The organism is Streptomyces sp. NPDC004051, from assembly GCF_053604275.1.
On record NZ_JBSGHG010000025.1, the window covers coordinates 56,155 to 102,837 of the forward strand.

The 46,683-nt window shown below is 72.1% G+C and carries 38 protein-coding genes, 1 tRNA gene and 1 pseudogene (1 of these 40 only partly in view); 15 read left to right on the plus strand and 25 right to left on the minus strand.

What is annotated here, in order from left to right; genetic code table 11:
- Positions 1–107, minus strand: partial view of a hypothetical protein gene (locus ACWEQO_RS23765; protein WP_452985165.1) — the start only. 1,039 nt of this gene lie to the left of the window's left edge; only the first 107 of its 1,146 coding nucleotides appear in the window; it begins with the start codon at positions 105–107; the stop codon falls past the left edge of the window.
- A gap of 1 nt (position 108) precedes the next feature.
- Positions 109–1,119, minus strand: coding sequence for a phosphatase PAP2 family protein (locus ACWEQO_RS23770; protein ID WP_452985135.1), 1,011 nt, complete (start codon positions 1,117–1,119; stop codon positions 109–111).
- Positions 1,120–1,308: 189 nt separating this feature from the next.
- Between ACWEQO_RS23770 and ACWEQO_RS23775 the strand changes: the two genes are divergently transcribed.
- The gene (locus ACWEQO_RS23775; RefSeq protein ID WP_452985136.1) at positions 1,309–1,905 is read left to right on the plus strand and encodes a histidine phosphatase family protein; all 597 of its coding nucleotides are present in this window, start codon (positions 1,309–1,311) and stop codon (positions 1,903–1,905) included.
- Between the two features lie 288 nt (positions 1,906–2,193).
- Here the strand turns inward: ACWEQO_RS23775 and ACWEQO_RS23780 are convergent, their stop codons facing one another.
- Entirely contained in the window at positions 2,194–3,645 is a 1,452-nt protein-coding gene (locus ACWEQO_RS23780; protein ID WP_452985137.1) for a hypothetical protein, read from the minus strand.
- A gap of 266 nt (positions 3,646–3,911) precedes the next feature.
- On the opposite strand from ACWEQO_RS23780, the gene ACWEQO_RS23785 reads away from it, so the two are divergent.
- Positions 3,912–4,334, plus strand: a complete 423-nt coding sequence (locus tag ACWEQO_RS23785; RefSeq protein WP_452985138.1) for a hypothetical protein — start codon at positions 3,912–3,914, stop codon at positions 4,332–4,334.
- 87 nt (positions 4,335–4,421) lie between these two features.
- A complete protein-coding gene (locus ACWEQO_RS23790) occupies positions 4,422–5,291 on the plus strand; it encodes a spermidine synthase (RefSeq protein WP_452985139.1) in 870 nt (289 codons plus the stop codon).
- A gap of 49 nt (positions 5,292–5,340) precedes the next feature.
- On the opposite strand, the gene ACWEQO_RS23795 is transcribed toward ACWEQO_RS23790, so the two are convergent.
- Positions 5,341–6,015 (minus strand): hypothetical protein, encoded by a 675-nt coding sequence (locus tag ACWEQO_RS23795; RefSeq protein ID WP_452985140.1) that lies wholly within the window; start codon positions 6,013–6,015, stop codon positions 5,341–5,343.
- A 109-nt stretch (positions 6,016–6,124) separates the two neighbouring features.
- Here ACWEQO_RS23795 and ACWEQO_RS23800 point away from each other — a divergent pair, with 109 nt between their 5' ends.
- Together ACWEQO_RS23800 and ACWEQO_RS23805 are read left to right on the plus strand one after the other, a co-directional pair.
- Positions 6,125–6,862, plus strand: a complete 738-nt coding sequence (locus ACWEQO_RS23800) for a response regulator transcription factor (protein ID WP_361449344.1) — start codon at positions 6,125–6,127, stop codon at positions 6,860–6,862.
- On the plus strand, positions 6,859–8,256 hold the full coding sequence (locus ACWEQO_RS23805; RefSeq protein WP_361449347.1) for a sensor histidine kinase: 1,398 nt from the start codon (positions 6,859–6,861) through the stop codon (positions 8,254–8,256). The genes ACWEQO_RS23800 and ACWEQO_RS23805 overlap by 4 nt, the downstream gene beginning before the upstream one ends.
- A 183-nt stretch (positions 8,257–8,439) precedes the next feature.
- On the opposite strand, the gene ACWEQO_RS23810 is transcribed toward ACWEQO_RS23805, so the two are convergent.
- The 4 genes from ACWEQO_RS23810 to ACWEQO_RS23825 form a co-directional block, all read right to left on the minus strand.
- A complete protein-coding gene (locus tag ACWEQO_RS23810) occupies positions 8,440–9,879 on the minus strand; it encodes a GH1 family beta-glucosidase (RefSeq protein ID WP_452985141.1) in 1,440 nt (479 codons plus the stop codon).
- Positions 9,880–10,040: 161 nt separating this feature from the next.
- A complete protein-coding gene (locus ACWEQO_RS23815) occupies positions 10,041–10,952 on the minus strand; it encodes a carbohydrate ABC transporter permease (RefSeq protein WP_452985142.1) in 912 nt (303 codons plus the stop codon).
- A 12-nt stretch (positions 10,953–10,964) separates the two neighbouring features.
- Positions 10,965–12,032 carry a carbohydrate ABC transporter permease gene (locus ACWEQO_RS23820; protein ID WP_452985166.1) on the minus strand — a complete coding sequence of 356 codons (1,068 nt, stop codon included), beginning with the start codon at positions 12,030–12,032 and terminating at the stop codon, positions 10,965–10,967.
- Positions 12,033–12,037: 5 nt separating this feature from the next.
- A complete protein-coding gene (locus tag ACWEQO_RS23825; protein ID WP_452985143.1) occupies positions 12,038–13,396 on the minus strand; it encodes an ABC transporter substrate-binding protein in 1,359 nt (452 codons plus the stop codon).
- 337 nt (positions 13,397–13,733) lie between these two features.
- Here ACWEQO_RS23825 and ACWEQO_RS23830 point away from each other — a divergent pair, with 337 nt between their 5' ends.
- Together ACWEQO_RS23830 and ACWEQO_RS23835 are read left to right on the plus strand one after the other, a co-directional pair.
- A complete protein-coding gene (locus tag ACWEQO_RS23830) occupies positions 13,734–14,789 on the plus strand; it encodes a LacI family DNA-binding transcriptional regulator (RefSeq protein WP_452985144.1) in 1,056 nt (351 codons plus the stop codon).
- Positions 14,790–15,041: 252 nt separating this feature from the next.
- Entirely contained in the window at positions 15,042–15,830 is a 789-nt protein-coding gene (locus tag ACWEQO_RS23835) for a P-type ATPase (RefSeq protein ID WP_452985145.1), read from the plus strand.
- On the opposite strand, the gene ACWEQO_RS23840 is transcribed toward ACWEQO_RS23835, so the two are convergent.
- From ACWEQO_RS23840 to ACWEQO_RS23850, 3 genes are all read right to left on the minus strand, one after another.
- Positions 15,812–15,884 (minus strand) — tRNA-His (locus ACWEQO_RS23840). The two genes, ACWEQO_RS23835 and ACWEQO_RS23840, sit on opposite strands and share 19 nt — an antisense overlap.
- A 120-nt stretch (positions 15,885–16,004) precedes the next feature.
- On the minus strand, positions 16,005–16,607 hold the full coding sequence (gene orn / locus ACWEQO_RS23845; protein WP_361449368.1) for an oligoribonuclease: 603 nt from the start codon (positions 16,605–16,607) through the stop codon (positions 16,005–16,007).
- 146 nt (positions 16,608–16,753) lie between these two features.
- Positions 16,754–18,022, minus strand: coding sequence for a helix-turn-helix domain-containing protein (locus tag ACWEQO_RS23850; RefSeq protein WP_361449371.1), 1,269 nt, complete (start codon positions 18,020–18,022; stop codon positions 16,754–16,756).
- A 980-nt stretch (positions 18,023–19,002) separates the two neighbouring features.
- Here ACWEQO_RS23850 and ACWEQO_RS23855 point away from each other — a divergent pair.
- Positions 19,003–19,545: a universal stress protein gene (locus ACWEQO_RS23855; protein WP_361449374.1), complete on the plus strand. Its 543-nt coding sequence runs from the start codon at positions 19,003–19,005 to the stop codon at positions 19,543–19,545.
- A gap of 33 nt (positions 19,546–19,578) precedes the next feature.
- Here ACWEQO_RS23855 and glmS read toward each other — a convergent pair whose 3' ends face one another.
- From glmS to ACWEQO_RS23915, 12 genes and pseudogenes are all read right to left on the minus strand, one after another.
- The gene (gene glmS, locus ACWEQO_RS23860; RefSeq protein ID WP_361449377.1) at positions 19,579–21,396 is read right to left on the minus strand and encodes a glutamine--fructose-6-phosphate transaminase (isomerizing); all 1,818 of its coding nucleotides are present in this window, start codon (positions 21,394–21,396) and stop codon (positions 19,579–19,581) included.
- Positions 21,397–21,408: 12 nt separating this feature from the next.
- Positions 21,409–21,666: a hypothetical protein gene (locus ACWEQO_RS23865; RefSeq protein ID WP_030217181.1), complete on the minus strand. Its 258-nt coding sequence runs from the start codon at positions 21,664–21,666 to the stop codon at positions 21,409–21,411.
- Positions 21,667–21,777: 111 nt separating this feature from the next.
- A pseudogene (locus ACWEQO_RS23870) lies at positions 21,778–22,727 on the minus strand (DUF4429 domain-containing protein).
- A gap of 137 nt (positions 22,728–22,864) precedes the next feature.
- Positions 22,865–24,637: an IucA/IucC family protein gene (locus ACWEQO_RS23875; protein WP_452985146.1), complete on the minus strand. Its 1,773-nt coding sequence runs from the start codon at positions 24,635–24,637 to the stop codon at positions 22,865–22,867.
- Positions 24,634–25,200, minus strand: a complete 567-nt coding sequence (locus ACWEQO_RS23880; protein ID WP_452985147.1) for a GNAT family N-acetyltransferase — start codon at positions 25,198–25,200, stop codon at positions 24,634–24,636. The genes ACWEQO_RS23875 and ACWEQO_RS23880 overlap by 4 nt, the downstream gene beginning before the upstream one ends.
- Positions 25,197–26,489, minus strand: coding sequence for a lysine N(6)-hydroxylase/L-ornithine N(5)-oxygenase family protein (locus tag ACWEQO_RS23885; protein WP_452985148.1), 1,293 nt, complete (start codon positions 26,487–26,489; stop codon positions 25,197–25,199). The genes ACWEQO_RS23880 and ACWEQO_RS23885 overlap by 4 nt, the downstream gene beginning before the upstream one ends.
- Positions 26,473–27,915 carry a lysine decarboxylase DesA gene (desA, locus tag ACWEQO_RS23890; protein ID WP_452985149.1) on the minus strand — a complete coding sequence of 481 codons (1,443 nt, stop codon included), beginning with the start codon at positions 27,913–27,915 and terminating at the stop codon, positions 26,473–26,475. The genes ACWEQO_RS23885 and desA overlap by 17 nt, the downstream gene beginning before the upstream one ends.
- A gap of 359 nt (positions 27,916–28,274) precedes the next feature.
- Positions 28,275–29,324 carry an ABC transporter substrate-binding protein gene (locus ACWEQO_RS23895; RefSeq protein WP_452985150.1) on the minus strand — a complete coding sequence of 350 codons (1,050 nt, stop codon included), beginning with the start codon at positions 29,322–29,324 and terminating at the stop codon, positions 28,275–28,277.
- A gap of 130 nt (positions 29,325–29,454) precedes the next feature.
- Positions 29,455–30,618, minus strand: coding sequence for an acyl-CoA dehydrogenase family protein (locus ACWEQO_RS23900; RefSeq protein ID WP_452985151.1), 1,164 nt, complete (start codon positions 30,616–30,618; stop codon positions 29,455–29,457).
- Positions 30,619–30,624: 6 nt separating this feature from the next.
- Positions 30,625–31,572, minus strand: coding sequence for a hydroxymethylglutaryl-CoA lyase (locus ACWEQO_RS23905; RefSeq protein WP_452985152.1), 948 nt, complete (start codon positions 31,570–31,572; stop codon positions 30,625–30,627).
- On the minus strand, positions 31,569–33,635 hold the full coding sequence (locus ACWEQO_RS23910; protein WP_452985167.1) for an acetyl/propionyl/methylcrotonyl-CoA carboxylase subunit alpha: 2,067 nt from the start codon (positions 33,633–33,635) through the stop codon (positions 31,569–31,571). The genes ACWEQO_RS23905 and ACWEQO_RS23910 overlap by 4 nt, the downstream gene beginning before the upstream one ends.
- Before the next feature lie 62 nt (positions 33,636–33,697).
- Complete coding sequence (locus ACWEQO_RS23915; RefSeq protein ID WP_452985153.1) at positions 33,698–35,314, minus strand: carboxyl transferase domain-containing protein; 1,617 nt, start codon at positions 35,312–35,314, stop codon at positions 33,698–33,700.
- A gap of 86 nt (positions 35,315–35,400) precedes the next feature.
- Between ACWEQO_RS23915 and ACWEQO_RS23920 the strand changes: the two genes are divergently transcribed.
- The 3 genes from ACWEQO_RS23920 to ACWEQO_RS23930 all read left to right on the plus strand — a co-directional run bounded on the left by ACWEQO_RS23920 (position 35,401) and on the right by ACWEQO_RS23930 (position 38,303).
- Positions 35,401–36,033 (plus strand): SACE_7040 family transcriptional regulator, encoded by a 633-nt coding sequence (locus ACWEQO_RS23920; RefSeq protein WP_452985154.1) that lies wholly within the window; start codon positions 35,401–35,403, stop codon positions 36,031–36,033.
- A gap of 210 nt (positions 36,034–36,243) precedes the next feature.
- Positions 36,244–37,401: an acyl-CoA dehydrogenase family protein gene (locus ACWEQO_RS23925; protein ID WP_361449410.1), complete on the plus strand. Its 1,158-nt coding sequence runs from the start codon at positions 36,244–36,246 to the stop codon at positions 37,399–37,401.
- Positions 37,402–37,436: 35 nt separating this feature from the next.
- Positions 37,437–38,303 carry an acyl-CoA thioesterase gene (locus ACWEQO_RS23930; RefSeq protein ID WP_452985155.1) on the plus strand — a complete coding sequence of 289 codons (867 nt, stop codon included), beginning with the start codon at positions 37,437–37,439 and terminating at the stop codon, positions 38,301–38,303.
- Here ACWEQO_RS23930 and ACWEQO_RS23935 read toward each other — a convergent pair whose 3' ends face one another.
- On the minus strand, positions 38,304–39,104 hold the full coding sequence (locus ACWEQO_RS23935) for a phosphatase (protein WP_361449416.1): 801 nt from the start codon (positions 39,102–39,104) through the stop codon (positions 38,304–38,306).
- A gap of 129 nt (positions 39,105–39,233) precedes the next feature.
- Positions 39,234–40,781 carry a PucR family transcriptional regulator ligand-binding domain-containing protein gene (locus ACWEQO_RS23940; protein ID WP_452985156.1) on the minus strand — a complete coding sequence of 516 codons (1,548 nt, stop codon included), beginning with the start codon at positions 40,779–40,781 and terminating at the stop codon, positions 39,234–39,236.
- Between the two features lie 207 nt (positions 40,782–40,988).
- On the opposite strand from ACWEQO_RS23940, the gene ACWEQO_RS23945 reads away from it, so the two are divergent.
- The 4 genes from ACWEQO_RS23945 (at position 40,989) to ACWEQO_RS23960 (ending at position 46,547) form a co-directional block, all read left to right on the plus strand.
- A complete protein-coding gene (locus ACWEQO_RS23945) occupies positions 40,989–42,449 on the plus strand; it encodes a sodium:solute symporter (protein ID WP_452985157.1) in 1,461 nt (486 codons plus the stop codon).
- A gap of 56 nt (positions 42,450–42,505) precedes the next feature.
- A complete protein-coding gene (speB, locus tag ACWEQO_RS23950; RefSeq protein WP_452985158.1) occupies positions 42,506–43,537 on the plus strand; it encodes an agmatinase in 1,032 nt (343 codons plus the stop codon).
- Positions 43,534–45,219 (plus strand): thiamine pyrophosphate-binding protein, encoded by a 1,686-nt coding sequence (locus ACWEQO_RS23955; protein WP_452985159.1) that lies wholly within the window; start codon positions 43,534–43,536, stop codon positions 45,217–45,219. Before speB ends, ACWEQO_RS23955 begins: the two co-directional genes overlap by 4 nt.
- Before the next feature lie 83 nt (positions 45,220–45,302).
- Positions 45,303–46,547, plus strand: a complete 1,245-nt coding sequence (locus ACWEQO_RS23960; protein WP_452985160.1) for an MFS transporter — start codon at positions 45,303–45,305, stop codon at positions 46,545–46,547.
- Positions 46,548–46,683 lie beyond the last annotated feature (136 nt).

Here is a 46,683-nt window from a genome sequence, read left to right on the forward strand (position 1 = left end):
ACGCCCGCGCCGTCGAGGATCGCGCGGCGCGCGCAGCCCGGGTTGGCGGCCAGGGCGGCCAGGGCGCGTGCGTCCAGCGCCTTCGCCGACACCTCCGGACCGCGCAGCTCAGCGAGCCGGTGCCGGAGCGGCCTGGGTTCCTTCCCCCCGGTCGGAGGGGGGAGCGCCGCCCCGCTCGGTTTCCGGGGCGAACCGTGGCTCGAACTGCCGCTGCCGTGGCCGCTGTCGTGGAAAGTGCTCACCCGCGGAAGTCTGGCATCCGGCACTGACAATCGGGGAACCAGGGACGGAAGAGGCCACCGGGACCGGCGTCGGGCGCGGCAGCAGACGGGCCCTCACCCGGTCCGTGCACCGCGTCACCACGGGGGCGAGCAGCAGCCCGGCGCCCATCACGGCGGCGCCCGCGACCGCGTCCAGGAAGTAGTGGTTGGCGGTGCCCATCACCACGACGACCGTCACCAGCGGGTAGACGACGGCGGCCGTCCTGGCGGCTTGTGCGGCTTTCGCCGTCCTTGCCGTCTGCGGTCCGCCGATCTGCCACAGGATCACACCGCACCACAGGGCCCAGCCCACGTGCAGGCTCGGCATCGCCGCGTACTGGTTGGTCAGTCCGCCCAGGCCCCGCGGGGCGCTGGCCTCGCCGGCCCACCAGCCGTAGGAGCTGTACTGGGCCATGGTGTCGACGAAGCCGTGGCTCGCGTCGAGCAGCCTGGGCGGGCAGGTGGGCAGCAGGGTGAAGCCGATCAGCCCGATGAAGGTGGACGTCATCAGCCAGGTGCGGGCGGCGCGGTAGCGCACCGCGTGGGAGCGGAACAGCCAGACCAGGATCGCGGGCGTCACCAGGTAGTGCAGCGACGCGTACCAGAAGTCGGCCGGTACGCCCAGCCACGGCTCGCGCGTGAACAGCCGGTTGAGCGGGTGCTCGGCGTTCAGGTGGAGCGCCTGCTCGATGCGGAGTATCGCCAGTCCGTGGTCCACGGCGTCGGTGACGTCGCCCCGGACGACCAGGCGCCCCGCCGAGTAGCAGGCGTACACGAGGAGGATCAGCGGCAGCTCGGTCCACCAGCGCAGCCGGATCGCCGGGGCCCCTTCGGTACCCGGTGTCTCGGTGTGCGGCATCCGATCGCCCTCCCCCTTCACGCTCGCTTCCGCCCCACGGCGATCCGGTCAGCCACTCTAGGCGTACCCGCGCCCCTCATGAGGTGCCTTCGGCCCTGATAGACGTCGGGATCGCCCCCCGGGTTGCCCGCCTCGGGGGTGGGCGATGATGGAGGGGTTCCGTCCCCGATTCCTCCCGGAAGGTCTCTCATGGCACCGCGCATCCTGCTGGCCCGGCACGGACAGACCGCATGGTCGTTGTCCGGCAAGCACACGGGCAGGACCGACGTGCCGCTCCTGGACGAGGGCCGGCAGGGCGCCAAGCTGCTCGGTGAGCGCCTGCACCGGCCGCCGTACGACGGGCTGCCGGGCGTCGAGGTGCGCACCAGCCCGCTGGTGCGGGCGCGGGAGACCTGCGAACTCGCCGGGTTCGGCGAGCGCGCGCAGAGCTGGGACGCCCTCATGGAGTGGCACTACGGGGCGTACGAGGGCATGACCCCCGACGAGATACGGGCGGACCGGCCCGACTGGCTGATCTGGCGCGACGGCGTGCCCGAGGGGGAGACCCTCGCCGAGGTGACGGCCCGCGCGGACGAGGTGGTCGCCTGGGCGCGCTCCGCCGACCGGGACGTGCTGGTCTTCGCCCACGGGCACATCCTGCGCTCGATCGGCGCCCGCTGGCTGGGGCTGCCGCTCGACTTCGCGGCCCGCATCCGGCTCAACCCGACGTCACTGTCGGTGCTGGGCTGGGCGTACGGGGAACCGGCCGTCGAGAGCTGGAACGACCTGGGGCACCTGGCGGGGTGACCCGACCCGGCGCCGCCCCTGGTCCTGATGCCGTCCCGGTATCGGCGCCAACCCCGGTCCTGATGCCGTCCCGGTATCGGCTCCGGTCCGGTACCTGACGCCGTCCCGGTGCCTGATGCCGTCCCGGATCCGGTCCGGGCCCTGATGCCGATCCGGTTCCTGCCCGGTGCCTGGTGTCGTCCCGGGCCCGGTCCGGTCCGGTACCTGACGCCGTCCCGGTGCTTGATGCCGTCCCGGATCCGGTCCGGGGCTTGATGCCGGCCCCGGGCCCGACGCCGGGCCGGGCGGTCACGTCACGCGGGGGAGGGAGTCGTGGCGGTCCAGGAAGTCCGACACGTCCGAGGCGCGGCGGTGCGGGAGGAGGACGCGGGCCGTGCCCGCCAGCATCGTGCGGACCCGGGACGACTGGACCTCGGGCAGCAGGTCCAGCACCCGCATCCCCGCGGCCGCCGCCTCGTCCGGGTACCCGCCGAGGGCCAGGTCGTCCGCCAGCTCCGCCGTGTACAGCGCGATGTTGCGGGTGAAGTGCGGGTCCTGGAGCTCGGCGGCCCGCCGCGCGTGCCGGGCCGCCCGCGGCCAGTCGCCCAGGGCCGACCAGCACTGCGCCTCCAGGCCCTCCAGCTCGGCCTCCCCGTAGAAGGTCATCCACTCGGGGTCGGCCGGTGCGGGGCCGCGGTCGAAGTAGGCCTGCGCGCGGGCCAGCGCCTGCTCGCAGCCGGACCGGTCGGCGAGCCCGGCCCAGCCGCCCGCCTCGCGCAGCGCCAGCAGCGACATCAGCCGGGCGGAACCGAGCGGGCGCGCGGCCCGCTGCGCGGCCTGCGCCGCCCGCACCGCCTCCCGGGGCCGGCCCGAGTCCCGGGCGAGGAACGCCGTGTTGCAGAAGGCGTGCGCCTCCAGTCCCTGGTCCCCGGTCACCCGCGCGGTCGCCAGCGCCTCCGCGTAGTGCGAGCGGGCGTCGTCGAACCGGCCCGAGTCGTGCGCCAGCCAGCCCACCGAGATGGCCAGTTCGCCGGCGCCCGCGTACAGCCGGTCCGCGGTCCGCTGCCGGGTCGTCCCGGCGTCGAGCAGGGCGTAGGCGGCGCGCAGCGGTGCCGCCGCCCTGCGGTAGAGGCCGTCGGCCCCGTGCCGGTCGTCGAGCAGCCTGATGTGGCGGACGGCGTCTTCCAGGGCACCCGCGTCGCTCGCCCCGGGACGGCGCACGGCGCGCTGTGCCGCCGAGGCGTCCGGGGCCAGGGCGAGCGGGCCCAGTGAGGCGGCGGCCACCGTTGCGCCCCCGCCGGTCATGAATGCGCGACGCAGCACGTCGCTCTCCTCGTAGTTGTGGTGCGTGTGGTACGGGTCGTACGGGCTCGGTCCGTCATACGGTTCGGGGGCCCCGCCGGTCTCACTCGTGACGAGTGCCGGGGCCGCGTCGGGCGCCGGGGGAGTGCCCCCGTCGTTCCGCGCCCGGCGTCCGCGGACCGACGCGCGGGGCGCGAAGCCCAGGTCGGTCAGGGTGCGGCCGGGGAACATGTGCAGGAACACCCGTTCGTAGGCGTAGTTGGGGCAGCGGATCTCGCCTGCCTCCACCCGGTGCACGTATCGCGCGTCACAGCTGACCCGCTCGCCTATCTCACGAGCGGCCCTGCGGACCGACGCGGCGAACTCGGCCGGCGAGCGCGTTCCGCGCAGTTGCCGGAAGACGAGATTCGGCCGTGGTGGCCGGTCGGGCTGGGACGAGGGCACCGTCGACGACGCCATGGCCGGGTCCTCTCTGCGAACCGTCGAACCATGCCGGAAGCAGAGCGGTCCATCCGTCGCGCCGCTCTGTTGCCGGCGGGCAAGAACGTACCTGCTGTGACGGAGTCGCCACGCAGAGTTTGGCAGCAAACCGGATATCTCGTCCGTGATCCGCCATGAACTGCCATTCTGTGCTATTGGGTTTCGCCGTAGCCCAGGCCGGTCCGCCGCGTTGGACCCCGTGTGTGGAACCCCGGGTGTGAGGGAGCAGGAAAGTGGAGGCGGGGATGGTGACCAGCCGGAGCAGTGAACCCCGAACGCCCTCGGGCGGACCGCCGGGCGAACCGCCGGGCTGCTGCGAGGTGGTGACGGTCCCGGCCCGCGAGGGCCTGGAGGTGGTGGACATCCTCCGGCGCGGCGCGGCCGGGGCGGGGGACGTGGTGGGGCTCGTACTGCACGGCGACGGCGGGAGCACCCTCGGGTTCCTGGTGCCGCCGGGGACGGCCGCCGCGTGGGACGTGCCGGGCAGCACCTGCACGGAGACCGACGGCCGCGGGCTGGGCCTGGCGCCCGACGAGCCGCCGGTGGAGGGCGCGGACTGGCTGCTGCCGCCCGAGGACGACGCCGGTGCCGCCACCGATCCCGCGGTCCTGCGGGAGGCGTTGGACGAGGCACGACGCCTGCTCGACGCGGCGGACGGCTGCCGCTGAGCCCGCCGGGCGGGGAGGCGCGCGCCGCTCGGGACGACCGGACGACCGGGAGGGGACCGGTCCGCGGCGGGTTGCGACAATGCCCCCATGAGAAGGTCCAGGAACTCCGGACGCGGGCGGGCTGCTGCCGAAGCCGTCGTCGAGACCGTCGACGGAGGGCTCGCCCGGCTCGTCCCCGACCGGGAACGGCCGAGGGCCTGGACACTGCTGATCGACGACGCCCCGCAGTCGCACGTCGACCTGGACGATCCGGCGTACCTCTCCTTCGAGTACCAGCGGCGGATCGGACACGTCATCGACACCGCCGGGCCGGCCGGCCGTCCCGTGCAGGCGGTGCATCTCGGCGGCGGCGCGTTCACCCTCGCCCGGTACGTCGCCGCCACCCGGCCCCGCTCCACCCAGCAGGTCGTCGAGCGGGACGCACGGCTGGTGCAACTGGTCCGCCGGGAGCTGCCGCCGGACCCCGGGGCGCGGATCCGGGTGCGTTCGGCGGACGCCCGGGAGGGGCTCGCGAAGGTGCGGGACGGGTGGGCCGGCCTCGTCGTCGCCGACGTGTTCAGCGGGGCCCGTACCCCCGCCCACCTGACCTCGACCGAGTTCCTGGACGACGTCCGCAGGGCCCTCGCCCCCGGCGGGGTCTACGTCGCCAACCTCGCCGACGGGCCGCCGCTGGCCCATCTGCGCGGCCAGATCGCCACCGCCGCCGCCCGGTTCGCCGAACTCGCGCTGATCGCCGACCCGGCGGTGCTGCGCGGCAAGCGCTTCGGCAACTCCGTGCTGGTCGCCTCCGACGCGCCCCTGCCGATCGCCGAGCTGACCCGCCGCGCCGCCTCCGACCCACACCCCGGGCGCGTCCAACACGGGCGGGAACTGAGGGACTTCACCGGCGGAGCCACCCCGGTCAGCGACCTGGCGGCGGTCGACTCCCCGGCGCCACCGCCGTCGGTGTTCCGGTGACGTCGGTGTTCCGGTGACAGGTGGGGCGCGAGGGGGCCGGGCCGCCCGGTCAGTAGTCGTTGATCTCCACGCGGGGCGGGCCGTCGTGCCAGGTGCAGAAGACCGACACCCGGTCCGCGCCCGCGGCGAACTCCACCCGGATCCACGACTCCGTCTTCCACACCTGCATCGACCAGCCCGGCCCGGGCGTCGCCGACACCAGCGACGCGGAGCTCTCGCCGAGGTCGAAGACGGCCCGGCCGCCGTCGGTGTCGTACGCCTTGACCTCGCCGGAGGCGGCCGGGGCGGGGTCGGCCGGCGCGGGGGCGCCCTCGCCGGACCCGCCCGCCGCATCCTGCTCCGGCGCGTCCTGCGCGCCGCCCGCGCCCGCGGCCGCGCCCCCGGGGTCCCCGGACCTTTCGGAGGTCCCGGTGTCCCCGGAATTCCCGGAGTTCTGGGAACTCCTGGAGTCCTTCGGGCCCTTCGGGTCCTGCGCGTCCTTCGAGTCCCCGGCGTCCGCCGCGTCACCGGCGGCTTCCGGCGCCCCCGCGTCGGTCGGGCGCCGGGTCGAGGACGACACCGGCCGCGACCCCTGCGTCGTGGCGTCGGCCGCCGTGATGGGCAGCGCGCGGGGCGGGTCGTAGGCCGTGCCCGTCATCACCGTGTCCACACCCCACCACGACAGCGTGACCGCCGCGCCCGTGGCGAGCAGCCAGGCCAGTACGTGTACGAGTCCTCTGCGCATCGTCGGCCCATACTGCCCCACCCGCCCCGCACGTGTCGCGCCCGCGGCGGTGTCCGGAGTTGTCCACAGGCCCGCACCGGGTCGCCCGGCATGGCGTACGGTGCCGCTCATGGCACGTGTTCTCGTAGTCGAGGACGACCCCTTCGTACGCTCGGCGCTCATCCGGCAACTGACCGACGCCGCACACCTGGTGCGCAGCGTCGGCACGGCGCTGGAAGCGCTGCGCGAGGTCGCCCACTTCCGTTTCGACGTCGTCGTCCTGGACCTCGGCCTGCCCGATCTCGACGGCTCCGAGGCGCTGAAGATGCTGCGCGGCATCACGGACGTGCCGGTGATCATCGCCACCGCGCGGGACGACGAGGCGGAGATCGTGCGGCTGTTGAACGCCGGCGCGGACGACTACCTGACCAAGCCCTTCTCGGTGGAGCACCTGTCGGCCCGGATGGCGGCCGTGCTGCGCCGGGCCCGTTCCCACGCGGGGGAGCCGGCCGAGCCCCCGGTGCTCCGGGTCGGCGGGCTGACCGTCGACCCGCTGCGCCGCCAGGCCGAACTGGACGGCGTCCGACTGGACCTCACCCGGCGGGAGTTCGACCTGCTCGCCTTCCTGGCCGGGCGGCCCGGAGTGGTCGTCCCCCGCAGGGAGCTCCTCGCCGAGGTGTGGCAGCAGTCCTACGGCGACGACCAGACCATAGACGTCCATCTGTCGTGGCTGCGGCGGAAGCTGGGCGAGACCGCCGCCCGGCCCCGCTATCTGCACACCCTGCGGGGCGTCGGCGTGAAGCTGGAGCCCCCGGCCACGGGACTGCCCCCGGCCACGGGAGTGCCCGCGGCGGAGTCACCGCGATGAGATGGGCCTTGGTGAAGGTGTCGGTGGCGGTGACCGCGATGGTCGTGATCGCCTTCGCGGTGCCGCTCGGCCTCGTCATCCGCGAGATGGCCCGCGACCGCGCCTTCTCCAACGCCGAACGGGAAGCCGCGGCGGTCGCTCCCGCGCTCTCCATCACCACCGACCGCGACCAGCTCGAACGCGTCGTCGCCTCCGCCGGGTCCGACGCCGCGATGGCCGTGCACATACCCGTCGGCGCCGATGCCGAGCCCCTCGACATCGGGCGCCGACGCGCCACCGCCGAGGACGTCGAGGCGGTACGGAAACTGGGGCGGGCCTCCACCTCCAAGGTGTCCGGCGGCTCGACGCTGCTCCAGCCGGTCGCGCTCAGCACCGGTGAGATCGCCGTGGTCGAGGTGTTCGTCCCCGAGTCCGAGGTCACCAACGGGGTGGGCACGGCCTGGGCGGTGCTCGCGGCGGTCGGCGTCGCCCTCCTCCTGGGTTCGGTCGCGGTCGCCGACCGGCTGGGCGTGCGGATGGTGCGGCCCGCGCAGCGACTGGTCGAGGGGGCGCACGAACTGGGGGAGGGCAAGCTGGGTGCCCGGGTGCCCGAGAAGGGGCCGACCGAACTGCGGCTGGCGGCCGTGGCGTTCAACTCCATGGCCGACCAGGTCGTCCAACTCCTCGCCAACGAACGGGAACTGGCCGCCGACCTGTCCCACCGGCTGCGCACCCCGCTGACCGTGCTGCGGCTGAACGCGGCCTCCCTCGGCGACGGGCCGGCCGCCGAGCAGACCCGCGCGGCGGTCGAGCAGCTGGAGCGTGAGGTCGACACCATCATCCGTACCGCACGGGACGCCAAACCGCAGACGGCGGCGGCCGGCCCCGGCGCCGGCTGCGACGCGGCCGAAGTGGTCCGGGAACGGATGGCGTTCTGGTCGGCGCTCGCCGAGGACGAGGGCCGCACATGGCGGGTGGCCGGAGCGGACGGCCCGGTCCGCATCCCCGTGGCCCGCGCCGACCTGGCCGCCGCCCTCGACGCCCTGCTCGGCAACGTGTTCCGGCACACCGCCGAGGGCACCGCCTTCGCCGTCGACCTGCACAACGGCGAGGACGCGGTGATCGTGCTCGTCTCCGACGCGGGCCCCGGAATATCCGACCCGGAGGCGGCGATGGCCCGCGGCCGGGGCTCCGGCAACGACGGCTCCACCGGCCTCGGCCTGGACATCGTGCGCCGGCTCGCGGAGGCCACCGGCGGGGACGTACGGATCGGCTCGTCGATGCTCGGCGGGACCGAGGTGCGCGTCTGGATCCAGCTCGACGGCCGGGAGGGGGCGCCCCGGCGGCGGCGCGGTCACCGGGGAACCGTACGTCGGCGCGGGCCCGGCCGGCTGATACCGACCTTCAGGTCCTGATCTTCCTGGTCCCCCCTGGTCCCCCCTGGTCCCCCCTGGTCCCCCCTGGTCCCCTTGGTCCCTTTGGCTCCCCCCTGACCCACGGCGGACCGGCCGACGGGGCGCGGCCCTCCCCCAGAGCGCCGCGCCCCGCTTCCCCCGCCCCCGTCCCCCCGTTCCCCCGTCCCCCCGTTCTCGGGAGGGTCAGATGGCCTCCGGTCCCGGCAGGGCACCCGACTTGGCCGCCCTGCTGTACCAGAGGGCGCTGGCCTTCGGGGTCCGCTCCTGGGACGCGTAGTCGACGTGGACCGCGCCGAAGCGCTTCTCGTAGCCGTACGCCCACTCGAAGTTGTCCAGCAGGGACCACAGGTAGTAGCCGCGCACGTCCGCGCCGTCGGTGATGGCCCGGCGGACCGCGGTGAGATGGCCGTGCAGGTAGGCGATCCGCTCCGGGTCGTGCACCGTGCCGTCGGCGCCGGGCTTGTCGTCGTAGGCGGCGCCGTTCTCGGTGACGTAGAGCGGCAGGCCGGGCGCGTCCCGGGTGTACCGCATGATCAGCTCGTGCAGCCCGGTCGGGTCGACGGGCCAGCCCATCTCGGTGCGCTCCCCGGGAGCCTGGTGGAAGGCCACGTCGTCCGCGGCAGGCCACGGTGAGTGCTCGCTCGCCCCGTGGCCGTCGGCCCGCGGTCCCTCCGCGTCCGGGTCCGCCGCCGACACCAGGGTGGGCGTGTAGTAGTTGAGGCCGAGCGCGTCCAGCGGCTGGTGGATCAGGTCCAGGTCGCCGTCCTGGACACACGACCAGTCCGTCAGCGACGCGGTCGCCGTCAGCAGCGACTCGGGGTAGGCGCCCTTCAGGATCGGGCCGTGGAAGATGCCGTTGGCCAGGTCGTCGATCTTGCGCGCCGCCGCCAGGTCCGCCGGGTCGGAGGGGGAGAGGGGCCGGACCACCGCGGAGTTGAGGCTGATCGCGATCGAGTTGCGGGCGGGCATCACCGACCGCAGCGCCTTGGCGCCCAGTCCGTGCGCCAGGTTCAGGTGGTGGGCGGCCCGCAGCGAGGCCGCCGGGTCGGTGCGGCCCGGCGCGTGCACTCCGGAGGCGTAGCCCAGGAACGCGCTGCACCACGGCTCGTTGAGCGTGATCCAGTGCTCCACCCGGTCGCCGAGCGCCTCACCGACGATCTGCGCGTACTCGGCGAAGCGGTACGCGGTGTCACGCTCCGGCCAGCCGCCCGCGTCCTCCAGCTCCTGCGGCAGGTCCCAGTGGTAGAGGGTGACGGCCGGTTTGATGCCGTGGGCGAGCAGCTCGTCGACCAGCCGGCGGTAGAAGTCCAGGCCGCGCTGGACGGCCGGGCCGCGGCCGGTCGGCTGCACCCGGGGCCAGGCGACGGAGAAGCGGTAGGCGCCCAGGCCCAGTTCCGCCATCAGCGCCACGTCGTCACGGTAGCGGTGGTAGTGGTCGACAGCGATGTCACCGGTGTCGCCGCCGGCGGTCTTGCCCGGCGTGTGGCTGAAGGTGTCCCAGATGGACGGCGTACGACCGTCCTCCCGCACCGCACCCTCGATCTGGTAGGCGGAGGTCGCGGCACCCCAGAGGAAGGCGGGGGGGAAGGCCGCCGGGGTCACCGGCGTGGTGGAGTCAGTCATGGAAGCGCTCCCATAGGCGGTCGTGGAGGGACCTGCGAGTCAGGACCAGGGGTGAGAAGGGGGATGAGGAGAGGGGAAGGAGAGAAGGGGAAGGAGAGAAGGGGAAGGGGCCGAGGTGTCGGTGACCCGGCCCCCTGGTGGGAGACATCGGCAGACGGAGGTCAGCCCTTGACCGCGCCCTGCATGATGCCGCCCACGATCTGCTTGCCGAAGACCGCGAAGACCAGCAGCAACGGCAGCGTGCCCAGCAGGGCGCCCGCCATGATCAGGGACTGGTCCGGGGTGAATCCGCGGCCGAGGCCCGCGACCGCGACCTGCACGGTCGGGTTGCCGGACTGGGTCAGGACGAGGAACGGCCACAGGAAGTCGTTCCAGGTCTGCACGAAGATCAGCATGCCGAGCACGGCCATCGCCGGCCGCGCCGCCGGGAACACCACGTGCCAGACCACGCGCCAGCTGCTCGCGCCGTCCACCCGGGCGGCCTCGATGATCTCGTCCGGCAGCGCCTGGAGCAGGTACTGCCGCATGAAGAACACGCCGAACGCGCTCACCAGCGACGGGAAGATCACGGCCTGCAGCTGGTCGGTCCAGTCCAGCTTGGCGACCATCATGTACAGCGGGATGATGCTCAGCTGCGGCGGGACCATCATGGTGCCGATCACGAGCAGCATCAGCGCGCCCCGGCCCCGGAAGCGCAGCTTGGCGAAGGCGAATCCGGCGATCGTCGACAGGATGACGACGGTCACCGCCGAAATGCCCGCCACGATGGTGGTGTTGAGGAACGCCTCACCGAGGTTGGCCTCGGTCCAGGCGATCTCCAGGTTCTTGAACAGGTTCGAGCCGAACCAGAACGGCGGCGGGGTCTGTGCGAGGCGCTGGGTGTCCCGGGAGGCGGCGATCGCGGTCCACACCAGCGGGAACAGCGAGACGATCGTGAACACGATCAGGATCGCGTACGCGATCGGGCCGCCGTGCAGGGTGCCGCCGGCCCGCGCGGACTTCGGCAGACGGGAGCGCTTCTGCTCCTTGGCGGACGTGGTCTCGGGGGGCGGGGTCGTCACAGTCGTCGTCACGGCCACAACTCCTTAACTGCTGGCGCGCAGCCGGCGCGAGATGACGTAGTTGATGATGCCGATGACGATCAGGATCAGGAACATCACCCAGGCGATCGCCGAGGCACGGCCCAGGTGCTGGTTGATCCAGCCCTGTTCGTACAGGTACAGGCCGAGCGTCTGGAACTGGTGCTCCGCACCGCCGGACGCGCCCTTGTTGGGGTCGAACAGCAGCGGCTCGCCGAAGACCTGGCTGGCGCCGATCGTGGAGACGACCACCGTGAACAGGATCGTCGGGCGCAGCGACGGCAGCGTCACGTGCAGGAACTGCTGCCAGCGGTTGGCGCCGTCCAGCGCCGCCGACTCGTACAGGTCCTGCGGGATCGCCTGCATCGCGGCCAGGTAGATCAGCGCGTTGTAGCCGGTCCAGCGCCAGATGATGATCGTCGAGACGGCGAACTGCCCGGGCCACTTGTCGTCCTGCCAGGCGACCGGGTCGATCCCGACGAGGTCCAGCGCCCAGTTGATCATCCCGTAGTCACGCCCGAAGAGCAGCACGAACACCAGGGAGGCGGCGGCGATCGAGGTGGCGTACGGGGCGAGCATCGCGACCCGGTAGAAGGTCGAGGCGCGCAGCTTGTAGTTGAGGATGTGGGCGATGCCCATCGCCATCAGCAGCTGCGGGACGGTCGAGATGATGCCGATGGTCAGGGTGTTCCGCGCCGCGTTCCAGAAGAAGTCGTCGTCGAAGATCCGGGTGTAGTTCTTCAGCCCGACCCAGCTCATGTCGGTCGGGGCGGTCAGCTCCACCTGGTGCAGCGAGGCCCAGCCGGTGTAGACCAGCGGGAACAGGCCGAAGGCGAGGAACAGCAGGAAGAACGGCGCGACGAAGGCGTACGGGCTCCAGCGCATGTCGCGCTGCCAGCGGCGGGACAGCTTCCGCCGGCGCCGCTCCTCCTTGTCCTGGGAGCCCTTGGACCCCTTGGAACCCATGGAAAGCTTGGAGAGCTTGGAGGTCTTGGACACGGTGTCCCCGGGCGGGCGGCCCGGGGCCGCGCCCCCCTCGACGGGGGACGCGGCGGTGTCGTGGCGGCTGGACATCCGGGTCACTTGTCCAGGTTGTTGTCGATGGTCTTGACGGCCGTCTCCCAGGCTTCCTTCGGCGACTTGCCCTTGGTCACCAGGATGACGCCGTTGTCGCCCAGGCCCTGCGAGATGATCTGGTCCTTCGGGCCGATGACCTGGACCGGGATCTGCTTGGCGGCCTCGGCGAAGACCTCACCGATCGGGGCGTCACCGGTCATGTCGTTGACCGCGCCGGTCACTTCGGGGCTGTCGAAGATGCTCTGGGCGCTCGGGAAGCTGCCCTGCACCTTGAACAGCTTCGCCTGCTGCTCGGGCGCGGTCAGCCAGGCGACGAGCTTCTTGGCCTCGTCGACGTTCTTGGCGCTCTTGGGCACGGTCAGGAAGGACCCGCCCCAGTTGCCGGCCTTGGGGGGCAGGGCCACGTCCCACTTGCCCGCGGCGTCCGGCTGGGACTTGCCCTTGATGTAGCCGAGCATCCAGGGCGGGCAGGACATCGCGGCGAACTTGTTGTTGGCGATCGTCTGGTCCCACGCGGGCTGGAACTGCGTCTGGGCGCCGACCAGTCCGTCCTCGGCGGCCTTCGCGGTCATGTCGAAGGCCTTCTTGACGGCGGGGTTGGTCTTGTAGATCACCTCGCCGGAGGAGTCGTAGAACCGCTTCTCCTCACTGCTGAGGACGGCGCTCATCAGACCGCCGGGGGAGTCGAAGAAGGTGGTGCCCTTGGGCGCCTTCTTCTGGTAGTCCTCACCGACCTCGATCAGTTTGGCCCAGTCGCCGGCCCACAGCTTGCCGAGCTCCTCGCGGTCGGTCGGCAGGCCCGCCTTCTCGAACAGGTCCTTGCGGTAGCAGATCGCCATCGGGCCGATGTCGGTGCCCAGGCCGATGGTCTGGCCGTCCTTGGTGGTGGCCTGCTCCCACTTCCACTCGAGCCAGTCGCCCTTGTTCACGCCCTCGGCCTTGGAGAGGTCCTCCAGCTTGCCGGCCTGGGTCTCCACGATCTCGGCTATGTTGCCGACCTCGACGGCCTGGACGTCCTGCAGACCGCTGTTGGTGGTGAGGTGGTTGAGCAGCGCCGGGTAGTAGTTCTCGTTGCGCTCGACGACGTTCTCGGCGATCTTGATGTCCGGGTTCAGCTTCTCGTACTCGTCGTAGAGACCGGCCTCCTTGAAGCCGAAGGTGCCGAACAGGCCCAGCGTGATCGTGGTCTTGCCCTTGCCGTCCGACGAGGAGTCGGAGTCCCCGTCTCCACCGTCGTCGGCGCAGCCGGCCAGCAGCCCCGTGCCCAGCGACACCACGGCCGCGAGGGCCAGTGCCTTGCGGGTGAAGGGCTTCCCCCCGCCCGTGCGCTGCCGGGAGAGGGGGAGGGTACGTGCTCGCATTGCGTCCTCCTGTTGCCCTGACGTGCCGACCCCCCGGCCAACGGCTTTGTCGGGCCCGTTACTTGCGTGCTGCGGCTCGGGCGGGGAACGTGCGGGTTGTGTATGTGCCAGGTACTGTGGGAGCGCTCCCACAAGTGATGTGTTGAAGAGTCGCGGGTCCGGGCGGGGGTGTCAAGGGACCGAACGCGGAGAACTGCGTTCAGTTATCGGGCTGTTAGCTGGCCGCCCGGTCCTCGCCGGGGCGTCCGGGGTCCGGACGGCGGCCGCCGCCGCAGGTGGGGCTGTTACATTCCAGGCCAGCAGGCCTGCGTGACACGGGACGGAAGGCGGGGCGCAGATGGCAAGCCACGGAGCGCGGGGTCGCAGCGGCGGCCGGCCCACCCTCGAAGAGGTGGCGGCGCGCGCCGGTGTCGGCCGGGGCACGGTCTCCCGGGTGATCAACGGGTCGCCCCGGGTGAGCGACGCCACCCGGGCCGCCGTGGAGGCCGCCGTCGCCGAGCTCGGTTACGTCCCGAACACGGCGGCCCGCGCGCTGGCCGCCAACCGCACCGACGCGATCGCGCTGGTCGTGCCCGAACCGGAGACCCGGTTCTTCGCCGAACCGTACTTCTCGGACATGCTGCGCGGTGTGGGGGCGGCGCTCTCCGACACCGAGATGCAGCTGCTGCTGATCTTCGCGGGCAGCGACCGGGAGCGGCAGCGGCTCGCCGACTATCTGGCCGCGCATCGGGTGGACGGGGTGCTGCTGGTCTCGGTGCACGCCGACGACCCGCTGCCCGACATGCTCACCCGGCTGGAGATCCCGGCCGTGATCAGCGGCCCCCGGTCGGCCGCGGAGACCCTGACCTCGGTCGACTCGGACAACTACGGCGGCGCCCGGCAGGCCGTCGAGCACCTCCTCGGCCGGGGCCGGCGCCGTATCGCCCACATCACCGGCCGCCTCGACGTGTACGGCGCCCAGCGGCGCGTCGACGGCTACCGTGACGCCCTGCGGGACGCGGGCCACGAGGTGGACGACCTGCTGATCGAGGCGGGCGACTTCTCCGAGGAGGGCGGCCGGCACGCGATGGCGGCCCTGCTGGAGCGCCGCCCCGGCCTGGACGCGGTCTTCGCCGCCTCCGACGTGACCGCCGCCGGCGCCCGGCACGCGCTGCGCGAGGCGGGCCGCCGCATCCCCGACGACGTGGCCCTGGTCGGCTACGACGACTCCGCCATCGCCCGCCACATGGACCCGCCGCTGACCAGCGTGCGCCAGCCCATAGAGGAGATGGGCCACCGGATGATCGACCTCCTCCTCGCCGAGATCGCCGACCGCCGCCCGTCCGCCTCGCGCGGGCTGGAGCGGCGCCAGGTGGTCCTGGCCACGGAGCTGGTGGAGCGGACCTCCTCGTAGCCCCGCCCGGTGTGACCATGCGCGGGCGAGGGTACGGGGGCGGGTATGCGCCATGATCCCCAGCACTTTTCGGACCCGGCCGAGGACACCCGGCACACCGGCCACCACGGCGGACCTGCGGGGCACGGGGAGCCTGCGGGGCACGGCGGTCACCACGGGCCGGCCGAACACGCCGGCCATGCCGGTCACGCCGATCATGCCGACCACGCCGATCATGCCGACCACGCCGGTCACGGTGGCCACGGTGATCACGTGGAGCAGTTCCGGCGGCTGTTCTGGTTCATGCTCGTCCTGGCGGTCCCGGTGGTGGGGTTCAACGGGATGTTCGCCGACCTCGTCGGCTACGACCTGCCCGACGCGGGGTGGGCGCGGTGGGTCTCCCCGGTGCTGGGCACCGTGGTCTACGCCTGGGGCGGCCGGCCCTTCCTGACCGGAGCCGCCTCGGAGATCCGCTCCCGGGCGCCCGGCATGATGCTGCTCATCGGCCTGGCCATCACCGTCGCGTTCGTCGCCTCCTGGGGTGCGACCCTCCACCTGGTCGACGACGAACTGGACTTCTGGTGGGAGCCGGCCCTGCTGGTGGTCATCATGCTCCTGGGTCACTGGATCAAGATGCGCTCCCTGGCCCGGACCACGTCCGCGCTCGACTCCCTGGCCGCCTTGCTGCCCGACGAGGCCGAGCGGGTCGAGGGCGACGAGGTCGTGACGGTTACTCCGGCCGACCTGGCCGTCGGCGACGTCGTCCTGGTCCGGCCCGGCGCCTCGGTGCCCGCCGACGGGAAGATCGTCGACGGTGCGGCGAGCATGGACGAGTCCATGGTCACCGGGGAGTCCAGGCCGGTCCGCCGGGAGCCCGGTGAGCAGGTGGTCGCCGGCACCGTGGCCACCGACTTCGGACTGCGCGTCGAGGTCACGGCCGTCGGCGAGGACACCGCTCTGGCCGGCATCCGGAAAGCCGGCGCCCCATGGGAAGGGGTGCCCATCATGCGGAAGAGGCCCCCGAGGGGGCCTCTTCCGTTCAGGGTGAGTGACGGGACTTGAACCCGCGACATCCTGGACCACAACCAGGTGCTCTACCAGCTGAGCTACACCCACCACGGCTGGTACCGGTGAAGATCGGTGTCTTCCCCGACCAGCCGAGAAAAAGTGTACCTGGTCCGAAGGGGTGCTCGCGCCAGGGTTGCGCGGCGCCCCTCGGAGGACCGCCTCACAGGCCTACTGAGCAGGCAGGACGTGCTTGGCGGCGATCTTCTTCGCGGTGTCGGAGTCGGGGCCGGGCTGCGGTACGAAGACGGCCTCGCGGTAGTAGCGCAGCTCCGCGATGGACTCGCGGATGTCGGCCAGCGCGCGGTGGTTGCCGTTCTTCTCGGGGCTGTTGTAGTACGCCCTCGGGTACCAGCGGCGCGCCAGCTCCTTGACGCTGGAGACGTCCACGATGCGGTAGTGCAGGTAGTCCTCCAGCGTCGGCATGTCCCGCAGCAGGAATCCGCGGTCCGTGCCGACGGAGTTGCCGCACAGGGGCGCCTTGCCGGGCTCCTTGACGTGTTCCTTCACATACGCGAGGACGCGCCGCTCGGCGTCCTCGAGCGTCGTGCCGTCCGCCAGTTCGGCGAGCAGCCCGGACGCGGTGTGCATCTCCCGCACCACCTCCGGCATCGTCTCCAGGGCCCCTTCCGGGGGGCGGATGACGATGTCCACACCGTCGCCGAGCACGTTCAGCTCGGAGTCGGTGACGAGGGCGGCCACCTCGATGAGCGCGTCGTCGGACAGCGAGAGGCCGGTCATCTCGCAGTCGATCCACACCATGCGATCGTTCATGTGTCTCACCTTACGGCGCACGGGAGCGCAGGTGACCCGTCGGGCACCGGGTGAGAGAAGCGGGCCGGGCCGGAGGCTTTCGTCTCCGGCCCGGCCCGCCGGACCGTTCTCTTCGCGGTCCTGCTCTCAGGTGCTCCGGGCCCGCCTCACGGCGCGCTGCGCTGCCCCGGCACGCTCGCCCGCGTGGGGACGTACGCCTCGCGGCCCGGGTCCGCCGATGCCGCCAGGGACGGACCGCCCAGGCCGCTCGCCGCCGCCGCGCGCCGGGACTGGTGCGGGACGGGGTGGTCCGGGTGCGGCGCGGCGGACGCCGGGTGCCCCTGCTGGTGCGCCGGGCCGGACGGGACGGCACCCGGGGCGTTCAGGAGGCCGTCGGTGCCCTGGTTCCGCTCGGCCTGGGGGCGCCGCGCGCGGTACGCGGCCCGGTAGGCGGCCGGGGACGAACCCAGCTGGCGCCGGAAGTGGCCCCGCAGCGCGACCGGTGAGCGGAAGCCGCAGCGGCCCGCGACCTCGTCCACCGAGTAGTCCGACGTCTCCAGCAGGCGCTGGGCCTGCAGCACCCGCTGCGTGATCAGCCACTGCAGCGGCGCACTGCCGGTCAGCGAGCGGAAGCGGCGGTCGAAGGTACGACGGCTCATGTACGCGCGTGCCGCCAGCGTCTCCACGTCGAACTGCTCGTGGAGGTGCTCCAGCGCCCAGGCGACGACCTCGGCGAGCGGGTCGGCGCCGATCTCCTCGGGTAAAGACCTGTCGAGATAGCGCTCCTGACCACCCGTCCGGCGCGGCGGGACGACGAGGCGCCGGGCGAGTGCCCCCGCCGCCTCGCTGCCGTGGTCCGTGCGCACGATGTGCAGGCACAGATCGATTCCGGCCGCCGTACCCGCCGAGGTCAGCACGTCGCCGTCGTCCACGAAGAGTTCGCGCGGATCGACGTGCACCGACGGATAGCGTTTCGCCAGCGTCGGCGCGTACATCCAGTGGGTGGTCGCCGGACGGCCGTCCAACAGGCCGGCCGCCGCGAGCACGAAGGCGCCGGTGCACAGCCCGACGATGCGGGCGCCCTCCTCGTGGGCGCGGCGCAGCGCCTCGAGCGCGTCGTCCGGTGGCGGCGAGGTGATCGAACGCCAGGCGGGCACCACGACGGTGCCCGCGCGGGCGATCGCCTCCAGGCCGTGCGGCGCGGTGAGTTCGAGGCCCCCTGTGGTCCGCAGCGGGCCTCCCTCACCGGCGCTCACCAGCAGTCGGTAGCGCGGTACGCCGGCGTCCTGGCGGTCGATCCCGAACACCGACAGCGGTATGGAACTCTCGAAGATGGGGCCGCCGCTGAACAGCAGCACGGCGACGATCTCCTTGCGGCGTCGCCCGGTGAGTTTCCGGGCCGCGATCTCCGGCGCGGCAGTGGAGTCGTGGCTCATACTGCTAAGCCCCCCTCGGTGGTCGCGGCGCCCTGATCCTTTCGGGTCTGTCGCTCCAACACGTTTCCCCTCGGTCCTGCACGAGTCCCCCGCCGTAAGACAGTCAAGATCGAATCTACTGTGTCCCGTCGTGTCCGGGTGGCCAGTTCGGCTCCGGCGCATTGTCGACTTGACAACTTGGCGTGAAGCATTCGATCACGAAGGGTCGCACTCGTGGGCCGTGCAGGGAAGTGCGCCTTGTCATGGTGGCCAATCCCCGTAGGGTGCGCAGGGGGCGCCGACCCCTTTTCACGCAGGTCGAACGGGGGTTGGGGGGTGGCCACGGCAGGGGATGCACAGGTTGCGGAAGTTGGCTGAAAAGATACGCCCGGGGGCGCGGAAACCGGTCACGTGACCGGTGTATCCCCGCCGCCCCGCGCCGCCCGCACGGAACCGTGCCGGAGCCGCACCGGAACCGCGCCCGGCCCGCGCCGGAACCGGGCGACCGGCGCCGGCGGGGAGCCGGAGGCCGCCGGGCGGGCCGCGCCGGTGACCGGGCCCCGGGGGACTTCCGGCGCGAAGGCTTCCCGGGGAGTCCGGCGCGCGGTCCGCCCCGGCGGCGGGACGGGGAGCGGGCGTGCCGTGCTCCCTGTGGCGTGGCTCACGGGGGCCGGCGCGTGGGAGGGGTGCCGGTCACCGAGGTCCAGGGACGAAACCCCTGATCCGGGGAGCCCCGGGCCTCCGGAACCAAGGCGCACGGCGAGATCCGCACGGTCCGGTCCACCCCGTGCAAACCGCCTGTACGGCGCAGCGACCGTTGCGTGCCGAATGCCCGCTCGGGCATGCTCCGGGAAACCCGTCGGCCGGTTCGGGCAGAGGTCTGGGCTGAGAACGCGTACCGCCGTACCCTTGGGGGTATGGGGTTGGGAAGATGATTCCCGGACACAGCTCCGACGCACCCTGTCGTCACCCATCACAAGGATCACAACGCCGAGACAGCCATGGCCGGTCACGAATTCTTCGAACCCGCGGATCGTAAGCGACCCCTCGCCGACCCCACGGCGGCCGAGCCGTTCGGGGCCGACCCCCTGGGCGCGGAAAAGTCGCGCCACCCGTGTGATCCCGCCTTCCGGCACGGTGTGGTCGTCGGCTTCGACGGCTCCACCTCCAGCGAGCGGGCCCTCGCCTACGCGATCGGCATGGCCCGCCGCTTCGGCTCCGCGCTGATCATCGTCCACGTCGCCAACCGGCTGCCGACCACGGTGTGGGCGGGCTGCGAGCCGCCGGTCTTCGTCGACGTCCCGGACCACCGCACCGAGGTCCTCGGCCTCGAGCTGGCCTGTGCGGACCACCTCACCGAGGTGCCCTGGATCCTGGTCGAGCGCGGCGGCGACATCTGCCACGAACTCGAGGAGGTCGGCCGGGAGTACGAGGCCGACGCGATCGTCGTCGGCTCCACCCACGGCCTGGTGGGCCGGCTCTTCGGCTCCGTCGCCGGCCGGCTCGCCAAGCGGGCCCAGCGCCCCGTGGTGGTCATCCCCTGAGGCGCCGGCCCGCCGGGCGGCTGCGGACCGCCGCTATTCGACCGTGACCGACTTGGCGAGGTTCCGGGGCTTGTCGATGTCCCGTCCCAGGGCCAACGCCGTGTGGTAGGCGAGGAGTTGCAGCGGGATGCCCATCAGGATGGGGTCCAGCTCGTTCTCGTTCTTCGGGACGACGATCGTGTGGTCGGCCTTCTCCTGCTCCCGGTGCGCGACCGCCATGATCGGTCCGCTGCGGGCCTTGATCTCCTCCAGGGCCGCGCGGTTCTTCTCCAGCAGGTCGTCGTCGGGGACGATCGCCACCGTGGGCAGCGCGGGCTCGATCAGGGCCAGCGGACCGTGCTTGAGCTCGGACGCCGGGTAGGCCTCCGCGTGGATGTAGGAGACCTCCTTGAGCTTCAGGGACGCCTCACGGGCCACCGGGTAGCCCCGGACCCGGCCGATGAAGAGCATCGAGCGGGCCTCCGCGTACTGCAGGGCCAGCTTCCTGATCTCCTCCTCCTGCTCCAGGATCTCGGTGATCTGCCCCGGCAGCCTGCGCAGCCCCTCGATGATCCGCTTGCCGTCGCTCACCGACAGGTCGCGGGTGCGGCCCAGGTGCAGGGCGAGGAGGGCGAAGGCGACCGTGGTGTTGGTGAAGCACTTCGTGGACACCACGCAGACCTCGGGCCCGGCGTGCACGTACATGCCGCCGTCCGCCTCGCGGGCGATCGCCGAACCGACGACGTTCACCACGCCCAGCACCCGCGCGCCCTTGCGCTTCAGCTCCTGCACCGCCGCCAGCACGTCGTACGTCTCACCGGACTGGGACACCGCGACGTACAGCGCGTCGGGGTCGACGACCGCGTTGCGGTAGCGGAACTCGGAGGCCGGCTCGGCGTCGGCCGGGATGCGGGCCAGCTCCTCGATCATCTGGGCGCCGATCAGCCCCGCGTGGTACGAGGTGCCGCAGCCGAGGATCTTCACCCGGCGGATCCGGCGCGCCTCACGGGCGTCCAGGTTCAGGCCGCCCAGGCGCACCGTGGAGAACCGGTCGTCGATCCGGCCCCGCAGCACCCGGTCCACGGCCTCGGCCTGCTCGTGGATCTCCTTGTGCATGTAGGTGTCGTGGCCGCCCATGTCGTAGGAGGCGGCCTCCCACTCCACGGTGGTCGGCTCGGTCGTCGTACGGGTGCCCTCGGTGGTGTAGGTGCGGAAGTCGTCGGCCTTGAGGGTGGCCATCTCGCCGTCGTCGAGGGTGACGATCTGCCGGGTGTGGGTGACCAGGGCGGCTATGTCCGAGGCGACGAACATCTCCTTCTCGCCGATGCCGAGCACGACGGGCGAGCCGTTGCGGGCCACCACGATGCGGTCCGGGAAGTCGGCGTGCAGCACGGCGATGCCGTAGGTGCCCTCGATGACCCGCACCGTCTCGCGGACCTTGTCCTCCAGCTTCTCGGCCCGCGAGCGGGCGATCAGGTGGGTGATGACCTCGGTGTCCGTCTCCGAGAGGAACTCGACGCCGTCCGCCTCCAGCTTGCGGCGCAGGTCGGCGGCGTTGTCGATGATGCCGTTGTGGACGACGGCGACCTTGCCCTCGGCGTCCAGGTGCGGGTGGGCGTTCACGTCGGACGGGGCGCCGTGGGTGGCCCAGCGGGTGTGGGCGATGCCCGTGGTGCCCTTGAAACGGGCCGGGACCTTCGCCTCCAGCTCGCGCACCCGGCCCTTGGCCTTGACCGTCCTCAGTCCGGCGGCCTTCGGCGACGTGATGGCGATGCCCGCCGAGTCGTAGCCCCGGTACTCCAGGCGCTGCAGGCCTTCGAGCAGCAGAGGGGCGACGTCACGCCTGCCGATGTATCCGACGATTCCGCACATATGGGTGTGTTCCTAGCCGTAGACGATGCGCCGCAGCTGGCGGAGCGAGAGCTCCGGCGGGGCCACCGCGCGATAACGGAGATCCGCCTCGATCCGTTCGAAGATCGTCGCGTTGACCAGGCCCTGGGCCTGGAGCTCACGGTGGCGGCGACGGACGTACTCCTCGGTCGTCTCGTCGAAGTAGGCGAGCACGTCCTGGACGACGCGCAGCGCCTCGCCCCGGCTGAGGGGCGTGGACCGCGTCAGATGATCGACCAGTTCGTCGTGCACCCGATGATCCTGAGGTAACGAGGAGGCTCACGCAAGAATCCTGCCCGATTTCGGGCAGGAAAGCGTGCGGAGTGTCGGCGGCAGTGGACGGAAGGCGTAGAGGGTGGGCGTTCACATGCGCTTGAGGACCGCCTGTTTGGCCAGGGTGAACTCCTCGTCCGTCAGTACGCCGGAGCGGTGCAGCTCGCCCAGCTCGCGCAGCCGGCGCAGCAGCGCGTCGTGCTCGTCCTCGGGGGCGGCGGAGGCGGCGGCGGCGGGGGTGGCCTCCAGCTCTGCCGGGTGGTCGTGCCCGGCCCGGTCCGGGGCGGTGCCGTGTGCGGAGTCCCTGGCGGCCGGGTGGGGCAGGCGGGCCTGGACGGCGGCGGCGACGAGCGCCATCAGGGGGTCCTTCTTGAAGCCCCACAGCTCCACCGCGTTGGGGTCGTACTTGGCCGGGGTCTTGGTGGGCGCGCTGCGCACGAGGAAACGGAGGTGGCCGTTCTCCAGTCCGGTGGCCGGCACCCACTCCACGGCGGCTATGTCGGTCAGCGCGAGGGTGCGGGCGCCGGCGGCGGACTTGGCCTCCTCCGTCTTCCAGTTCCACTCCAGGCGGATCCGCTCCCCGTCGAAGCTCACCGAACCGTCCCCGGCGGAGGCGGACAGCGGTACGGACGGGCCGGGCAGCAGGTACTCCGGGACCGGGTGGGAGGGGACCTGGTCCAGCAGCAGGGCGTTGCGCACCTCGTCCGCGAAGTACTCGGCGACGCCGTACCGGTCGGACTCCACGACCAGCTGGTACGGGTCGTGCGACTCGGGGAGCCGGCCGCCGGTCGCCTGCAGCTGGGGGTCCCCCCACGCCGTTCAGGCAGTGGGGGAGGGTCGGCGCCCTCGCGCAGCCGCAGCCTGAGCCGCCCCGTCTTCCTGCCCTGCTCGAACGAGACCCCCGCCAGCGCGCCGAGCGGGACCAGCAGTTCGCCCAGCGTCCTGCGGAGCAGCCCGACGTTCTTGTCCCGTCCGGGAGTCAGCCGCAGGGTGTCCCCGTCGAAGACCCAGGTTCCGTCCTTCTGGATGATTTCCGCCATGGGAGGGATTGTTTCACCCGATCGGGGGAGAGCGGTCTGCGCCAACCGGGCTCCCCGCCGCCGCCCGTGGAGCCCGTGGAGCCCGTGGAACCCATGACGGCCGGGGCCGCCACGGGTGGCGGCCCCGGCCGGGCGGGTCAGAGTCCCGCGAGGGGGTTCTTCAGGGTGCCGACCAGCTGGAGCGCCCCGGACGGGTCCGCGAGGTCGACCATCTGCCGGTTGTCGCGCAGCTGGAGCCGGTTGAGGCAGGAGAGCGCGAACTCGGGGGCGAACAGGTCGTACCGGGCGAACTTCTCGGCGAGTTCGGGCACCGACTCCTGGTACTCGCGGGTGATCTCCGCGACCGTCCGCCAGAAGTCGTCCTCGGACAGGACGCCCGCGGAGGCCAGGTCGGAGGCGAGGAAGCGGAAGAAGCAGTCGAAGACGTCGGTGAGGACCGACAGCAGCTTCTGGTCCTCCGGCACCTCCACGCGGATGCGGGAGACCTCCGGCGGCAGCACCGCGTCCGGGTCCAGCACCGCGATCTCCTCGGCGATGTCCTTGTAGACCGCGCGCCGCACCACCCCGTCCTCCAGCACCAGGACCACGTTCTCGCCGTGCGGCATGAACACCAGGTCGTAGGCGTAGAAGCTGTGCAGCAGCGGGGTGTAGTAGGCGCGCAGGTAGTGCCGCAGCCACTCGGCCGGGGCCAGCCCGGACCGCTCGATCAGCGCGCCCGCGAAGGACGTCCCCTCGTGGTCCACGTGGAGCAGGGAGGCCATGGTGGCGAGGGACTCGCCGTCGCGCAGCGAGGGCACCGGGCTCTCCCGCCACAGCGCGGCCAGCATCTTGCGGTAGGGCGAGTGGCGGTCGGTGGCCTGCTCGTACTCCAGGTGCCGGTAACCCACCGCCGCCCGCTCCCGGATGATCGTCAGCCCCGTCGAGCGCAGGACCGGGTCGCTCTCGATCAGCCGCGCCAGCCAGTCGTTGATCGCCGGGGTGGCCTCCATGTAGGCGGCCGAAAGACCCCGCATGAAGCCCATGTTGAGGACGGACAGGGCCGTCTTCACGTAGTGCTTCCCGGGGTGCGACCGGTTGAAGAAGGTCCGGACGGACTGCTGGGCCAGGTACTCGTCGTCGCCCTCGCCGAGGTACACCAGGTGGCGGCGGGCGACCTCGGCGGCGAAGGTGACGGTGAGCTTGTTCCACCACTGCCAGGGGTGGACGGGGATCAGGAGGTAGTCGGCCGGGTCGAGGCCCTGGCCGGTGAGCGTCCGGTGGAAGCGCTCGACGGTCTCCCCGCCCAGCTCCTGGCGCAGGAACGACTCGTACTCGATGCCGACGCCGGCCGTGAACGCCGCCCGCGAGCGGTGCGCCGCCAGCCACACCAGCCGGACCGGGTTCGCCGTCTCCGGCGCGTAGGCGCGGTACTCCTGGATGCCGAAGCCGAGCCGCCCATTGTTGGCGACGAAGCAGGGGTGGCCCTCGGTCATGCCGGTCTCGATGGCCTGGAAGCCGGCGCCGACCAGCTCGGCCGAGGTGACCGGCGGCTTGGCGAGCTTGTAGCAGGTGCTGGAGAGGGTGGAGGAGATCTCCTCCAGGTACACCGGCAGGACCTCGTCGCTCAGCCCGAGCGACTTGCGCAGCTCGATGAAGAAGTCCAGGGCGGCGAGAGGGAGTTCGGACCCGTCGCGGTGCCGGCTGATGGAGTCGGCGGCCACCTGCCAGTGGTCCAGGGCGCGGCGGACGGCGGTGAAGCGGTACTCGGTCAGGCCGTCGTCGCTGCGGACGGCGTAGTGGCCCCCGTCCGTCTCCTCGGGGGTGATCAGCCGTTCGTGCGCGAACTCGGCGAGCGCCTTGCGGATCAGCAGGCGGTTGGCCCTCTCCCAGCGTTCGGGGGTGAGGTGGTCCACGGTGTCGGCGGGGTTCATATGTCCACCCCCGTGGCCGCGGCGAACTGTTCGCGGGTGCAGAAGCTCAGCAAGGCCCTCTTCTCCGGCTTGTCGATCTCGCGTACGGGGACGAAGCCCACGGCCTCGTTCAGGGCGTGCACCGCCTTGTTGGACACGTCCGGTTCGACGACGACGCGCCGGACCGCCGGGTCGCGGAAGAGGTGCGCCAGCACGGCGGTGATGACGGACCGGGTGAAACCGTGCACCGGGGTGTCGGTGGGCGCGACCAGGAAGTGCATGCCGACGTCCCCCGGCTCCGGCTCGTACAGGCCGGCCAGCTCGCGGTGGGCGGGGTCGTACGTCTCCATCAGGAAGGCGGGCCGACCGTCGTGCAGCCCCAGGTGGGCGTGGTGGTGCTCGTCGGCGGCGATCCTCATGTACGCGCGCTCGACGTCCTGGAGCTCCGCGTCCTGCATCATCCAGAACGCGGCCTTGGGGTCGGTGACCCAGGAGTGCAGCAGTCCGGCGTCCCGGAGCGGGTCGAGCGGGCGGACGGTGAAGGTGCCCAGTGCGCACCGGTAGCCGCTGTCGGTGATGCTCATGCGGTGAACTCCTGGAAGGCGATGGACTTCTCCACGGGGTAGTACTCGGAGCCGAGCATCTCGCGGATGATGCAGCTGTTGCGGTACGGGCCCATGCCCAGGTCGGGGCTGGTGACGCTGTGCGTGTGGACGCCGGCGTTCTGCAGGAACACGCCCCGGCCGGTCACGTCGACGGCGTAGTTGCGGGTCACGTCGAACCGGCCGCGGCCGTCGAAGCGGAGCCGGTCGCGGACCGGTTCGAGGAAGGCCGGCTGCTCGTAGTGGTAGCCGGTGGCCAGCACCAGGCCCTCGGTGCGCAGTTCGAAGTCCTTGCCCTGCTCGTCCTGGTGGAAGCCGAGGGTGTACCCGCCGTCCTCGTGGCGGGCGCTGACCAGTGAGGAGTTGGTGAGCAGCCGGGTGGGGACCGCGCGGTCGCCGCTCTCGACGTTCTTCTGGTACAGCAGGTCGAAGACGGCGTCGACGAGGTCGGAGTTGATGCCCTTGTACAGGCCCTTCTGCTGCTTCTCCAGCCGGTAGCGGGTCTCCTCGGGCAGTGCGCGGAAGTAGTCGATGTAGTCCGGGGAGGTCATCTCCAGGGTCAGCTTGGTGTACTCCAGCGGGAAGAACCGCGGGGAGCGGGTGACCCAGTTGAGCGAGTAGCCGTGGACGTCGATCTCGGAGAGCAGCTCGTGGTAGATCTCGGCGGCGCTCTGCCCGCTGCCGACGATCGTGATCGACTTCTTCTGCCGAAGTTCCGCCTTGCGGTGCATGTACGCGGAGGTGTGCAGCAGGTCGCCGTCCAGGCCGCGGCACGGCTCGGGCACGAACGGCACGGTGCCGGTGCCGAGCACCAGCCGGCGGGCGCGGTAGGTGTCGCCGGCCGCGGTCCGTACGGCGTACAGCTCGGTGCTCTCGTCGTACGTCACCTCGGTGACGGTCGTGCCGAAGCGGATGCTGCTCAGCCGGCCGGCGGCCCAGCGGCAGTAGTCGTCGTACTCGACGCGCAGCGGGTAGAAGTTCTCCCGGATGTAGAACGAGTACAGACGGCCCTTCTCCTTCAGGTAGTTGAGGAAGGAGTAGGGGGAGGTCGGGTCGGCGAGGGTGACCAGGTCCGACATGAACGGCGTCTGGAGGTGGGCGCCGTCGAGGAACATCCCGGCGTGCCACTCGAAGTCCGGCTTGGACTCCAGGAAGACGCCGTTCAGGTCGCCGATGGGCTCGGTGAGGCAGGCGAGGCCGAGGTTGAAGGGGCCCAGCCCGATCCCCACGAAGTCGTAGGCGGTGTCGGGGGCTTCAGGAAGCGCGGTCAAGGGACTCTCCCAGGTACTGCTCGGCGTGGCCGGCGATCAGATCGAGGACGGCGGTGATGTCGGCGGTCGTGGTCTCGGGGTTCAGCAGGGTGAACTTCAGGTAGTGGCGGTCCGCCACCTTGGTGCCCGCGACGACCGCGTCGCCGGAGGCGAACAGGGCTTTGCGGGCATGGAGGTTGGCCCGGTCGATCTCGGCGGGGTCGGTGACGGCGGCCGGGACGTAGCGGAAGACGAGCGTGGACAGCGACGGTTCGACGACCACGTCGAAGCGCGGGTCGGCGGTCAGCAGCTCCCAGCCCTCGTGGGCCAGGTCGCAGACCTCGTCGAAGAGCCCGCCGATGCCGTCGGCGCCCATCACGCGCAGCGTCATCCACAGTTTCAGCGCGTCGAAGCGGCGGGTGGTCTGCAGGGACTTGTCGACCTGGTTGGGGATGCGCTCGGTCACCGTGCGGCGCGGGTTGAGGTACTCCGCGTGGTAGGTGGCGTGCCGCAGCGCGGCCGCGTCGCGGACCAGCACGGCCGACGAACTCACCGGCTGGAAGAAGGACTTGTGGTAGTCGACGGTGACCGAGTCGGCGCGTTCGATGCCGTCGATCCGGTCCCGGTGCTTCAGCGAGGCGAGCAGTCCGCAGCCGTAGGCGGCGTCCACGTGCATCCAGACGCCGTACTGGGCGCAGAGTTCGGCGATCTCGGGCAGCGGGTCGATGGAGCCGAAGTCGGTGCTCCCGGCGGTGGCGACGACGGCCATGGGGACGAGGCCGTCCTCGGCGCAGCGCGCCAGCTCGCGGGCGAGGGCGACGGTCTGCAGCCGCTTGTCGTGGTCGACGGGGAGGGACACCACCGCGTCCGGGCCGAGGCCGAGCAGTTTCGCGGACTTCTGCACGCTGAAGTGGCTGACCTCGGAGGTGAGGACGCGCAGTGTCGCGAGGTCGTCGGTCTTGGCCTCCTCGCGGGCCAGCAGCAGCGCCTGGAGGTTGGACTGGGTGCCGCCGGAGGTGAACACCCCGTCCGCGGAGGGCCCGAGGCCGATGCGGGCGGCCGTCCAGTCGATGAGTTTCCGCTCGATGAGGGTGCCGCCGGCCGACTGGTCCCAGGTGTCCAGGGAGGAGTTGACGGCGGAGAGGACCGCCTCGCCGAGCACGGCCGGGATGACGACCGGGCAGTTGAGGTGGGCGAGGTAGCGGGGGTGGTGGAAGTAGACCGCGTCCCGGAGGTAGACGTCCTCCAGTTCGTCCAGCGCCGCGGTGGTGTCGTGCAGGGGCCGGTCGAGGTCGATCCGCTCGATGGCGGGGGCGAGGGCGTCGACCGTGACGCCGGTGAACGGGCGTTCGGTGGTGGCGAGTTTGGCTGCCACCCGCTCGACTCCTTCGGTCACGGAGCGGCGGTAGTGCTCCGCGGTGGTGTCGTTGAGCAGGTGCGAGCGCATGTGGGGGCCTCCGGTGGGGTGGTCCGGTGCGGGGAGGGAGCGGGGCGCGCGCCGCTGTGCGGCCCACTTTTACTTAGGTGAGCCTAGCCTAAGTAGGGTGGCTCTATTCCTGCTCCGGCCGTGACCGTGATCACTGCGCCGCGAGGTGTGCGGGACGCTCAACCGGTGCCGTGGCCAATGCCGTTGGCGTAACTGTTCCTGCGCCGGACTTCGGTGCCCCCGGCCCCGTCCGGGCCTGGGCGGGGCCGGAAACGGACCGAGCCGCCCCGTTCCGTCGACCTGGAGGGAGGGGAGGCGGAACGGGGCGGCTGCGGCGGTGGTCACGTATGACTCCCGGGGGAGGGTTCAGGCAGGGGCGGTCAGCTGACCTTCTTCGCCTTCTCGATGGCCTCGGCCAGGTTGTCGAGCAGCGGGGTGCACTTGTCGTAGGACAGGATCGGCTCGGCGGAACGCGCGATGACCTGGCCGGCCTTGACCGCGGGGAGCTTCTTCCAGGTCGCCTCGGTGATGTCGGCGGGCTGGATGGCCGAGCTGCGGTCGTCCATCATGATGACGTCGGCCTTGTGCTTGTCGACGTTCTCCCAGCTGAGGCTCTCGAACCAGCCGCCGGTCGGCTTCTTGGCCTCCTCGGTCGGCTCGACGAAGTTCACCCCGAGCGCCTTGAAGTACTCCAGGTCGGCGGAGAGATCCGTGCCGGAGACGTAGAACAGCTCCGCGCTCGCCGAACCGGCCATCACCTTGATGTCGGGGTGGGCCTTCGCGGCCTTGCGCAGCCGCTCGGACGCCGCCTCGAAGCGCTTCTTCGCGTCGACGACCGCGGCGGCCTTCATGTCGCCGCCCAGCGACTCGGCCAGCTCCCACATGCGCTCGAGCGGCGCGGTCAACTGGCGGTCGTAGACGGAGACGGCGACGCTCGGCGCGAGCTTGGCGATCTTGTCCTTGGACGCCTCGGGGACGTACCAGAGGGTGCCCGCGTCGTCGAAGGTGGTGGAGAGGAGCACCTCGGGGGCGAGGGTGGCGTACTTTTCGACGTTGAACTGGTCCCAGACGTTGCCCAGGACGGTCACCTTGCTGATGTCCATGTCGCCGGCCTGGACGTCGGCCTTGCCGTCCTTGGTCTTCGTCGGGCCGAAGACGCCCTTGACCTGGACGCCGTAGTCGTACAGGGCCGCGGCGACGCCGGTGAACGCGACGATGTTCGCGGGGACCTTGTCCAGCTTCACGGTGGTGCCGCGGTCGTCCTCGAAGGACCAGGGGCCGGACTTGGGCTCGGCGGACCCCGGCGCGTCCGAGCCGCCGCTCTTGGTCTCCCCGCCGCCGCAGGCCGCGAGCGCGGCACCGAGTCCGAGAGCGCCACCGGCGGCGAGCAGGCCGCGACGGGAGAAGCGGGCGGTTCTGGCGTTCGACATGACTGGGTCTGCTTTCGTGCGTGCGGAGCAGGCGGTTGCGGGCGGGCCCGCGGACCCCTGGCTGGAGCCAGGCTTAGGTTAGCCTAACCTCAGAGTTTGTCCAGGGGTGCGGGCCGCCCGCCCCGCTCCGTCAGCCCGCCGCCAGCCCCAACTCCCGGGCGATCAGCATGCGCTGGACCTCGCTCGTGCCCTCGCCGATCTCCAGGATCTTGGAGTCGCGCCACATCCGGGCCACCGGATACTCGTTCATGAAGCCGTAGCCGCCGTGGATCTGGGTGGCGTCGCGGGCGTTGTCCACGGCGACCGTGGAGGAGTACAGCTTGGCCACTGCCGCCTCCTTCTTGAAGGGCTCGCCGGCCACCAGGCGGCTCGCCGCGTCCCGCCACGCCAGGCGGGCCGTGTGGGCCTTCATCTCCATGTCGGCGATCTTGAACTGGATGGCCTGGTTGGCGCCGATCGGACGGCCGAACGCGTGCCGCTCCCCGGCGTACTTCACCGACTCGTCCACGCAGCCCTGCGCCAGACCCGTGCCCAGCGCCGCGATGGCGATCCGGCCCTCGTCGAGGATGCGCAGGAACTGGGCGTAGCCCCGGCCCTCTTCGCCCAGCAGGTTCGCCGCCGGGACGCGGACGTCGGCGAAGGACAGCTCCCGGGTGTCCGAGGCGTTCCAGCCGACCTTGGAGTACGGGGCCGCCACCGTGAGGCCCGGGGTGCCCGAGGGGACGATGATCGCCGAGATCAGCGGTGTGCCGTCCGGCTTGCGCCCGGTGACCGCGGTGACCGTGACCAGGCCCGTGATGTCCGTGCCCGAGTTGGTGATGAAGCACTTGGTGCCGTTGATCACCCACTCGTCCGTCGCCTCGTCCAGGCGGGCCGTCGTACGGGTCGCGCCCGCGTCACTGCCGCCGTCCGGCTCCGTCAGCCCGAACGCGCCCAGGATCTCGCCCGAGCACAGCCGGGGCAGCCACGCGCGCTTCTGCTCCTCGGTGCCGAAGAGGTGGATCGGCATCGCGCCCAGCGAGACACCGGCCTCGAGCGTGATCGCCACCGACGAGTCCACCCGGGCCAGTTCCTCCAGGACCAGGCCCAGTGCCAGGTAGTCGCCACCCATCCCGCCGTACTCCTCCGGGAAGGGCAGGCCGAACAGGCCCATGCGGCCCATCTCCCGGACGATCTCGTACGGGAACTCGTGCCGCTCGTAGAAGTCGCCGATCTTCGGCGCGACGACATCGTGCGCGAACTCCTCGACCGTGCGCCGGAGTTCTTCCAGTTCGGGGGAGAGCTTGTGGTCCATGGTCGTTCACGACTCCTGGTGGGAGAGGGCTCGGACGGTGCGGGACGGGCTCTGCCGGCCCAGGTGGGCGGCCATCCAGACGCTTGTGGCGACCAGACGGCCGAGATCGACGCCGGTCTCGATGCCGAGACCCCGCAGCATCCATACGAGGTCTTCGGTGGCGAGGTTGCCGGTGGCGGACTTCGCGTACGGGCAGCCGCCCAGCCCGCCGGCGGAGGCGTCGACGGTGGTGACGCCCCGCTGGAGCGCGGCCAGGGTGTTGGACAGGGCCTGGCCGTAGGTGTCGTGGAAGTGGACGCCCAGGGCGGACACGGGGACGTCCGCTCCGGCGAGCGCGGTGAGCAGGGCCGTCACATGGCCCGGGGTGGCCACCCCGATGGTGTCGCCCAGGCTCAGTTCGTCGCAGCCCATGTCGAGCAGGGCCCGGCAGACCCGCACCACCTGCGGGACGGGGACGGCGCCCTCCCAGGGGTCGCCGAAGCACATCGACAGATAGCCGCGGACGTGGACGCCCTCGGCCTTCGCCCGGCCCACCACCGGCTCGAACATCGCCAGCGCCTCGTCCACCGTGCGGTTGAGGTTGGCCCGGGCGAAGGACTCCGTGGCACTGGCGAACACCGCCACCCGGCGGGCGCCCAGCGCCAGCGCGCGGTCGAGACCCCGCTCGTTCGGCACCAGCACCGGCAGCGACACCGGCAGGTCGGCGACCGCCGGGAACAGCTCCTCGGCGTCCGCCAGCTGGGGCACCCACTCCGGGTGGACGAAGCTCGTCGCCTCGATCGTGGTCAGGCCCGTGCCGGCCAGGCGGCGGATGAACTCCGCCTTCACCACCGCCGGGACGGTCGCCTTCTCGTTCTGCAGTCCGTCGCGCGCGCCGACCTCGTGGATCCGCACGCGGGCGGGCAGCCCCTCGGCCGGTACGACCATGGGCAGGGCCGGTTCCGGGGCGTTCATGCCGTCTCCTTCTGCGCGGAGGGCTCCGCAGGGGACCCCGCGGGCGTCTCCGCGGCTGTCTCCGCGGGCGCGATGACCGCCAGCACCTGGTCCATCGCGACCGTCGTGCCCGGGGCCACGTCCAGTTCGGTGACCGTGCCGGCGTGCGGGGCGGAGACGACGTGCTCCATCTTCATCGCCTCCACCACCAGCAGGCTCTGGCCCGCGCTCACCTCGTCGCCGACGGCGACCTTCACCACTGTCACCGTGCCGGGCATCGGCGCGGTCAGCGAGTCGGCGCCCGCCTGGCCCGCCCGGGTGAGGGACGCGGCCACCGGGTCGTGGTCGCGCACGTGCCAGGCGTCGCCGTCCCGGCCGAGCCAGGTGCCGTCCGGCAGGGCGGCGAAGGTGTGGGCGACGCCGTCGAGCAGGAACGTGAACCGGTGCCCGCCCCCCGGCCGCGGGGGCACGACCCCGGACCCCCGCAGCGGCGTGTCCGTCCCCGGCAGCAGCAGTTCCGTGCCTCCGTCCGGGGTGCTGCGCACGCGCACGGTCACCGGGTCGCGGCCCGGCACGCACAGGTGGTGCGCCGTCCACGCCCGCTCACCGCCCATGCGCCAGCCGTCGGCGGCGGCGAACGGATCGGCCCAGCCGGACCCGCCGGCGGGCGCGAGCGCGGCCTGGCGCAGCAGCGCCGCCGCCGCGTACGTCTCCGCGGGCACCTCGTCCGCCACGAGACCGTCCACCTCGCGCTCGACCAGTCCCGTGTCCAACTCGCCCGACACCACCGCCGGGTGCGCGAGCAGCCGCCGCAGGAACCCGGCGTTGGTCTGCACGCCCAGCGTCACCGTCTGAGCCAGCGCCGCCCGGAGCCTGCGCAGCGCGGTCGCGCGGTCGGGACCGTACGCGATCACCTTGGACAGCATCGGGTCGTAGAGGCTGCCGACCTCCGTGCCCTCGGTGAGGCCGGAGTCCGTGCGGACGCCCCCGCCCTGCGGTTCGCGCAGGTCCAGCACCGTGCCGCCGGAGGGGAGGAAGCCGCGCGCGGGGTCTTCCGCGCAGATGCGGGCCTCCACCGCGTGCCCGGTGAGCCGCACGTCCTCCTGCCCGAACGCCAGCCGCTCGCCCGCCGCCACCCGCAGCTGCCACTCCACCAGGTCCAGCCCTGTGATCAGCTCGGTGACCGGGTGCTCCACCTGGAGGCGGGTGTTCATCTCCATGAAGTAGTACGAGGCCGGGTCGTTGCCCGGGACGATGAACTCCACCGTGCCCGCACCCCGGTAGCCGCAGGAGCGGGCCGCCTGCACGGCCGCCTCGCCCATCGCGGCCCGGGTCGCCTCGTCGAGGAGCACACTGGGCGCCTCCTCGATGATCTTCTGGTGGCGGCGCTGGAGGGAGCACTCGCGCTCGCCCAGGTGGACGACGTTCCCGTGGCCGTCGGCCAGCACCTGGATCTCGATGTGCCGGGGGCGGTCGATCCACCGCTCGACCAGCAGCGTGTCGTCGCCGAAGGAGGCACGGGCCTCGCGCCGCGCGGCGGCGATCTCGTCGGCCAGCACCGCGGCGTCCCGCACCAGCCGCATGCCCTTGCCGCCACCGCCCGCCGACGGCTTCAGCAGCACCGGCATGCCGATCCCGCGGGCGGCCTCGGCGAGCTGCTCGTCGGTGAGGCCGCTGCCGCTCGAACCCGGGACCACCGGGACCCCGGCCGCCCGCACCGTCTCCTTCGCGCGGATCTTGTCGCCCATCAGGGCGATCGCGTCGGCGCCCGGCCCGATGAAGGCCAGCCCCGCCTCCTCGCAGGCGCGCGCGAACCCCGCGTTCTCGGCGAGGAACCCGTACCCGGGGTGGACCGCCCGGGCGCCGGTGCGGGCGGCGGCCGCCAGCAGCCGCTCCACCGACAGGTAGCTCTCCGCGGCGGCCGCCGGTCCGATCCGGACCGCCGTGTCGGCCTCCCGGACGTGCCGGGCGTCGGCGTCCGCGTCGGAGTACACGGCCACCGAGCGCACGCCCATCGACCGCAGGGTGCGGATGACCCGGACGGCGATCTCGCCCCGGTTGGCCACCAGCACCGTCTCGAACATCTGATCGGTCACGTGGTCGGTCGTGTGGTCGGTCGTCTGGTCAGTCATCGTCAGGGGTCCCCTCACATCCGGAAGACGCCGAACTGGGGGTCACCCAGGGGCGCGTTGGCGCACGCGGTCAGGGCCAGGCCCAGGACCTGCCGGGTCTCCAGCGGGTCGATCACGCCGTCGTCCCAGAGGCGGGCCGTCGCGTAGTAGGCGTTCCCCTGGTGCTCGTACTGCGCGCGGATCGGGGCCTTGAAGGCGTCCTCGTCCTCGGCCGGCCAGCTCTCCCCGCGCGCCTCCAGCTGGTCCCGCTTGACGGTGGCGAGGACGGAGGCGGCCTGCTCGCCGCCCATCACCGAGATCTTGGCGCCCGGCCACATCCACAGGAAGCGGGGCGAGTACGCCCGGCCGCACATCGAGTAGTTGCCCGCCCCGTACGACCCGCCGACCACCACCGTCAGCTTCGGCACACGGGTGCAGGCCACCGCCGTCACCATCTTGGCGCCGTGCTTGGCGATGCCGCCCGCCTCGTAGTCCTTGCCGACCATGAAGCCGGAGATGTTCTGCAGGAAGACCAGCGGGATGCCGCGCTGGTCGCACAGCTCGATGAAGTGGGCGCCCTTCTGGGCGGACTCGGAGAACAGGATGCCGTTGTTGGCGACGATCCCCACCGGGTGGCCGTGGATCCGGGCGAAGCCGGTGACCAGGGTCTGCCCGAACTCCGACTTGAACTCGGCGAACCGGGAGCCGTCCACGACCCGCGCGATGATCTCGCGGACGTCGTAGGGCGTGCGGGGGTCCACCGGCACCGCGCCGTACAACCCCGCCGGGTCCACCTTGGGCTCGACGGCCTGCTCCACCCGCCAGGGGAACCCGCCCCGCGCGGGGAGCGTGGAGACGATGGTGCGGACGATCCTGAGCGCGTGCGCGTCGTCCTCGGCGAGGTGGTCGGTGACGCCCGACACCCGCGAGTGGACCTCGCCGCCGCCCAGCTCCTCCGCCGTGACCACCTCGCCGGTGGCCGCCTTCACCAGGGGCGGGCCGCCGAGGAAGATGGTGCCCTGGCCGCGGACGATCACCGCCTCGTCGCTCATCGCCGGGACGTACGCCCCGCCCGCCGTGCAGGAGCCGAGCACGGCCGCGATCTGCGGGATGCCGGCGCCGGACATCCGGGCCTGGTTGTAGAAGATCCGCCCGAAGTGGTCCCGGTCCGGGAACACCTCGTCCTGCATCGGCAGGAAGGCGCCGCCCGAGTCCACCAGGTAGACGCAGGGGAGCCGGTTGTCCAGGGCCACCTCCTGCGCGCGCAGGTGCTTCTTCACCGTCATCGGGTAGTAGGTGCCGCCCTTGACGGTCGCGTCGTTGGCGACGACCACGCACTCGCGCCCGCCGACCCGCCCGATCCCGGCGATCACACCGGCCGCCGGGGCCTGCCCCTCGTACATCCCGTCGGCCGCCAGCGGGGCCAGCTCCAGGAAGGGCGAGCCGGGGTCGAGGAGCGTGTCCACGCGCTCGCGCGGGAGCAGCTTCCCGCGCGCCGTGTGCCTGGCCCGCGCCCGCTCGCCGCCGCCGAGCGCGGCCGCGGCCAGCTTGGCGCGCAGCTCCTCGACGAGGACGCGGTGCGCCTCCTCGTTGGCCCGAAAGGACTCCGACGCGGGATCTGCCGCGCTGTGAAGCTCCGGTGCCTCGTGCATCCTGCGGTCCCCTCACTGGTTAATGAGCGTTAACGCGTTCCCCTCAGGTTAACGACCGCTAACCCTCGCTGTCTAGAATCGTCTCCATGACCACCAGGACCGACGCCCCGACCCGCCGCGAGCAGATCCTCAAGGAGGCTGCGCGGCTCTTCGCCGAGCGCGGGTTCCACGGCGTCGGGGTCGACGAGATAGGCGCCGCGGTCGGCATCAGCGGGCCCGGCCTGTACCGGCACTTCCCGGGCAAGGACGCGATGCTCGCGGAACTGCTGGTGGGGATCAGCGGCCGGCTGCTGACCGGTGCGAAGCGGCGACTCCAGGAAGTCGGCGAGGTCGGCGGGGGCGGCGGGGCCACCGGGGCCGACGGGGCGGATCCCGCGGCGGTCCTGGACTCGCTGATCGAGGGCCACATCGACTTCGCGCTCGACGACCGCCCCCTCATCACCCTGCACGACCGCGAGCTGGACCGCCTGCGGGACACCGACCGCAAACTGGTGCGGCAGCTGCAGCGGCAGTACGTCGAGCTGTGGGTCGGGGTGGTGCGCGAGCTCTACCCGGAGCTGGCCGAACCGGCCGCCCGCTCGGCCGTGCACTCGGTGTTCGGCCTGCTCAACTCCACCCCGCACCTCGGCCGCCCCGGCGCCCTGCCCGGCCGCGCCACCACGGCCGTCCTGCTGCACCGGATGGCCCGCGGCGCCTTCGCGGCGGCGGGCGCCCCCTGAGGGCTCCGGCGGGTCCCCTGAGGGCTCCGGCGGAGTGACGAGCGTTACGGGGCCTCCGCTCTGGACGGCTGCGGCTACCCGCCGGTATCTTTATCGTCTGAGCAAGCGCTTAGCCATATGGGGCCGCAACCATCGATTGAGGAACCCACACGGCGAGCAACCCCATACGCGAGAGCGGCGCCGGCTTAGGCGCAAGAAAGGGTGGCGGCGGTGCGCCGTACGGTGTTCAACGAGGACCACGAGGCTTTCCGGGAGACCATCCGCGACTTCATCGAGGCCGAGGTCGTCCCGGTCTACGACGAGTGGTTCGCGGCGGGCCAGGCGCCCCGCGACTTCTACTACAAGCTCGGCGAGCTGGGCATCTTCGGCATCAACGTCCCCGAGGAGTTCGGCGGCGCGGGCATGGAGAGCTACAAGTTCGAGGCCGTCCTCTACGAGGAGACCGCGCGCGCGGGCGTCCAGTTCGGCGGCTCCGGCGTGCACGTGCTGCTCGCCCTGCCCTACATCAAGATGCTCGCCACCGACGAGCAGAAGAAGCGTTTCCTGCCGAAGTTCGTCACCGGCGAGGAGATGTGGGCCATCGCGATGACCGAGCCGGGCACCGGCTCCGACCTCGCGGGCATGAAGACCACCGCCAAGCTGAGCGAGGACGGCACCCACTACGTCCTCAACGGCGCCAAGACCTTCATCACCGGCGGCGTCCACGCCGACAAGGTCATCGTCTGCGCCCGCACCTCCGCCCCGACCGCCGAGGACCGCCGCTTCGGCATCTCCCTCTTCGCCGTCGACACCAAGTCCGAGGGCTACTCCGTCGGCCGCAAGCTGGACAAGCTGGGCCTGCGCACATCCGACACCGCCGAGCTGGCGTTCGTCGACGTCAAGGTGCCGGTCGAGGACCTGCTCGGCGAGGAGAACAAGGGCTTCTCCTACCTCGGCCACAACCTGGCCTCCGAGCGCTGGGGCATCGCCTTCGGCGCCTACGCGCAGGCCAAGGCGGCCGTCCGGTTCGCCAAGCAGTACGTGCAGGAGCGCACCGTCTTCGGCAAGCCGGTCGCCCACTTCCAGAACACCAAGTTCGAACTGGCCGCCTGCCAGGCCGAGGTGGACGCCGCCGAGGCGGTCGCCGACCGCGCCACGGAGGCCCTGGACGCCGGTGAGCTGACCCCCGCCGAGGCCGCCTCCGCCAAGCTGTTCTGCACCGAGGTCGCGCACCGCGTCATCGACCGCTGCCTCCAGCTGCACGGCGGCTACGGCTACATGAACGAGTACCCGATAGCCCGCCTGTACGCGGACAACCGCGTCAACCGCATCTACGGCGGCACCAGCGAGATCATGAAGTCGATCATCGCCAAGGACATGGGTCTGTAGAACACCCGGAATCCCCGACGTATACAACTGACCCCATGAGTCAGGCACTACAGGAACTCCTCGATCTGCTCGACCTCGAGCAGATCGAGGAGAACATCTTCCGCGGCCGGTCCCGCTCCGTCGTCGTCCCCCGCGTCTTCGGCGGGCAGGTCGCCGCGCAGGCCCTGGTCGCCGCCGGGCGGACCGTCCCCGCCGACCGGCCCGCGCACTCCCTGCACGCGTACTTCCTGCGCCCCGGCGACCCCGGCGCGCCCATCGTCTACACCGTCGACCGGATCCGCGACGGCCGCTCCTTCACCACCCGACGGGTCGTCGCGGTCCAGCACGGCAATCCGATCTTCCACCTCTCCGCGTCCTTCCAGACGTACGAGGAGGGCCTGGACCACCAGGATCCGATGCCGCCCGCGCCGGACCCGGCCACGCTGCCCACCTCCGAGGAACGGCTCCGCGGCTACGGCCATCTCGACCCCGACCTCGTCGAGCGCTTCCTGGAGGCCGGCGCCGCGGTCGACCTGCGCTACGTCGACGAGCCGCCCTACGGCCGCTTCGGCGAGCCCCGCGAACCCCACTCCCAGGTGTGGTTCCGCACCAACGGCAAACTGACCGACGACCCGCTGCTGCACGTCGTCCTCGCCACGTACGTCTCCGACATGACGCTCCTGGACTCGGTGCTGCTCGCCCACGGCCGGGGCGGCTGGGCGGTGGGCGACGTGGTCGGGGCCTCCCTCGACCACGCCATGTGGTTCCACCGCCCGTTCCGCGCCGACGAGTGGCTGCTGTACGACCAGCACTCCCCGTCGGCGCACGGCGGCCGGGGCCTCGGCCAGGCCGGCATATACACCCAGGACGGCCGCCTCGCGATCTCGGTCATCCAGGAGGGCGTGGTCCGCGTCCCGCGGTGATCAGCGGGCGTTCCGGTCCAGCCCCGCCTCCGCCAGCAGGTACGCCGTCATCGGGTCGTAGTGGCGGGGGCTGACCACGTGGTCGTCGAGGGGCACCGTCACCTGGACGGTGCCCTCCGCCTCCGCGAGGAACAGCGCCGGGTCGTTGCAGTCGGCGTAGCCGACGGAGTCGACGCCGTGCTGTCCCGCGTACCCCGCCCAGCCGTGGTCGGCGACGACCAGGTCGGGCAGCGGGCGGCCCTCCCGCTCCAGGGCGGTGAGGATGGCCCGCATCGGCTCGCCGGAGTGGGTGTGCCACAGCGTGGCACCGTGCTCCAGCACCGCCACGTCCGCGAACTGCATCACGTACCCCTCCTCCGTGGCCAGCCCGTCCGGGATCACCACGATCTCGCAGCCGGCGGCCCGCAGCGCGGCGGCCGTGGCCCGGTGCACGTCGAGCAGGCCGCCGGGGTGGCCGGTGGCGAACAGCACCCGCTGCCGCCCGTCCGCCGCCTTGCGCAGCCGTCCCGCCATCCGCTCCAGGGCGGCCACGGTCAGTTCCGGGTCGATGGTGTCCTGGCCGTACCGGTGCTCGGGGTCGTCGCTGACCCCGACCCGTTCCGCCATCACCGCCAGCACGTCCTGCTCGTCGTTCCAGCGGTCGCCGAGCTCCAGGCCGAGCCAGAAGTGGCGGTCGCCGTTCGCCAGCTTGCGGTAGTGGGAGAGGTTGTTCTCGCGCGGGGTGGCGACCTCGCCCGCGATGCGCGTGGCGGTGAGGTGGAGGAGGAGTTCGGCGCGGCTGGGGGTCCCGGGTATCGGCATGCCCCCATTGTGGGGCAGCGCCCTGTGGGCGTCCCCCGGCATGTCGCCTCCTGGGACGTGCGTCCCCTACTCGGAGCGCCTCCGTACGGATACTCAGCGGGCCCGGCCCGGGGCGGTGGTGCCGGGTACTCAGGTGCGGCGCAGGGCGAACCACAGCTCCATCCGTACGTCCGGGTCGTCCAGGTCCGTCTCCAGCAGGGCCGCGCACCGGGCGATCCGCTGCCGCACGGTGTTGCGGTGCACGGCCAGGGCCACCGCGGTGCGGTCCCAACTGCCGTGCAGGGAGAGCCAGGTGCGCAGGGTCTCCACGAGGGCGGGGGTGCCTTCGACGGGGGCGAGCAGCAGGCGGGCGTGGGCGTCCGCGTCCGCCGGGGCGACCAGGTCGTCCAGCGCGGGGCGGGCGCCGTGCGTGACCAGCGGGGTCCGGGTGGCGCGGGCGCGGGCCAGGGCGCGGGCCGCCTGGGTGTCGCCCGCGGGCCACTCCCGCGGGCCGACGGCGGCGCTGACCCCCAGGGTCCAGCCCGGCTGCGCCCGGAGCTCCCGCCCGGCGGGGACGAGCACCCGCACGACCCCGCCCGCCGGATCCACCAGCGCCGACCCGAGCGCGGCGCCGAGCGCGGAGGCCGCCAGGGCGTCGGGGGCCTGTGCGTCCGGAGTCTGTGTGCCCGGGGTCCGTGTGGCCGGGGTCTGTGCGTCCGGCCGTGCGTGCACGACCCGCCACCGCTCCCCGCCGAGCAGCGGCGCCACCTCCTCCGGCTCGCCCCCCAGCAGCAGCCGTACGAGCGCGGCGGAGCGGGCCGCGCCGGTACCGCTCTGCTGCTCACCGGTGAGCAGCGCGAGCAGGACGGCGGCCACGGACGCGATGGTGTGGTCCCCGGAGTCCGACCGCGGAGCCGCGACGCCGAGCACGAACCCGTGACCGGCGCCGAGCGCGTACGCGGTCAGCCGGACCCCGGCGAGCGTGTCGGCGGCGGAGGTGGGCGCGGGGCGGCCGGGGCCGTCGCCGGGTGCCGGGGCCGGCCGGTGGCCGGTACCCGCCGGCCGTACCACCCGGGCCAGCCGCGCCAGCGCCGCGCCGGTCTCCGCGCCCTGGTCACGGCCGGCCGCGGCGAGCTCCGTGCCCTCCGGGCCGAACAGCACGGCCCGGCCGCCCAGCCGGCGGGAGAGCTGGTGCAGCACGGCCGGCACCGGGTTCGGGCGGGCGGCGGCGGACGCGAGGCTCTGGTGGGCCTCCGTCACCCGGCGCAGCTCCGCCAGCCGGGCCTGCGCCATCAGCTGCCACACCGCGCGGGCCACCCCGGAGAACGTGGTCCGCGGCGGCACCTCCAGCAGCGGCAGCCCGTGGAGCTCGCAGGCGGCGGCCAGTGCCTCCGGCACCGTGTCGTGCACCGGCGCCAGACCGAAGCCCAGGGCCACCCCGCCCGCCGCCACGATCCGGGAGGCGTACGCGTCGAAGTACCCCGGGCCCGCCCCGTCCGGGATGTGCACGCCCGCCGACAGCAGCAGCTCCCCGCCCAGCAGGTACGGGTACGGGTCCGCCATCTCCGAGGTGTGCACCCAGCGCACCACGATGTCCGGGCCCGACGGTCCGGCGACCCGGCGCAGTCCCAGATCCTCCCGCGCCAGGAGGGCGTCCAGGGGCACCGGGGGAGTGGGCGGGACCACGGGATCCGACATGGTGGACGTTTCCTCCAGCCCGTTCGTTCCGAATGGATGAAACGTACACTTCGCAGTCGCTTTCCAGCCACCTAGTGTCGGGTCCGACCGGCAGCCCTCGGGTGCGGCGGACGTCCCCCGCGACGGACCCCGCCGCATCCCGCGACGAGCCACCGGACAACTTCCAGCTGCACGACACCCTGACGACAGTGCGCGAAGGAGGCCGACATGGCCGTCGACTACCTGGTCATCGTCTTCTACATGGCCGCCATGCTGGCCATGGGCTGGTGGGGCATGCGCCGTGCCAAGTCCAAGAGCGAGTTCCTGGTGGCGGGCCGCCGCCTGGGCCCCACCATGTACTCGGGCACGATGGCCGCCATCGTCCTCGGCGGCGCCTCCACCATCGGAGGCGTGGGCCTCGGCTACAAGCACGGCCTCTCCGGCGCCTGGATGGTCTTCGCCATCGGCCTCGGCCTGCTGGCCCTCTCCGTCTTCTTCTCCGCCCGCATCGCCCGCCTGAAGGTCTACACCGTCTCCGAGATGCTCGACCTGCGCTACGGCGGCCGGGCCGGCGTCATCTCCGGCGTCGTCATGTGGGCGTACACCCTGATGCTCGCGGTCACCTCGACCATCGCCTACGCCACGATCTTCGACGTCCTGTTCGACATGAACCGCACCCTCGCGATCATCCTCGGCGGTTCCGTCGTGGTCGCCTACTCGACGCTGGGCGGCATGTGGTCGATCACCCTGACCGACATGGTGCAGTTCGTCGTCAAGACGATCGGTGTGCTGCTCCTGCTGCTGCCGATCGCGGTGGTCAAGGCGGGCGGCTTCAGCGAGATGAAGGCGCAGCTGCCCACCGGGTACTTCGACCCGCTGGGCATCGGCGGCGAGACCATCTTCACCTATGTGCTGATCTACACGTTCGGCATGCTGATCGGCCAGGACATCTGGCAGCGCGTGTTCACCGCCCGCAGCGACAGCACCGCCAAGTGGGGCGGCACCGTGGCCGGCACCTACTGCCTCGCCTACGCCCTCGCCGGCGCCGTCATCGGCACCGCGGCCAAGGTGCTCTACCCCGACCTCGGCAGCGCCGACGACGCCTTCGCCACCATCGTCAAGAACGAACTCCCCATGGGAGTGCGCGGACTGGTGCTGGCCGCCGCGCTCGCCGCCGTGATGTCGACCTCCTCCGGCGCGCTGATCGCCTGCGCCACCGTCGCCAACAACGACATCTGGGCGCGGCTGCGCGGGCTCACCGCGGGCTCGGGCACCGACCGCGACGAGGTCAAGGGCAACCGCGCCTTCATCCTCCTCATGGGCCTCGCCGTGATCGGCACGGCGATCGCGCTGAACAACGTCGTCGAGGCGCTCACCGTGGCGTACAACCTGCTCGTCGGCGGCCTCCTGGTGCCCATCCTCGGCGGACTGCTGTGGAAGCGCGGCACCGCGCAGGGCGCCCTCGCCTCCGTCACCGTCGGCGGTCTCGCGGTCATCGGCCTGATGGCGACCTACGGAATCCTGGCCAACGAGCCCATCCTCTACGGCCTGTTGTCCTCGCTCGCGGTCTACGTCGTCGTCTCCCTGGCGACCAGGCCCACCGACGAGGCCGTCCTCGCCGCCTGGCGGGAACGCCTGGCCGGCCGCACCCCCGAACCCGTGTCCGAAGAGGTCACTGTCTCCCAGTAGAGTCACAGGGCAGGCAGGTACATACGCGACGAAACGTAGGAAAGAAGGCAGTCCCCATGAGCAGCAACGAGACGCCCCGCGGGCCCGTCGACTCCTCCCGCGTCCCCCGGTACGCGGGCCCCGCGACCTTCGCCCGGCTGCCCCGCCTGGACGAGGTCGGCCGCACCGACGTCGCCGTGGTGGGCGTGCCGTTCGACTCGGGCGTCTCCTACCGGCCGGGCGCCCGCTTCGGCGGCAACGCCATCCGCGAGGCGTCCCGGCTGCTGCGCCCCTACAACCCCGCGCAGGACGCCTCCCCCTTCGCCCTCGCCCAGGTCGCGGACGGCGGCGACATAGCCGTCAACCCGTTCAACATCAACGAGGCCGTGGAGACCGTCGAGGCCGCCGCCGACGACCTCCTCGGCACCGGCGCCCGCCTGATGACCCTGGGCGGCGACCACACCATCGCCCTGCCGCTGCTCCGCTCGGTCGCCAAGAAGCACGGCCCGGTCGCCCTGCTCCACTTCGACGCCCACCTGGACACCTGGGACACCTACTTCGGCGCCGAGTACACGCACGGCACCCCGTTCCGCCGGGCCGTGGAGGAGGGCATCCTCGACACCTCCGCCCTCTCCCACGTCGGCATCCGCGGCCCGCTCTACGGCAAGCAGGACCTCACCGACGACGAGAAGATGGGCTTCGGCATCGTCACCTCCGCGGACGTCTACCGCCGGGGCGCCGACGAGGTCGCCGACCAGCTCCGCCAGCGCATCGGCGACCGCCCGCTGTACATCTCCATCGACATCGACTGCCTGGACCCGGCCCACGCCCCCGGCACCGGCACCCCCGAGGCCGGCGGACTGACCTCCCGCGAACTCCTGGAGATCCTGCGCGGACTGGCCTCCTGCAACCTGGTCTCGGCGGACCTCGTCGAGGTGGCCCCCGCCTACGACCACGCCGAGATCACCTCGATCGCCGCCTCCCACACGGCGTACGAGCTGACCACGATCATGTCCCGCCAGATCGCCGCGGCGCGCGCCGACAGCGCTGACAAGACCCGCAAGACCGGCAACACCGGCAACACCGACAAGGAGGGCACGGCCAAGTGACCCACGACCACGACCTGGTGCTGCGCCCGACGCCGGCCCAGACGGAGGCCGCGCTCAACCCTCCCCCCGGCCGCAACGGCGGCGACCTGGTCGTGGAGACCCTGGCCGGGCTCGGCGCGACCACCGTCTTCGGCCTGCCCGGCCAGCACGCCCTCGGCATGTTCGACGCCCTGCGCCGCTCCGACCTGAGGTACGTCGGCCTGCGGGTGGAGAACAACGCCGGTTTCGCGGCGGACGCGTACGGCCGGATCACCGGCGAGGCGGCGCCCCTGCTGCTCTCGACCGGGCCGGGTGCGCTGACCTCGCTGCCCGCGCTCCAGGAAGCGGCCGCCGCCTCCGCCCCCGTCCTGGCGATCAGCAGCCAGATCCCGACGGCCGGGCTGGGCGGCGGCCGCCACGGCTACCTGCACGAACTGCCCGACCAGTCGGCTTCGTTCCGGGGCGTGGTCAAGTCCGTCCACACGGTGCGGACCGCGTCCCAGATCCCGTCGGCGATCACCGAGGCCTGGAAGTCGGCCCTGACGGTGCCGCACGGCCCGGTGTGGGTGGAGATCCCGCAGGACGTCCTGCTCGTACAGACCGCCCTGCCGCAGGTGACGGCCATGGACGCCACCCCCGACGAGCTGCCCCCGCGCCCCGAACTGACAGCGGTGGCAGCCCACTTGCTGTCGAACGCCACTCGCCCGGCGATCATCGCGGGCGGGGGAGTGGTCCGCGCGGACGCCTCCGGCAAGCTGCGGCAGCTCGCCGAGCTGATCCAGGCCCCCGTGGTCACCACCCCCGGCGGCAAGGGCGCCTTCCCCTGGACCCACCCGCTGTCCCTCCAGTCCTGGCTGGAGGACCGCCACACGACGGACTTCCTGGAGGACGCCGACGTCCTCCTGGTGGTGGGCTCCGGACTGGGCGAACTCTCCTCCAATTACCACACGTTCACGCCCCGCGGCCGGATCGTCCAGATCGAGGCCGACCTCGGCAAGCTGGAGTCCAACCACCCGGCGCTCGGCATCCACGCGGACGCCCGCCTCGCCCTCCAGGCCCTGCTGGAGACGGCGGAACCACGCGAGGACACCACGGCACCGGAACGCGTCCGCACCCTGCTGTCGAAGGTCGCCGACCGCATCGGCGCTCAGGAGCTGACCCTGGAACAGCAGGTGTTGACAGCGGTCCGCCGCGCCCTGCCCGCCACCTCGCCCTCCTTCTGGGACATGACGATCCTGGCCTACTGGGCCTGGTCCGCCTTCGACGCCAAGGGCCCCAACCACCTGCACTCCGCCCAGGGCGCCGGCGGCCTCGGCTACGGCTTCCCGGCCGCCCTCGGCGCCGCGGTCGCCGACCCCACCCGCCCGGTCCTGGCGGTCTCCGGGGACGGCGGCGCCCTGTACTCCCTCGCCGAACTGGCCACCGCCCGCCAGTACGACCTCGACGTCACCTGGCTGATCGTCGACGACGGCGGCTACGGCATCCTGCGCGAGTACATGACCGACACCTTCGGCGAGCCCACGGCCACGGAACTGACCCGCCCGGACTACGTCGCCCTCGCCGAGTCCTTCGCCGTCCCGGCCGTCCGCACCACCCCCGAAACCCTGGAGCACGACCTGACACAGGCCCTGGCCACCCCCGGCCCCTCGGTGGTCGTCCTCCCGGCCCTCCTGCGCATGTTCGCCCCGACCCACCTGGATTGAGCGACCGCCGTCCGAAACCCCTGCTAAAATATGCGAGTTGGCCTCCGGAGCTCCCCCAGTGGGTGCGTCCGGAGGCTTTTTTCATGCCCTCCGACGACACGTCCGCACCCACTTCCCCCTCCACCGCACCTTCCTCCACCGCGCCTCCCGCCACCGGCTACCGCGCCCTGCTCCGCAACCGTGAGTTCACCGGCCTGTACGTCAGCTTCACGCTGACGGTCGCCGCGAGCACCCTGTCCGGCTTCGCACTCGGCACGCTGGTCGACGACCGGACCGGGTCCCCGTTCCTGACGGCCGTGAGCATGTACGGCGCCACGTTCGCCACGGTGCTCGGCGCACTGACGCTGATGTCGGCCGCGGACGGGAAGCGTCCTCGCCGAACCCTCGTCACGCTCCAGTGCGTCTCCCTGGCGGGCGTCGCGGCGCAGGCGGTTCCGGGGCTGCCACTGGCCGCCCGGTTCGGGCTCCTCCTGGTGCTGGGGTTCTTCCAGTCCCTCGGCGCCGGAGCACGGATGGGGCTGCTCGCCGAAGTCGTACCGGCCTCCACGTACGTGCTCGCGCGGTCGCTGATGAACATCACCTCGGGCGGCACGGCCGTTCTCGGCTTCGCCGTCGGCGCCCTCCTGCTGCGCCACCTGAGCCCGCACGAGGTCTTCGCCGTCGCCGCCGTCCTGACCGGACTCGGGCTGGTCGCCGTGGCGACGACCGTCCGGGAGCACTCGACCCGCCGCCCGGCCGATCCGGGGCGTCCCGACCCCCGCCCCGGACTGCGCCGGACCTGGACGACCAACGTCGAACTCTTCTCCCACCCCGGCAGGCGTGCGCTGCTGCTGAACCTGTGGGTTCCCAACGGCCTGATCGTCGGCTGCGAGGCGCTGTTCCTCTCCTACGACCCGGAGCAGGCCGGTCTCCTCCTGGCCGCGAGCTCGGCCGGCATGCTCCTCGGAGACCTGACGGTCGGGCGACTGCTCACCGCCGACCGGCGACGCCGCTGCGCGTTCGCCCTGCGGCTGCTGCTCGCCGTGCCGTACCTGCTGTTCGCCGCCCACCCGCCCACGATGGTGGCGGCGGCAGCGGTGTTCGTGGCCGGTGCCGGGTTCGCCGCCACCCTGCCGCTCCAGGAACAGCTCCTCGCGCTGACCCCCGACCCGGTCCGCGGCCAGGTCCAGGGCGTGGAGTCCGCCGGCCGGATGACCTGGCAGGGCATCGGAGCCGCGCTTGCCGGAGGCCTCGCCCTGTACCTCGGCCCCGGCCCCACGATCACCGTCCTGGCCGCCCTCTCCGTCACCGTCACCGTCCTCTCCCGGCCCTTTGTGCTCCGCGCCTGATCGCCCCAGGTCACAGGGCCGGTTGGTTCGGAGAGCCCTTTAGACGTCGTTTCTTATGGCTGAGGCTCGTGTCGTCGACCGGCCAGGTGGGTGTCGGTGCGATGTGGAAGTCTCCGGGGCATGAGCTACGACCTTG

Excerpts from the sequence above, each read along its gene's own strand:
- ACWEQO_RS23770 (WP_452985135.1), bottom strand. The coding sequence starts at position 1,119 with ATGCCGCACACCGAGACACCGGGTACCGAAGGGGCCCCGGCGATCCGG.
- ACWEQO_RS23775 (WP_452985136.1), top strand. The coding sequence starts at position 1,309 with ATGGCACCGCGCATCCTGCTGGCCCGGCACGGACAGACCGCATGGTCG.
- ACWEQO_RS23780 (WP_452985137.1), bottom strand. The coding sequence starts at position 3,645 with ATGGCGTCGTCGACGGTGCCCTCGTCCCAGCCCGACCGGCCACCACGG.
- ACWEQO_RS23785 (WP_452985138.1), top strand. The coding sequence starts at position 3,912 with ATGGTGACCAGCCGGAGCAGTGAACCCCGAACGCCCTCGGGCGGACCG.
- ACWEQO_RS23790 (WP_452985139.1), top strand. The coding sequence starts at position 4,422 with ATGAGAAGGTCCAGGAACTCCGGACGCGGGCGGGCTGCTGCCGAAGCC.
- ACWEQO_RS23795 (WP_452985140.1), bottom strand. The coding sequence starts at position 6,015 with ATGCGCAGAGGACTCGTACACGTACTGGCCTGGCTGCTCGCCACGGGC.
- ACWEQO_RS23800 (WP_361449344.1), top strand. The coding sequence starts at position 6,125 with ATGGCACGTGTTCTCGTAGTCGAGGACGACCCCTTCGTACGCTCGGCG.
- ACWEQO_RS23805 (WP_361449347.1), top strand. The coding sequence starts at position 6,859 with ATGAGATGGGCCTTGGTGAAGGTGTCGGTGGCGGTGACCGCGATGGTC.
- ACWEQO_RS23810 (WP_452985141.1), bottom strand. The coding sequence starts at position 9,879 with ATGACTGACTCCACCACGCCGGTGACCCCGGCGGCCTTCCCCCCCGCC.
- ACWEQO_RS23820 (WP_452985166.1), bottom strand. The coding sequence starts at position 12,032 with ATGTCCAGCCGCCACGACACCGCCGCGTCCCCCGTCGAGGGGGGCGCG.
- ACWEQO_RS23825 (WP_452985143.1), bottom strand. The coding sequence starts at position 13,396 with ATGCGAGCACGTACCCTCCCCCTCTCCCGGCAGCGCACGGGCGGGGGG.
- ACWEQO_RS23830 (WP_452985144.1), top strand. The coding sequence starts at position 13,734 with ATGGCAAGCCACGGAGCGCGGGGTCGCAGCGGCGGCCGGCCCACCCTC.
- orn (WP_361449368.1), bottom strand. The coding sequence starts at position 16,607 with ATGAACGATCGCATGGTGTGGATCGACTGCGAGATGACCGGCCTCTCG.
- ACWEQO_RS23850 (WP_361449371.1), bottom strand. The coding sequence starts at position 18,022 with ATGAGCCACGACTCCACTGCCGCGCCGGAGATCGCGGCCCGGAAACTC.
- ACWEQO_RS23855 (WP_361449374.1), top strand. The coding sequence starts at position 19,003 with ATGGCCGGTCACGAATTCTTCGAACCCGCGGATCGTAAGCGACCCCTC.
- glmS (WP_361449377.1), bottom strand. The coding sequence starts at position 21,396 with ATGTGCGGAATCGTCGGATACATCGGCAGGCGTGACGTCGCCCCTCTG.
- ACWEQO_RS23875 (WP_452985146.1), bottom strand. The coding sequence starts at position 24,637 with ATGAACCCCGCCGACACCGTGGACCACCTCACCCCCGAACGCTGGGAG.
- ACWEQO_RS23880 (WP_452985147.1), bottom strand. The coding sequence starts at position 25,200 with ATGAGCATCACCGACAGCGGCTACCGGTGCGCACTGGGCACCTTCACC.
- desA (WP_452985149.1), bottom strand. The coding sequence starts at position 27,915 with ATGCGCTCGCACCTGCTCAACGACACCACCGCGGAGCACTACCGCCGC.
- ACWEQO_RS23895 (WP_452985150.1), bottom strand. The coding sequence starts at position 29,324 with ATGTCGAACGCCAGAACCGCCCGCTTCTCCCGTCGCGGCCTGCTCGCC.
- ACWEQO_RS23900 (WP_452985151.1), bottom strand. The coding sequence starts at position 30,618 with ATGGACCACAAGCTCTCCCCCGAACTGGAAGAACTCCGGCGCACGGTC.
- ACWEQO_RS23905 (WP_452985152.1), bottom strand. The coding sequence starts at position 31,572 with ATGAACGCCCCGGAACCGGCCCTGCCCATGGTCGTACCGGCCGAGGGG.
- ACWEQO_RS23910 (WP_452985167.1), bottom strand. The coding sequence starts at position 33,635 with ATGTTCGAGACGGTGCTGGTGGCCAACCGGGGCGAGATCGCCGTCCGG.
- ACWEQO_RS23915 (WP_452985153.1), bottom strand. The coding sequence starts at position 35,314 with ATGCACGAGGCACCGGAGCTTCACAGCGCGGCAGATCCCGCGTCGGAG.
- ACWEQO_RS23920 (WP_452985154.1), top strand. The coding sequence starts at position 35,401 with ATGACCACCAGGACCGACGCCCCGACCCGCCGCGAGCAGATCCTCAAG.
- ACWEQO_RS23930 (WP_452985155.1), top strand. The coding sequence starts at position 37,437 with ATGAGTCAGGCACTACAGGAACTCCTCGATCTGCTCGACCTCGAGCAG.
- ACWEQO_RS23935 (WP_361449416.1), bottom strand. The coding sequence starts at position 39,104 with ATGCCGATACCCGGGACCCCCAGCCGCGCCGAACTCCTCCTCCACCTC.
- ACWEQO_RS23940 (WP_452985156.1), bottom strand. The coding sequence starts at position 40,781 with ATGTCGGATCCCGTGGTCCCGCCCACTCCCCCGGTGCCCCTGGACGCC.
- ACWEQO_RS23945 (WP_452985157.1), top strand. The coding sequence starts at position 40,989 with ATGGCCGTCGACTACCTGGTCATCGTCTTCTACATGGCCGCCATGCTG.
- speB (WP_452985158.1), top strand. The coding sequence starts at position 42,506 with ATGAGCAGCAACGAGACGCCCCGCGGGCCCGTCGACTCCTCCCGCGTC.
- ACWEQO_RS23960 (WP_452985160.1), top strand. The coding sequence starts at position 45,303 with ATGCCCTCCGACGACACGTCCGCACCCACTTCCCCCTCCACCGCACCT.